Genomic DNA, 55,360 nt, shown 5'->3' with positions numbered 1-55,360 from the left:
CCATTCTCGAAACCCTGCTGCCGCGCAACATCGCGGTGCAGATGTTCCGGGCGCTGCTGGAGAACGCGGCGTCCGAACAGGGCTCGCGGATGACGGCGATGGACAACGCCACCCGCAATGCCGGTGACATGATCAACAAGCTGACGCTGACCTACAACCGCCAGCGCCAGGCCGTGATCACCAAGGAACTGATTGAAATCATTTCGGGCGCTGAGGCGCTCTGAAGGTTGCACCAGGAAGGATAGACCCATGGCGACCAAGAACATCGGACGCATCACGCAGGTGATCGGCGCGGTCGTGGACGTGCAGTTCACCGACGGCCTGCCGGCGATTCTGAACGCGCTGGAGACCTCGGTGGAGGGCCGCCGGCTGGTGCTCGAAGTGGCGCAGCACCTGGGCGAGAACACCGTGCGCACCATCGCCATGGACTCGACCGACGGCTGTGTGCGTGGTCAGGAAGTCACCGACACCGGCAGCCAGATCGCCGTGCCGGTCGGCCCGGAGACGCTGGGCCGCATCATGAACGTCATCGGTGAGCCGATCGACGAGCGTGGCCCGATCCCGACCGAGCGTCGCGCGCCGATCCACGCCGAGGCCCCGGCCTATGTCGACCAGTCGACCGAGGCGCAGATTCTCGTCACCGGCATCAAGGTCATCGACCTGCTGGCGCCCTATGCCAAGGGCGGCAAGATCGGCCTGTTCGGCGGCGCCGGCGTCGGCAAGACCGTGACGATCATGGAGCTGATCAACAACATCGCCAAGGGTCACGGCGGCTATTCGGTGTTCGCCGGCGTCGGCGAGCGCACCCGCGAGGGCAACGACCTCTATCACGAAATGATCGAATCGAAGGTCATCGACCTCGAAGGCGACGGCTCCAAGGTGGCGCTGGTCTATGGCCAGATGAACGAGCCGCCGGGCGCCCGCGCCCGCGTCGCGCTGACCGGCCTCACTGTCGCGGAATATTTCCGCGACCAGGAAGGCCAGGACGTGCTGTTCTTCATCGACAACATCTTCCGCTTCACCCAGGCCGGTTCGGAAGTGTCGGCGCTGCTGGGCCGCATCCCCTCGGCGGTGGGTTACCAGCCGACGCTGGCCACCGACATGGGCGCCCTGCAGGAGCGCATCACCTCCACCACCAAGGGCTCGATCACCTCGGTGCAGGCGATCTACGTGCCGGCGGACGACCTGACCGACCCGGCCCCGGCCACCTCGTTCAGCCACTTGGACGCCACCACCGTGCTCAACCGCTCGATCGCCGAGCTGGGCATCTTCCCGGCGGTCGACCCGCTGGACTCCACCAGCCGCGTGCTCGATCCGCGCGTCGTCGGCGAGGAGCACTACGAGGTCGCCCGTTCGGTGCAGGCGGTGCTGCAGAAGTACAAGTCGCTGCAGGACATCATCGCCATTCTCGGCATGGACGAACTGTCGGAAGAGGACAAGCTGACGGTCGCCCGCGCCCGCAAGATCCAGCGCTTCCTCAGCCAGCCGTTCCACGTGGCGGAAGTGTTCACCGGCTCGCCGGGCAAGTTCGTCAGCCTTGAGGACTCGATCAAGGGCTTCAAGGCGATCGTCGCCGGCGAATATGACCATCTGCCGGAAGCCGCCTTCTACATGGTCGGCAACATCGAGGAAGCGGTGGCCAAGGCCCAGAAGCTGGCGGCCGACGCGGCGTAATGACCGGGCCGCGGCTCGCGGATTGCGTCAACGAGACCTGCCCCTGGTCGGGCAAACCGGTTCAGGCCGACTCGTTGACGCGCTACCGGGGTCGCGTCGTGGGCTTTTGCAATCCGGGTTGCCGCGACAAGTTCGACGCGGCAACCCAAGCGTTCGATACGCTGATCGACGGTGCAAGACAGGATAAGAGCGATGGCTGACAAGCTCCACTTCGAACTGGTTTCGCCCGAGCGTCTGCTGAACTCGGCCGAGGTCGAGATGGTGGTGGTGCCGGGCGAGGATGGCGATTTCGGCGTGCTCGCCGGCCACGCGCCGTTCATGTCGACCATCCGCGCCGGCGTCATCGGCATCCACGCCGGCGGCGGCGCGGCACCGCAGCGGGTGTTCATCAACGGCGGGTTCGCCGAGGTCAACGACAAGGGTCTGACCATTCTCGCCGAGCAGGCGATTCCGGTTGCCGAGATCGACGCCGAGGCGGTGGCCAGGGAACTGGCCAATGCCCGCGAGGACATCAAGCTCGCCAAGAACGCCGCCGAGCGCGACCACGCTGAAAAGGCGGCGGCGCTGCTGGAAGCCAAGCTGGGGGCGGTCCGCCATTGATCGGGCGTGGCGGGGCGCCTGACGGCGCACCCGTCATCGCGACCCCCGGTCATCGCGACCCCTTGTCAAAAAAGCGTCATCGTTCATAAGGTCCGGCCATGACCCAGTGGACGCTCGATGACATACCCTGGCAGTGCTTCGACGCCAGCCGCGTCGACCCGGACCTGCTGACCGTGATCAAGACGGCGGCCCTGGTCGAGGCCAATGCCGCCGACTACGTCACCTACCTGCGCAACGTGTTCGCCGCCGACGCCGAGTTCGTCGCCGCCGCCGAGGTGTGGGGTGTCGAGGAAGAGCAGCATGGCGCGGCGCTCGGCCGCTGGGCCGAGCTCGCCGACCCCGGTTTCTCCTTCGCGCGGGCGCTGGCGGATTTCCGCGCCGGTTACCGGCTGGACCTGCAAACCACCCAGTCGGTGCGCGGCTCGCTGGCCGGCGAACTGATCGCCCGCCAGATCGTCGAGACCGGCACCTCCTCCTTCTATTCCGCCATCCGCGACGCCACCGACGAACCGGTGCTCAAGGCGGTGGCCGGCCGCATCGCCTCGGATGAGTTCGCGCACTACCAGCTGTTCGCCCGGCATGGCCGCCGCTACCAGCAGCGTCAGCGGCTGTCGGTGCTGACGCGGCTGAAGATCGCGCTCGGGCGCGTGCAGGAGGCCGAGGACGACGAGCTGGGCTATGCCTATTTCGCCGCCAATGTGCTGCAACGGCAGCCGGAGGCGGATTTCCGCGCGGTCGACTATGGCCGCGAGTATCAGCGCCGGGCCATGCGGCTCTACCGTCGCCGCCACACCGACAACGCGGTGCGGATGATCCTGCGCGCCGCCGACCTCAGCCCCAACGGCTGGCTGTTCCGGCTGGTGTCGTCGCTGTTCTGGCGGCTGTTCCAGAGCCGCACCGCCAGTCTCGCCCAGCCGGTGCGCTGATCGCCAGGGGCTGGCCTCGCGGCCGCTTCTTCGCTATCGCAGCAGGCGAGAGAGATCACGGACGATCCAAACCGGGGAGGGTGACCCATGTCCACCACCTATACGCTCGATACCGCCACCAGCCGTGCCCATCCGACGCCGACGCCGGTGCGCCGGCTCACCGTGCCGGGCATCGCCCGCCGCAAGGGTGGCGAACCGGTGGTGATGCTCACCGCCTACACCGCCCGCTACGCCCAGCTGCTCGACCCGCATTGCGACATGCTGCTGGTGGGCGACAGCCTCGGCCAGGTGATCTACGGCCTCGACAGCACGGTGCCGGTCAGCCTCGACATGATGATCGCCCACGGCGCGGCGGTGGTGCGTGGCTCCTACCATGCGGTGGTCATCGTCGACATGCCGTTCGGCAGCTACGAGGCCGGGCCGGAGATCGCGTTCGCCAACGCGGCGCGGGTGATGAAGGAAACCGGCGCCGCCGGCGTCAAGATGGAAGGCGGCGAGGCGATGGCGCCCACCGTGCGCTTCCTGGTCGAGCGCGGCATCCCGGTGGTCGGCCACATCGGGCTCACCCCGCAGGCGGTCAACGCGCTGGGCGGCTATGGCGCGCGCGGCAAGTCGGAGGAGGAGCGGGCGAAGATTCTGGCGGACGCCCGCGCCATCTCGGCGGCCGGCGCCTTCGCCATGGTGGTCGAGGGCGTGGTCGAGCCGCTGGCCATCGAGATCACCGGCAGCGTGTCCACTGTCACCATTGGCATCGGCGCCTCGGCCGCCTGCGACGGCCAGGTGCTGGTGACCGAGGACATGCTGGGCCTGTTCGACCGCACGCCGCGCTTTGTCCGCCGGTTCTACAACCTCGCCGAACAGCTCGACGCCGCGGCGCGCGCCTATGCCGACGCGGTGCGCGACCGGTCGTTCCCCGGAGCCGACAACCTGTACCAGTTGCCCGCCTAATCGCTTGCGCCGATAGCCCAAGCCGCTAATCTCCGCCGGCAATTCCACTACCCGAAGGGACCAGCGTGGCCACCGAAGACCAGGGCGAAGCCTTTTTACGCGAAGTCGACGAGGAACTGCGCCGCGATCAGCTGGCGTCGATCTGGAGCCGCTACGGCCGGTCCCTGCTGGTGGTCATCGGCCTGCTGCTGGTGGCGCTGGCGGGTTTCCTGTACTGGCGCGAATGGCGGGCCGAGCAGCATGACAAGCAGTCGGACCGGCTGGCGGCGGCACTTGCCCAGCTGGAAGCAGGCGATGCCGACAAGGCGCTGCCCGAGTTGCGCAGTCTGGCCAGCGATGGCTCCGACGGCGTGGCGACACTGGCCCGCTTCGCCGAGGCGGCGCAGCTGATTGGCGTCGGCAAGCGGGAAGAGGCCGCCAAGGCCTTCCAGGCGCTGGCGGACGACAAGGGAATCGAGCCGCCGTTTCGGCAGCTGGCGTCGCTGCGGGTCATCCAGCTGACCTATGATTCGCTGACCGCCGAGCAGGCGATCGCCAGGCTCAAGCCGCTGGCCCAGGATGGCGCGCCGTGGTTCGGCCCGGCCGGCGAGCTGCTGGCCGCGACCTACCTCAAGAACAACCAGCCGGAGCTGGCGCGGCCGCTGTTCGAGGCGATCGCCGGCAACAAGGACGTGGCGCCCAGCCTGCGGGCGCGCGCCGCCCAGATGACCTCGATGCTGCCGGAGGCCGACACCGCCACCGCCGCCGCGTCCGATGACGCGGCCGCCGCGCCGGCCGCGCCCCAACCGGAGACCAAATGATGACCCGCGTTCGTATCGTCGCCCTCATGGGTCTGGTGCTGCTGGCGGGCTGTTCGGGCAACAAGCAGGACAAGACTCCGGTGCGTGGCGAGCGCATTCCGGTGCTGGCGTTCGAGCAGCAGATCGACCCCGATCCGATGATCGCCGACCTCAAGGTGACGCTGCCGGCGCCCTACGAGAATGCTGACTGGGCCCAGCCCGGCGGCGCGCCGGGCAAGGCGATGCACCATCTGGCGCTGCCGGCGCGACTGTCACGTGCCTGGCGGGCGTCCATCGGTGACGGCTCCAGCAAGACCGCCCAGCTGGTGGCGACCCCGGTCGTTGCCGACGGCAAGCTGTTCGCCATCGACACCCAGGCGCGGGTGGTGGCGCTGGATGCGCGCACCGGCCAGAAGCTCTGGACCCGCCAGTTCAGCAAGAAGAAGGAGGGCAAGTCGCTGGCGTTCGGCGGCGGCGTGTCCTACGGCGACGGCAAGCTGGTGGCCACCACCGGCTACGGTATCGTCGCCGCGCTCGATCCCGATACCGGCGCGGTGCTGTGGTCGGTGGACAAGACCCTGCCGCTGCGGGGCGGCGCCACCGTCGCCCAGGGCCGGGTGTTCGTGCTGACCCAGGACAACGAGCTTTACGCGCTGTCGCTGGACGACGGCAAGGAGCTGTGGGACGCCGCCGGTATCGCCGAGAATGCCGGCCTGCTGGGCGCGGCACCGCCGGCGGTGTCGGCCGATACGCTGGTGGTCGGCTATTCCTCCGGTGAGCTCAACGCCCTGCGGGTCGAGAACGGCCGCGTCACCTGGCAGGATTCGCTGTCGCGTACCGGCCGGCTGAATGCGCTGTCGTCGCTGGTGGACATCGACGGCGCCCCGGTGATCGATCGCGGCCGGGTGTTCGCCATCGGCCACGGTGGCCGCATGGCGGCGCTGGAACTGGCGACCGGTGAGCGGGTGTGGGAGGCCAATCTTGGCGGCGTCCATGCGCCATGGGTGGCCGGTGATTTCCTTTACATCGTCACCAATGACAGCGAGGTGGTGTGTCTCACCCGCCGCGACGGCCGCATCCGCTGGATCGCCCGCCTGCAACGCTATGAGAATGTCAAGAAGAAGAAGGGGCTGGTCAGCTGGGCCGGGCCGGTGCTGGGCGGCGATCGTCTGGTGCTGACCTCGTCGAACGGCTACGTCGCCACCCTGTCGCCCTACACCGGCGACATCCTGTCGGTGGAAAAGCTCGGCGACGGCACCTACCTGCCGCCGATCATTGCCGGCAACACGCTCTATGCCATCACCGACGATGGCGATGTGGCGGCCTATCGCTGAGCCGCCGCCGGCGCCGCCGGCGTGGCGCATGATCGCCTGTTTTCCCGTGATCGCCTGATTCGCGGCGGCCATGGTGGCATCCCTGCTTCCATCCCGGCCGATCAGGCTATAAGCACGGGCCATGGACAACAGCGCACAGCCCACCATCGTCATCATCGGCCGGCCCAACGTCGGCAAGTCGACCCTGTTCAACCGGCTGGTCGGCAAGCGGCTGGCGCTGGTCGACGACACGCCGGGGGTCACCCGGGACCGCCGCGAGGGCCAGGGCCGGCTGTTCGACATGAAATTCACCATCGTCGACACGGCGGGGCTGGAGGAGGCCGACGCCGAATCGCTGGCCGGGCGGATGCGCGCCCAGACGGAAGCGGCGCTCGCCGGCGCTGATCTGGCGCTGATGGTGATCGATGCCCGGGCCGGCCTGACGCCGCTCGACCGCCATTTCGCCACCTGGCTGCGCAGCCAGTCGAAGCCCGTGGTGCTGCTGGCCAACAAGGCGGAAGGCAAGGCGGCGGAGGCCGGCTTCTACGAAGCCTATGAACTCGGGCTGGGCGAGCCGGTGGGCATTTCCGCCGAGCATGGCGAGGGCATGGCCGACCTGTATCAGGCGCTGGTCGCCCACCTCGGGCTGCCGCCGGAAGAGGAGGAGGATGACACGCCACCCGCCGAGCCGACACCGGAGGAAGTGGCGGCGGCGCCGTTGCAGCTGGCCATCGTCGGGCGGCCCAACGCCGGCAAGTCGACGCTGGTCAACCGGCTGATCGGCGAGGACCGCCTGGTCACCGGGCCGGAGGCCGGCATCACCCGCGATTCCATCGCCATTCCCTGGGAATGGAAGGGCCGGCCGGTCAAGCTGATCGACACCGCCGGTCTGCGCCGGCGCGCCAGGGTCACCACAAAGCTGGAGAAGCTGTCGGCCGCCGATACCAAGCGGGCCATCGACTTCGCCGAGGTGGTGGTGCTGCTGCTCGATTCGACGCTGGGGCTGGAAGCCCAGGATCTCAAGATCGCCGATCAGGTGCTGGAGGAAGGCCGGGCGCTGGTGATCGCGCTCAACAAGTGGGACGCGGTCGACGACCAGGGCAGCCTCTATCGCGGTGTCGCCAAGGCGCTGGAGGACGGGCTGTCGCAGGTCAAGGGCGTGCCGCTCATCACCTGCTCCGGCGCCACCGGCAAGGGGCTCGACCTGCTGCTGAAAGCCTCGTTCGAGATTCGCGACCTGTGGAGCAAGCGGGTGTCGACGGCCGGTCTCAACCGCTGGTTCTCGGCGGCGCTGGAGCGCAATCCGCCGCCGGCACCGGGCGGCAAGCGGATCAAGCTGCGCTACATCACCCAGGCGCGTATCCGTCCGCCCTCGTTCGTGGTGTTCGGCAACCGGCTCGATGACCTGCCGGACAGTTACCACCGCTATCTGGTCAATTCGCTGCGCGACGATCTGGGTTTCGCCGGCGTGCCGATCCGCATTACCTTCAAGAGCAGCGACAACCCGTTCGCGCGCAAGGACCGGCGGTAGGGCACACCGGGGGAGCGGCCATGCTGAGCGCCTACAGTCTCTCCAGCGGTCAGTTGTCACCCGGTGCCATCAGTGACGGCGTGGAGCGGGCGGTGTGGGTTGATCTGCTCGAACCCACCCGCGAGGAGGAGCGGCAGGTCGAGCAGTCGACCGGGCTCGCCGTGCCCACCCGTGAGGAAATGGCGGAGATCGAAATCTCCAACCGTCTCTACGAGGAGGATGGCGCCAGTTTTGCCACGGTCTCGCTGCTGGTCGGTGCTTCCGCCGACAAGCCGGCCCTGACTCCCGTCACCTTCATTCTCAAGGGCGAGCGCCTGCTCACCGTCCGCTACAGCCCGGTGCGGGCGTTCGAGGCCTTCACGCTGCAGGCCTGCCGGCCGGTGGGGCAGCGCTTCTCCGGCTCGGTCGCCGTGCTGCTGGGGCTGATGGAGGCCGTCGTCAACCGGCTCGCCGACACGCTGGAGCAGAGCGGCGTGTCGCTGGACATCATGGCGCAGAACATCTTCGAGGAGGAAAGCCGGTTCCGCCGCGCCGAGGTGCGGGATTTCCGCAACGTGCTGCGGCGGCTCGGCCGCAAGGGCGACATGCTGTCCAAGGCGCGCGAGAGCCTGGTCAGCCTCGGCCGCATGACCGCGTTTCTGTCGGCGATCATCGAGGCGGATGCCGCGCACAAGGAAAACCGCACCCGGCTGAAATCGATCGGGCGCGATATCGCCGCGCTCACCGACCATGTGAGTTACCTCACCGGGCGCATCAGTCTGCTGCTGGACGCGACGCTGGGTCTCATCAACATGGAGCAGAACGGCATCATCAAGATTTTCTCGGTGGCGGCTGTCATCTTCCTGCCGCCGACGCTGGTCGCGTCCATCTACGGCATGAATTTCGAGCATATGCCGGAGCTGAGGTGGATGCTGGGATACCCCTTTGCCCTGATCATGATGGTCGCCGCCGCGGTGCTTCCCTATGTCTATTTCAAGCGCAAGGGCTGGCTGTGACGCGGGGGGCGGGCCGTGACGCCGAGGCTGGTCGTGCGCGGGGGGCTGGTCTATTCACATCCCATTCAGTAGTTGGCTGCTAGAGCCTGATCGTGAGAGACGCAGGCGTCCCGGCCGTGACCTCGACGATAAACAGGACTTTTATCAACAGGTTGGGCCTTGATTCCTCGTTCATGCCGGGTCACCCTCAACCAGTCATGGTTCCGGGCGGCACGGCGCGGGCGCGAGTTGGAGTGAGATGACGGCGCGGAGCATGATCCCCGGTCTGCTGCTGCTGGCGATGTCGGCAGGCATGATGGCGGCGCATCCCGCAGTGGCGCAGGGGTATGCGCAGCCGATTGTCCGGGTGCCCGATGCCGCCGCGACCGATCGTCCCGACGACACGCCGCCTGCGGCCGCCGACGCCGCGGAGACGGGCGAGCGGATCAGCTGCGTGTCGGTCGATGCCATCCGCCAGGCCGAGATCAAGAGCGACCGGGTGGTCGAGCTGCGCCTGCGCGGCGGCGCCATCTACGAGATGCGACTGGCCGGCCGCTGCCACGGGCTCGCCTTCTATGACGGCTTCTATTACCGCACCACACCGTCACGCCAGCTGTGCGCCGGCATTGATGTCATCATGGCGCGCTCCGGCAGCCGCTGCCCGATCGACGCCTTCGTCCTGGTCGGCAAGGCAAAGGTGAAAAAGGGCAAGGCCGACAAGGCGGAGAAGGCCGAAAGGTCTCCCCGCTAGCGCGATCGCTTCAGGTGGCGCCAGCCCGCGGCGTGAGGTGTGGCGGGCATTTCCGAAAAGGCCCGTTTCCGGAAAGCCCGGCCGCCCGGCATCGGCGAATTTATCGCCGGCCGCCCAGCATCGGCGAATTTATCGCCGGCCGCCCAGCATCGGCGGCATGGGCCGGCGGTCGCGGCGCGGCAGCTGTGCCTGGTAGGCAACCGCGCAGTGCTCGGGGCAATAGGGGAAGCCTGGCTGCACCGGTTTGCCGCAGAAGTGGAAGTCTTCCTCGCCCGGGTGCCCATGCGGCCACTTGCAGACCTTGTCGGAAAGTTCCAGCAGCGTCACCCGTTCCGGCTTCACGACAGGCTTGGGCTTTTTCGGCGCCGGCGGCGCCGCCTTCTTCGGCGCCTCCGCCTTCACCGGCGACGGTCGCGCCTTGAGGCCGAGGCGGTGGGCCTTGCCGATGACGGCGTTGCGCGTCACGCCCTCGCCCAGTTCTTCGGCGATCTGGCTGGCCGACAGGCCCTTTTCCCACAGCCGCTGCAGCAGCTCGATGCGTTCGTCGCTCCAAGACATGGCGTACCTCTAACTCGATTCGCGTCCTACATAAGGACAGTGCGTTCCCTTGGCGAGACCTTGCGGTCGCCTTTGTCACAGGATAGCTGAACGGGACACGTCACGGGAGTCCGCATTCATCATGGCCGAGGCCACCGACATCGCCGCATCGCCCCGCTTCCAGCCGCCGGGTGTGCCGCGCATCGGCGTGGTCAACTGGTACGGCCTTGGTATCCTCTACGCCAAGGAAGTGCGCCGCTTCTGGAAGGTGCAGACCCAGACCATCTGGGCGCCCGCCATCACCACGCTGCTGTTCCTCGCCATCTTCACCGTGGCGCTGGGGCGGGGCGGCCACACCCTGCTGGGTCACCCGTTCGCCAATTTCGTGGCGCCGGGTCTGATCGTCATGGCGATGATCCAGAACGCCTTTGCCAACACCTCCTCGACCATCCTCATCGGCAAGGTCCAGGGCACCATCATCGACGTGCTGATGCCGCCGCTGTCGGCCGGCGAGCTGACGGCGGCGTTCCTCGGCGGCGCCATCACCCGCGCCGTCGCCGTCGGTCTCGCGGTGTGGCTGGCCATGCTGCTGTGGCCGGGTGTCGAGGTCGTGGTGCGTCATGGCTGGGCGGTCGTCTATTACGGCCTGATGGGCGCGGTGATGCTGGGGGCCATGGGCATTCTCACCGGCATGTGGGCCGAGAAGTTCGACCACGCGGCCGCCATCACCAACTTCGTCATCCAGCCGCTGTCGCTGCTGTCGGGCACCTTCTACACACTGGACAAGCTGCACGGTCACTGGGCGGCGGCAAGCCACGCCAACCCGTTCTTCTTCATCATCGACGGCTTCCGCTACGGCTTCCTCGGCGTGTCGGATGGGCCGCTGCTGTTCGGCGCGCTGTTCCTCGCCGGCATCAACCTGGCGCTGGTGGCGCTCACCTACGCGCTGTTCCGCAGCGGCTGGAAGCTGCGCGCCTGACGCCATCTGTCGAGCCCCGCCGCGCGTCGCGGCTTCTGGGGAACATCCGCCACAGGCGCACCCCGGGCCAGGGTGACGGGCGGTGCCTCGTCGCGATTTTTACCAGAAATGAGAAAGATCGAACGCCAACGGACGCCAATCTGGCACACTGATAGGTAAAAAGCAACAACAATCGCTTTATTGCAATAATGGTGGCGATTTCAGGCGGTTGTCGCTGTCGGGCGCGACCTTGAAGCGTTCGTCAGGCCGTCAGGAAGTCGAGCCCGATGTCGACGGCGGGGGCCGACTGGGTGACCCGACCCACCGACACGTAGGTGACGCCGGTCTCGGCGATGGCGCGGACGGTGTCCAGCCGCACCCCGCCGGAGGCTTCGGTCGGCACCCGGCCGGCGATCAGCGCCACCGCCTGGCGCAGGGTGGCCGGGTCCATGTTGTCGAGTAGCAGCCGGTCGGCGCCGGCGGCCAGCGCCGGTTCGATCTGGTCGAGGCGGTCCACCTCGACCTGGATGCCGGCAAGGCCGGCGCCCTTGGCCGCGCTCACCGCCTCGGTGATGCCGCCGGCGACGGCGATGTGGTTGTCCTTGATCAGCACGCCGTCGAACAGGCCGATGCGGTGGTTGGCCGCGCCGCCCATGCGGGTGGCGTATTTCTCCAGCAGCCGCAGGCCCGGCAGGGTCTTGCGGGTGTCGAGCAGGGTGGCGCCGGTGCCGGCGATGGCGTCGACATACTGGCGGGTCAGCGTGGCGATGCCCGAGAGGTGCTGCGCGGTGTTGAGCGCCGAGCGTTCGGCGGTCAGCAGCGCGCGGGCGTTGCCGGTGATGGTCATCAGCACGTCGCCGGCGGCCAGCCGGGCGCCGTCCTCGGCGGCGATCTCGATGGTGCAGTCGGGGTCGAGGGTGCGGAAGAACTCGGCGGCGAGCGCCAGCCCGGCGACGACGATCGGCTCGCGGGTCGCCATCACCGCCTTCAGCCGGGCATCGGCGGGAATGGTGGCCGCCGAGGTGATGTCGCCGACGTCGCCGAGATCCTCGGCCAGCGTTGAACGGATGAAGGCGTCGCGTTCAGCGTCGGACAGCGGCAGCGGCATGGGCGAACTCCTTGGCGGTCTCGGCAGGGGTCTTGTTAGCGGGCGCACGGCCACGGGCGGCCGCGCGGGCGCGGAATGGCTGGACCGGGGTGGGGCTCAGCCGTTGGGCAGGTCGGGCTGGCCGGCGGCCCTGGGCGCCATGTCCAGCATCCGGTTGAGCGACTGCAGCGCCTTCACCCGGGTTGCCTCCGGCACCTCGATCCGGGGTGTCAGGTCACGCAGGCAGAGATAGACCTTCTCCAGCGTGTTCAGCCCCATGTAGGGGCAGTTGTTGCAGTTGCAGTTGCCGTCGGCGCCGGGCGCGCCGATGAAGGTCTTGTGGGGGGCGGCCAGCCGCATCTGGTGGATGATGTGCGGCTCGGTGGCGACGATGATGGTGTCGGCGTCGCTTTCCAGCGCGAACTTCAGGATGCCCGAGGTGGCGCCGACATAATCGGCATGGTCGAGGATGAAGCCCGGGCATTCCGGGTGGGCGGCCACCGGCGCATCGGGGTGCCGGGCCTTGAGCTTGATCAGCTCGGACTCCGAGAAGTTCTCGTGCACGATGCACGAGCCCGGCCACAGCAGCATGTCGCGGCCGGTCTTGCGGTTGAGATAGGCGCCCAGATGCCGGTCGGGGGCGAAGATGATCTTCTGGTCCGCCGGCAGCTGGCCGATGATGTGCTCGGCCGACGACGAGGTGACGATGATGTCCGACAGCGCCTTCACCTCGGCCGAGCAGTTGATGTAGGTGAGCGCGATGTGGTCCGGGTGGGCGGCGCGGAACTTCGCGAAATCCCCGGGCGGACAGCTGTCCTCCAGGCTGCAGCCGGCGTTGAGGTCGGGCAGCACCACGGTCTTGTGCGGCGACAGGATCTTCGCCACTTCCGCCATGAAGCGCACGCCGCAGAACACGATGACCTCGGCGTCGGTGGCGGCCGCCTTGCGCGACAGGTCGAGCGAGTCGCCGACGAAGTCGGCGAGATCCTGGATCTGCGCCTCCTGGTAATAGTGGGCGAGGATGACGGCGTTCTTCTCGCGCCGCAGCCGGTTGATCTCGGCAATCAGGTCGGTTCCCGGCGCCGGCCGCTCGCGGCCCACCAGCGGATCGGGGAATGTCAGTCGGGCGTCCATGTCGTCTCACCTCCCGGCGGAGGCAACCTCCGCGTCTGGGTCGCTTATGTGGCGTGTGACGGCCGCTCGGGCAAGGGCAAAGGGGGAAGGCGAGTTTACAGCAGCCGGTAGACGTCGCCATCGCGCCCGACCCGGCCCTGGGCTTCCAGATCGATCAGGTGGGCCAGCACCGAGCGGCCGGCGGCGGGGTGCAGGTGCCTCGGCGTGGTGGCGTAGAGTTGCTCCACCATCGCCGGAATGGTGGCCGGGCCATCGCCCAGCACCTTGACGATCTGCGCCTCGCGCATCTTGCGGTGGTTGATGAGCGCCCGCAGGAACGGCTTGGGCTTGTCCACCGCCGGGCCGTGGGTCGGGTAGAGCACGCGGTCCTCGCGCTCCAGCAGCTTGCGCAGGCTGTCCACATAGGCCCGCATGTCGCCATCCGGCGGCGTGACGACGCTGGTGGACCAGCCCATCACATGGTCGCCGGTGAACAGCGCCTGCTCCTCCTCCAGCGCGAAGCACAGGTGGGTCGAGGTATGGCCCGGCGTGTGGACCGCCCGCAGCGTCCAGCCCGGGCCGTGCACCGCCTCGCCGTCGGCGAGGATGCGGTCCGGCGCGTAGCTGCGGTCCACCGATTCGTCGCCCTGGCCTGCCGCTTCCTCCATCATCGGCACCTGGGCACAGCCGACGACGACGGCGCCGGTGGCGGCCTTCAGCGCCGGGCTGGCCGGGGAATGGTCGCGGTGGGTGTGGGTGACCACGAGGTGGCTCACCGTTTCGCCGGCGACCGCCGCCAGCACCGCCTCGATATGTTCGGGCAGGGCCGGGCCGGGGTCGATGATGGCGACGGTGCCGTGGCCGATGATGTAGGTGCCGGTGCCGGTGTAGGTGAAGGCGCTGGGGTTGCGGGCGATCACGCGGCGGATCAGCGGGCTCACCACCAGCGGCGCGCCATAGCGCACCTCCGGCTCCTGCTGGAATGTCACGTCATCGCTCATTCACGCCGCTCCCCGCACGCATTGCCGGCATTTTGCCCCCGCCATCCGGCGGTCAGGGCCGACACTTCGGGATCACGCATAGCGGCGCGGCGGGTGGGCGCAAGCGTTAAAGCCATGCGTCCACGCCGCGGCGGCCGGAGAGGCGCGGCTTACTGCGGGCAATAGGGCGGCAGCTTCACCGGCTCGGAGCCCTTGCGCTGCACCCAGGCGCCGGTCTCGGTGCGGTAGAATTCGCCGGGGGCGACGCGGGTCTTGAACAGCTCGCACGCCGTGGCACCGGCGACGTCGTTCACCGAGGCGCCCTTCTTGGCGGCAAGGTCGGTATAGACCGCCCGGCGCTTGATGTTGATCTGGTCGACCCGCGCCTTCACGTCGGCGGAGGCGCCGCCCTTGATGCCGAGATAGCCGTCGGCCTGCTCGCCGACCTGGCCGGCGGCACGCGCCTGTTCCACCACCGTGTCGGCCAGCGCGACGGCGGGCGTCGCCATGCCAAGGGCGAAGGCCAGGGCCAGCGGCGTCATGAAGGAAGAGATTTTGGTCATGATGAACTCCGTAAGGGTAGCCGCGGCGGCGTCAGAACACGCCCGGGTTGCTCTTGATCAGATCCTGCACGTCCTTCTCAAGCCGGTAGACAACCTCCTGCTTGATGTTGACGTTGAGCGTGATCTCGATCGGCTTGTCCGGCGCCTGGACCTTGACGCAACCGCCCAGCAGGCCGGCTCCCAGGGCCATCGTCAGGCCTCCCATCATCACAGCGGCTGACCGCATCATCATCTCCTGTTGCCTTTGTTCCGGTGTACGGCCAGCGCCAGCCCGGCGTCAATGTGATGCCATCCTGGCGCAACCGCGATGAACTGGCGCTGAACTGGAATCATTGCGGCTTTTCCGGCGCGGTCGCTGCCGCGTCCTCGTCGAGCGCCTGCTTCAGTGCCTTCTCCGGCTGGGCGAACTCGGCGAAGGAACGGGCGAGCCTGCCGAACGGTGCGCGGATGTTGACGTTGAACCTGAAGGGCAGACCCGAGGCCTTGAGCATCCGCACGCCCGGCATCGGCGCCACGTCGGCGTTGGTGACCCCGGCGAAGCGGATGGCGGTCACCAGGTCGCCGGCGAGGTCGCCGTCGACCTCGAAGATGATGCTGTCGTAGCGGAAGCTGCGCAACGCATCGAAGGCGATCTGGCCCTGACCCAGTTCGCCCTTGCGGCCAACGTCGCCGGTGTAGGCGATCAGGCCGCCGTTCTTCGAATGAAGCTCGCCGCCGCGGATGGCGGCGCCGCTGCGGCTGAGCACCAGCGGCATCTCGCCATCGACGGTGCCGGTGGCCGCAAGGCTGCTCAGCTGCATCTGGGCGAGAAAGGTGGCGACGTCGATATCGCTGAGCGTGAGCGTGAGCGTCCGCTGTTCGGTTGCCGGGTCGAGCACCGTCGGCGCCACCGCCAGCGTGCCGCCGGCGAAGGGCCAGCGCACATCTTCCAGCGCCAGCCTGAAGCCGGGCTCCAGATGGAAGCGCAGGGTGCCGTCGGTGATGGCGACGCCGGGGTTGATCCTGGCGATCGTCAACGTCTGTCCCGGCGGCGTGGTGAGCGCGGCCAGATCATCGACATTGACGGTGCCGCTGATACCGTCGATCGGGCCGAGTGCGGCGGTGGCGAACGACAGGTCCGCCAGCGTCACATGGCCGCTGCTTGCCATGCCCCCCGGCGTCCAGCGGGCACGGGCGATGCCCGAGACGCCACCACTGACGTTCTCGATCACGCCGCGCGCCAGTTCGGAGAGCTGGTAGGGCTGGAGATCGGGCGAAAAGGCGAAGTCGCTGACCGTGAACGCCGCATCGCCCGTGCCCGACGCAAGGCTGTGCGTCAGCTGCCAGCGCCCGAGCGTGGCCCCGCCCGCCGCCAGTCGTACCGCGCCGTCGGCGGTCACGGCGCCTTTGGCGAGCCGGGCCTGCCCGTCGGCGATCCGCACCGGGTTGAACATCGGCCGGGTGCCCGTGTCGGCGATGATGGCCGTCACGCCGGTCAGGCGGGCGGTCAGGCCGCCGGCGCTGTCGGTCGCCTCCCAGCGGGCCTGGCCGTCACGCAGGGTGACGCCGCTGGCGCCGTCCCTGGCGTTGAGTCCAGCCATCGCACCGGAGGCCTGCCAGCCCCGCTCGCCGCTGACCAGCGTCGCCGCCAGCGTGGTCGCACGGGCGGTGAGCGCATGGCCGCCATCGCCGCTCAGGGTGAGGGTGGGGGCCTGTACCGAGGCTTCCACCCGAGGGCGCGCGGCGCGGCCGGTGAAGCGCAGCGATGCCGGCCCGGTTTCCAGGCGTGCGGGCCGCTGGCCGCTGGCGTTCGCCACCAGCAGGGACGGTGTGGTAATACCCCCCCCGAGGCGGCCGTCGGCCGCCACGCGCAGGAAGGCGCCACCTTGCGGGCACAACGGAAGCGCCATGCCGCCCAGCGCGGTATCGCCCAGCCGGATATCGCGCGCCGACACCACCATGCAGCCTTCACGGGGCGCGAGAGCGAGGTTGGGGGTGAGTGTCGCCGTCAGGTCGAGCGGAATATCGAGATCGCGTACATGGCCCTCACCCAGCGGACCGGACAGCGTCAGCGCGCCGGAGAGATCGAGGCGCCGCTCGCCATCGGCTTCTCGCAGGGCGAGCGACAGGCTGGGGATGCGCAGGCTGGCCTGGCCCGCCGTCCAGCGGTCGATCACCAGCCGGATGCCGTGATGCGCGGCGTCGCCGGGGGAGCCGGCCTGATGGCTGATCACCGCATTGACGGTCGGCAGGCCACCGCCGGTCAGGCCGGCGCGCCCATCGATCACCATGCCGCCGGCCGGCAGCGCCAGCCGCGCCACCGGACCATCGCCGTCGGCCAGGTCGAGCCGCGCGCCACTGGCGGCGGCCAGCGTGACCTGTCCCGGTACGGTGATCTCGCCGGCGCCGGTGCGCCAGTTGAAGGCAAGTGGCAGGTTCACGGTGAACTGGCGCCCCGCGCGGACCAGGGCCGCGCCGCCGTCGGCGACCAGCGGGCCAGCGGGGGTGCCGGCCAGCGCATCGGCATGCCGCCGGATCTGGCGTTGTCGCGCCGGCGGCAGTGTGCCGCCCGATACCGTGAGCGCGCCCTTGCCATCGGCGAACAGGCCGGTGGCGGTGCGGTCGATCCGCAGCGTCCCCTCCGCCCGCCCATCCCGGGCGGTGAGGGCCGGTGTCGCGACGGCGCCGACACTGAGCAGACCGGTGGCCGCACGCCAGGTGCCGTCGATGCCGTTGCCCCTGGCGACCAGCGTCAGTCGGGCGGCGGGCGTCGAGACGTGGCCTGCGGGCAGTACGGCGCTGGCGGCTCCGGCATCCACCGCCGCCGACCATGTCAGCGGTCGCATCCGGGGGTCAAGGCGCAGGTCGTCAAGCGTCAGCGTGGCGGCCGGTGTTGCCACTACCGCGTCGCCGTGCCGGGCCGATGCCGCGCCGAGTGTCAGCGTGCCACCGAGCGTCGTGATGTCAGGGCTGGCGCGGCCCTCGCCGGTGAGCGTCAGCGTGTCGAGGCGTATGGCGTCAGCGCTCGCAGCCGACGCGGCGGTGCCGCTGAGGGCCAGCGCGAACCCGTGTGCGCTGCTGGTCAGGCGTGCCTTGCCGTTCAGGCGGTCCAGTCGCACGTGGTCGTTGCCAATGCGCGCCGTATCGAGGCGGGCGGTGGCGACAAAGTCGTCGGCCAGCGTACCGCCGGAGTCGATGCGCAGGGTCAGCGGGCCCAGCGGTGTGGCGGCGATCACGCGACCGTCACGAACGATGACGGCAATGCCGGGCACCGCCAGCGGTTCATCGCCGGGCGGCGGCAGCAGCCGGTCGAGCCGCCCGAGCGACAGGCCATTCTCGTCGAGGCGGACACGGGCCACTGGCCGATCGAGCGTAATCCCCGCGATCTCCGGCATCAGCCCCTGCCAGCGCAGGCGGACGATCGCCCGGCGGGCGGTGAAGTCCGGCTGGTCGGTGGCACCGAGCCGCAGGTCGCTGATTTCCAGGCGGGTTGGCGTCAGGGCATCGGAACTGAAGTCGGCGTCGATGCCGCGGCCGCCGAGGTAGCCCTGGGCCGCGAGACCCAGCAGCGGGAAACGCAGCAACCACAGGCTGCCCAGCGTAACGGTCAGCGCTGCACCGGCGACCTTGAGGCGGGTCGCGGTGCGCGCCTTGCGCTCGGCCGGGGCGTCATCGCCAGTGTCGGGCGGGTCCAGTTCCATGTGATCGCCGTGATACACGCACCACAGGTCCGTCGCCTAGCCTTGATCGGCGGCCGTGCCCTCGCCATGGCTCCAACGCCGTGGAGATATTGCGGGGTTAAAGAACACCCATGGGTTGAGTGTTGGGCGTGCCGTTGACTTATGGTGGCATTGATGTATCCATTGCGGGGAATTATACAGTCATAAAACACGCAATGGTTTATCATGTCCGGACGCACAGGACCGTCATTGGCGACAGACCCCCGGCGCGGCACCCGTCGCAAGATGTCGGCGCCCCGGCGCCGCGCATCGGCCCAGGCCCTGCGCGCCTGTCTGGCGCAGTTGATGCAGGAAGCGCTGGATCATGACTTTCGCCTCAGCGCCCTGCACATCAGGGTGGCGATGCTCGAACTGGAAGATGTGCTGGCGCAGGCGGGGCGCGGCGCCGGCGGGCAGGACCGGTTGCCCTGAGCGCGCGCCGGGCGGGAGCCCGCGACGTGAAAAGCCACTGCACCTGCGGCCCTGATCTGCTACACCCGATGCCGTCATGTCTTGTCGAGCGTCAGGCGAATGATCCGGAAACTTTATGATTGGACCATGCGGGTCGCCGAGCATCCGCGGGCAATGTGGGGTCTTGGCGCCATCTCCTTCGCGGAAAGTTCCTTTTTTCCGATCCCGCCCGACGTCGTGGTGGTGCCGATGGTGCTGGCCCGGCGCGAGCAGGCCTGGCTGATCGCCACCGTCTGCACGCTGACCTCGGTGGCCGGCGGGCTGTTCGGCTATGCCATCGGCTATTACCTGATGGAGACGCTGGGGGCCTGGCTGGTGCAGCTCTACGGCATGCAGGCCAAGGCGCACCAGTTCGAGGAAAGTTACGCCGAGTGGGGCCTGTGGGTGATCCTCATCAAGGGTCTCACGCCCATCCCCTACAAGCTGGTGACCATTGTCTCCGGCGCCGCCCACTTCGCGCTGCTGCCGTTCGTCGTCGCCTCGCTGATCACCCGGGGCGCCCGCTTTTTCCTGATCGCGGCGCTGCTCCGGGCCTATGGCGAGCCGATCCGCGACTTTATCGAGCGGCGACTCACCTTGGTCACGACGATGTTTCTCGTCGCCCTGGTGGGCGGTTTCGCGGTGCTGCGGTACATTTGATGTCGGCGTGGTCCCTGCCGCTCTGGCTTGGTGGCGCCACCTCGGCGCTGCTGCTGGCGGGCGCGCTGCTGTTCCAGTATGTCGGCGGCCTGCCGCCGTGCGAGATGTGTCACTGGCAGCGCTGGCCGCATATCGCTGCCGTGGTGCTGGCGGTGCTGGGCGGCTGGCTGCTGGCCCGCGGCACGACGGGGGTGGCGCGGCTGGCGGCGTCTGGTGCCGGCCTGGCATTGCTGACGACCGGCGGCATCGGCGTGTTCCACGTCGGGGTCGAGCAGGGCTGGTGGCAGGGCATCACCCGGTGTGCCGCCTCCGGCAGTGCCAGCAGTCTCAACGATATCATGGCCGAGGTCATGGCGGCGCCGCTGGTGCGTTGCGATGCCATCCCCTGGTCGCTGTTCGGCGTGTCGATGGCGGGCTATAACGCCCTCATCTCGCTTGGCATGGGAGCAATCGTGCTATGGCTCAGCCTGAAATCCCGACCGTGACACCGCCGCCGGTGCGCCCCGCACGGCTGCCCGGCGACCTGCCGCTGGCGGCCGGGAAGGCGCGCATGATCCGGGTCGACCAGGCCGGCGAATATGGCGCCGTGCGCATCTATGCAGGCCAGCTTGCCGTCATGGGGTCGCGTCATGCCCATTCGGGTGAAATCCGCCACATGGCGGATCAGGAACGGGTGCATCTCGACACTTTCAACCGGATGATGACCGAGCGCGGCGTGCGGCCGACCCTGTTGCAGCCGTTCTGGCACGTTGCCGGTTTCGCGCTGGGCGCGGCGACGGCGCTGATCGGCCCCAAGGCGGCGATGGCCTGCACGGCGGCGGTGGAAGAGGTGATCGAGCAGCATTACGCCGACCAGCTCGACCGGCTCGGCGATGACGACGCCGAGCTGGCCGACACCATCCGTCAGTTCCGCGAAGAGGAAATCGAACACAAGGACGCGGCGATCGCCCACGGCGCGGAACAGGCGCCGGCCTATCCGCTGCTGTCGGCGGCGATCAAGACCGGCTGCCGGCTGGCGATCAGGCTCGCCGAGCGCCTTTGACGCGGGCGCCGCTGCCGGCGTCCTTGGGAGTCTGCATGAGCATGTCCGTCTCCGCCACTCCGACGGGTCACACCGATGGTGACCCCGGCAGCCGATACGCCGTCGCCGTCCATGGCGGTGCCGGCCGCTATGGCGCCGACCAGTTCAGCGATGCGCAGAAGGCGGCCTATCATGCCGCGCTGGCCGAGGCGCTGGCGGCGGCGCGGGCGGTGCTGGAGGTGGACGGCACGGCGGTGGACGCGGCGGAGGCTGCCATTGTCGTGCTGGAGGATACGCCTCTGTTCAACGCCGGTCGCGGCGCGGTGCTGACGCATGAGGGGGTCGCCGAACTTGACGCGGCAATCATGGACGGGGCGACGCTGGCCGCCGGCAGTGTCGCCGGCGTCACCACCACGCGTTGGCCCATTCGTGCCGCCCGCGCGGTGATGGAAAAGTCGGAGCATGTCATGCTCCAGGGCGCCGGCGCCGACGCCTTCGCGCGCGCGGCGGGGCTGGAGCAGGTGGCCAACAGCTACTTCGTCACGCCTGAGCGCCAGCGGCAGCTGGAGCGCGCCCGGGCGCGCGGGGAAGCCGCCAACATTTCGAAGTTCGGCACGGTGGGCGCCGTGGTGCGGGATCGCCACGGCAATCTCGCGGCGGCGACCTCGACCGGCGGGCTGACCAACAAGCGCTGGGGCCGGGTCGGCGACTCGCCGGTCATCGGCGCCGGCACCTATGCCGACAATGCCTCCTGCGCTGTCTCGGCGACCGGCCATGGCGAGTACTTCATCCGCGCGACGGTGGCGCGCACCATCTGCGCGCTGGTGGAGATGAAGGGCATGGCACTGGCCGACGCGGTGCGCCAGGTGGTCCATGGCAAGCTGGTGGCACTCGGCGGCGAGGGTGGCGTCATTGCCGTCGACGCGCACGGCAACATCGTGCTGGAGACCAACATCGCCGGCATGTTCCGAGGCTGGCAGCGCGAGGGCGAGCCGCCCCGCACCGCCATCATGGCCGACGAATAGCGGCTGTCGTCAGGGCTGGCTGGCCGGGGGCTGGCTGGGTGGCTTCGCCGTCGCCGCCAGCACCTCGCGGTAGGGCTTGCCATCGACCAGAATGTCGAGCGGCGTCAGCCGGCCGCTGGCGGTGACGATCACCCGCGCGCTCACCTTGCGCGCGGGGTCGGTGAGCAGTTGCTCCAGCGGTCGTGCGTCGGTCTCGTCGAGGTAGAACTGTCCGCGCCCCTGGCCGCCATAGTCCATCACCAGGCCATCATGGCCACGGATCTGCCGGGCGATCGCCTGACAGGCTTCGGGCGTGCGGTCGGTGCTGGCGAACAGCGTCACCACCGTTGCCGCGCCCCGATGGCGGAAGCACAGGCGCCAGTGCTCGGGGGCGACGGCGGCGGGCCGGGCCGGCGTCGCCCAGTCGTACTGGAAGCGGATGTAATGGCCGCGCAGCAGGTCGCGGGGGTCGTAACCGCGAATCGGTACCTCCCAGACGCTGCCGTGACTGGTCTGCCACCAGGCGACGGCGGCCCCGCCGATCAGGCCGACCAGCGGCAACAGCAGCGCGGCGAGCAGCCTCCGTGATGGCATCGGGATACGGGTGGCGGTCATGACGCAGCACCGATCCGCCAGCGGCGCAGCAGGTGTGTGGTGCCCACCGCCGCGCCGATCACCAGCAGGCCGCTGACGATCAGGCCGACGCCGGTGGTGGCCAGCGAGCCGAACACCTCGAAGTAGATGATGATCAGCCGCAGGGCGATCACCCCCACCGCCAGCCGGAATAACCCGGCGCGCTGGCGGCGCTGGGCGGCCCAGGCGATGGCGGCCCACAGCGCGGTGAAGGCGAGCGCGCCGGCCAGTTCGCCGGCGATGCCGGCCAGCGGCAGCAGCATCGGCAGGATCGGCAGCAGCGTCGCCAGCCCCAGCACGCCGGCACCGCCACGATCGGCTTCCGGTTTGCGCAGCAGCGCGGCGATGGCAAGGGCCGTCGCACCCAGCAGAATCGGCAATGCCGGCAGCAGGTCGCGGGCATAGTCATGCTGGTCGGGCAGCGACTGGTACCAGACGAACGACGGCATCAGGCTGGCCACGATCACCACCACCTGCAGGCCGGCCAGCCGGACCGCCTGCCAGAAGGCATGGCGACTGGCATGGCGACTGGTTTGGCGACTGCCCTGATCGCCCAGCAGCACCAGCAGCGCCGGCACGGTCAGCGGCAGGCCGATGGCCCAGCGGTGATCGGCGAACCAGCGATGAAACTCCTCGACGACACCCCCCAGTGTCGCGCCGACGATGACGATCCACAGCCAGGCGGTGGCGCGGCCCTGGCCGGCGAGCAGCAGCAGTGGCGAGGTCAGCGCCAGCCAGAACGCCAGCGGCCGCCACGGCGCCGAGGACATCTGGAACACCTGGCCGGTGAGCGCGATGCCGGTCAGCACCAGGCCCGTGAACAGGAACAGCGCCAGCTCCAGCCACAGCGCGCGCCCCTGCCGGCTGGCGACGACGACAGCCCAGCCCGCGGCGAGGTTGAGCAGGAAATGCAGGGCAAGCTTGAGACCGGCGGGAATGTCCGCCCAGTTGGCGGCCACCAGCGCCATCAGGCCGAGCAGGATGGCAAGCCCGCCCAGGCCCACCACCGCCCACAGTCCCCACGGCCGGCTGTGCCGGGCGGCATGGGCACGGATCGCACCGGCCTGATCGGCGGAGATCAGCCCCGCCGCCACCCAGTCGTCGAGATTGCGCTCAAGCCCCATGTCTGTCCCCGAGGGACACATCCCCGCGCCGCACTCCATCACGGCATGGCCACGGGGTCAAGAACGGGGGCTACTCGGTGAGGTCGGTCCAGACTTCCTTCAGGCGCTTGAAGAAGCCGGTGGATTCCGGGCTGGTCTCGCCGGTCTCGATGGTCTGGAACTCCTCCAGCAGTTCGCGCTGGCGCTTGGAGAGGTTGACCGGTGTCTCGACGTTGACCTGGATGATGAGGTCGCCGTGGCCGCCGCCGTTGAGCGGCGGCATGCCCTTGCCGCGCATGCGGAACTGCTTGCCGGTCTGGGTGCCGGCGGGAATTTTGACCTTGGTGCGCTGGCCGTCGAGCGACGGCACCTCGATCTCGCCACCCAATGCCGCCGTCGTCACCGGCAGCGGCACGGCGCAATAAAGCGTGGTGCCATCACGCTCGAACACCCGGTGCGGCCGCAGCGAGATGAAGATGTAGAGGTCGCCCGGCGGGCCGCCGCGCAGGCCGGCCTCGCCCTCGCCGGACAGCCGGATGCGGGTGCCATCATCGACACCGGCCGGCACCTTGACCTGCAGGGTCTTTTCCTTCTCCACCCGGCCGACGCCGCCGCAGGCGCGGCACGGTTTGGCGATGATCTTGCCGGTGCCGCGGCAGTTGGGGCAGGCCCGCTCGACCATGAAGAAGCCCTGGGTGGTGCGCACCTTGCCGGCACCGCCGCAGGTGGGGCAGGTCTCGGGCGATGAACCGGGCTCGGCGCCGGAGCCGTTGCAGGGCTCGCAGCTGACGGTGGTTGGCACGGTGATCGAGGCGGTCTTGCCGCGATAGGCCTCCTCAAGGGAGATTTCCATGTTGTAGCGCAGGTCGGAGCCGCGCACCGCGTTGGAGCGGCCGCCACCGCGCCCGCCGCGCCCACCGCCAAGGAATTCGTCGAAGATGTTCTCGAAGATGTCGGAGAAGGAGGCGCCGCCGAAACCGCCACCGGGCGCGCCGCCGCCGTTCTGGAAGGCCTCCTTGCCGAAGCGGTCATAGGCCGCGCGCTTCTGCGGATCCTTCAGGACGTCATAGGCCTCGTTGATCTGCTTGAACCGGGCTTCCGCCGCCGCGTCGCCCGGGTTCTTGTCCGGGTGATACTGCATGGCGAGCTTGCGGAAGGCCGATTTCAGCGCCTTCTCGTCCGCGTTACGGTCGACGCCCAGGACGTCGTAATAATCCTCGTCGGCCATGGGGGACTCGACTCCTCAACCGCCCGGCCGCGTTCCGGGCCTTGAAATGCGCACGGGCCGCGCGTTCCCGGATGGGGAGGTCGCGCGGCCCGCCGGACTGGATGCTTACTTCTTGTCGTCGACTTCGGAGAACTCGGCGTCCACCACGTCGTCGCCGCCGGTGCTGCCACCGTCCTGCGCGCCGCCTTCGGTGCCGCCAGCGGCCTGGTCGGCCTTGTAGATCTCCTCGCCGAGCTTCATCGACACCTGGGCCAGCGTCTGGGTCTTGGCCTGGATCTCGCTGGCGTCCTCGCCCGAGAGTACACCCTTGAGGTCGCTGATGGCGGTCTCGACCTGGGCCTTGACGTCGGCCGACACCTTGGCGCCGGCGTCGGCGATCGAGCGCTCGGTGGTGTGGATGAGGCTTTCAGCCTGGTTCTTGGCTTCCGCCAGTTCGCGGCGCTTCTTGTCCTCGCTGGCGAACTGCTCGGCTTCCTTCACCATCTTGTCGATGTCGGCGTCCGACAGGCCGCCGGAGGCCTGGATGCGGATCTGCTGTTCCTTGCCGGTGCCCTTGTCCTTCGCCGAGACGCTGACGATGCCGTTGGCGTCGATGTCGAAGGTCACCTCCACCTGCGGCATGCCGCGCGGCGCCGGCGGAATGCCGACGAGGTCGAACTGGCCGAGCAGCTTGTTGTCGGCCGCCATCTCGCGCTCGCCCTGGAACACCCGGATGGTCACCGCCGTCTGGTTGTCCTCGGCGGTGGAGAACACCTGGCTCTTCTTGGTGGGGATGGTGGTGTTGCGGTCGATCAGGCGGGTGAACACGCCACCCAGCGTCTCGATGCCCAGCGACAGCGGCGTCACGTCGAGCAGCAGCACGTCCTTGACGTCGCCCTGGAGCACGCCGGCCTGCACGGCCGCACCCAGCGCCACCACTTCGTCCGGGTTCACGCCCTTGTGCGGCTCGCGGCCGAAGAAGCCCTTCACCGCCTCGATGACCTTGGGCATGCGGGTCATGCCGCCCACCAGCACCACCTCGTCGATGTCGCTGGCCGACACGCCGGCGTCCTTGAGCGCCTTCTTGCAGGGCTCCAGCGTCTTGGCGATCAGGTCGTCGACCAGCTGTTCCAGCTTGGCGCGGGTCAGCGTCTTCACCAGGTGCTTCGGACCCGAGGCGTCGGCGGTGATGAACGGCAGGTTGATGTCGGTCTGCTGGGCGCTGGAGAGCTCGATCTTGGCCTTTTCAGCGGCTTCCTTGAGGCGTTGCAGCGCCAGCTTGTCGCCGCGCAGGTCGATGCCCTGCTCCTTCTTGAACTCGTCGGCCAGCCAGTCGATGACGCGCTTGTCGAAGTCCTCGCCGCCGAGGAAGGTGTCGCCGTTGGTCGACTTCACCTCGAACACGCCGTCGCCGATCTCCAGCACGGAGATGTCGAAGGTGCCGCCGCCGAGGTCGTAGACGGCGATGGTCTTGCCGTCCTGCTTGTCGAGGCCATAGGCCAGCGCCGCAGCCGTCGGCTCGTTGATGATGCGCAGCACCTCAAGGCCGGCGATCTTGCCGGCGTCCTTGGTGGCCTGGCGCTGGGCGTCGTTGAAATAGGCCGGCACGGTGATGACCGCCTGGGTCACCGTCTCGCCGAGATAGGCTTCCGCCGTTTCCTTCATCTTCTGCAGGATGAAGGCCGAGACCTGGCTCGGGGAATACTTGTCGCCGCGGGCTTCCACCCAGGCGTCGCCGTTGTCGGCCTTGACGATGTGGTAGGGGACGAGGCCGATGTCCTTCTGGGTCATCGGGTCGTTGAAGGTGCGGCCGATCAGCCGCTTGATGGCGAACAGGGTGGCTTCCGGGTTGGTCACCGCCTGGCGCTTGGCCGGCTGGCCGACCAGACGCTCGCCGTCGGCCGTGAAGGCGACCATCGACGGCGTGGTACGCGCGCCTTCGTTGTTCTCGATGACCTTCGGGCTAGCGCCGTCCATGATGGCGACGCACGAGTTGGTGGTGCCGAGGTCGATACCGATGACCTTACCCATAACTTCAAACCTCATCCTAGGCCGCCCGGCGCCTTCTCACTGCAAGCACGCCCGGGCCGGCGGTTGGTCCCATGCGGTGGCCGGCTTCTCGACGAGACCGTCCGGCCACCACCTTGCATCGCGATATAGGGAGGCCGTTTCCCGGCTACAAGCCGTGTATGGTTCGCGACGGAAAGAGGCATCGGTGCCGCTGGCGACCGGGGCATGGCGTCGCAGCCGCTTGCTGGCGCTGCACGGCCGTTCTACCTTCCTTGAATATTGCGTCCTCCCGTTGTGATCACGCCCCTTGCGGAAGGGATACCGCCCATGCATGCACCCATCGATCTTCGGCCAAAAGCCCGTGTCAACGCGCGTACACTCGGTGTGGCGGCGGTGCTGCTGTCTGCCGTGCTGCTGGTGGTCGCCGTGGTCAGTGGCGCTTTCGCTGCCGGCAAGCCGGCCGCGCCAGCGGTGTCCGAGGCCTGGGCGCAGTTCCCGCCGGTGCCGGGCCGCCCCGGTGCCGCCTATCTCACCCTCAAGGCGGGCCCGGCTGACACACTGGTCGCCGTGGCCAGTCCGATCGCCGCCTATGTCGAGATGCACACCACGAAGAACGTCAACGGCGTCATGAAGATGCAGCGCACCGGCAGCCTGGTGCTGGCTGGGGGCGCGACGCTGAAGATGGCGCCGGGCGGCTATCATCTGATGCTGTTTGGCGTCGACACGCCACCGGCGCCCGGTACCAGCTTCCCGCTCACCCTGTCGTTCGAGAAGGCCGGGCCGGTGACGGTGCAGGTGCCCGTGCGCGCCTTCGGCCAGGGCAAGCCCGCCGCGCCGATGAGTCACGACATGCATCACGACATGTCGGGCCATGACCATCACTGAGCCGCGCCATCATTGAGGCGGTGCCCCGGTGACACCGCCCGGTGACGCGCGCGGACTCACCCCTGGCGAGGCCGCGCTGGCCGCCCGTCTGTTCGGTGACGCGCTTGATCCCGCGCCCGTGCGGCTGCACCGGCGGCGCTGGTGGCCGCTGCAACGGCCCGGCACGGTGATGGCGCCCGACGGCCACCTGTGGTTCCACCCGCGCTGCCCGCTCTATCGCGAGGACTACAGCCAGGCGGGGCGGGGCCTGCGCGGCTTGTTCGTCCATGAACTGACCCACGTCTGGCAATATCAGTCCGGTCGCAACCTCATCGCCGCGCGTGGGCTGTTCGCGCGTTACCGCTACCGGCTGGTGCCGGGCAAGCCGCTGGAGGGTTACGGCATCGAGCAGCAGGCGGAGATCATCCGCGATGCCTATCTGCTGGGCGAGGGCGCGGCCCCGCCGGACGCACCGCCGCGCGCGGCCTATGCGGCGGTGCTGCCGTTCATTTTATGGACTTAACCCAACCTGTCGGCAGACTTTACAGATTCCACGATTTCGTGATGCGTAATACATTGAATTTACAGCAGTTTCGGTTCTGGCTCGGTTTTTGCTACTTTAACGCGACGATTGTGTCGTATTTACCCACTTGTATAGATTGAGGTCGATAATGTTCTTCAGTCGCGTTTGCCGCGCTCTTCCACTTTTTGCAGTGACTCTGGCTCTGGTATCGCCCGCAAAGGCAGAGGTCGTTCATTTCGATTTCACAGCGCGAATCGACCAGCAGAACGATTTTCTCCCGATAGGGTCCACATTCACCGGCAGTTTTTCGTACGATACCGCTTTGACGCCGACGGCGGTCTATCCATTGGCGGGCGGGACAGAGGCTGATTACGGCAATCCTGAGTTGGCCATTTCAGCGTATTTTCTGGGCAATCATTATGCGGGTGATGCCACCGGCGCGATGGGCGATGACGTTGGCGCGTCGACCTCCGACGGTCCGTACGATGGCCTGTACATTCTCCACGTGGGTTCTTTTGTCCTTGGGCTGACCGTCGCCGACTCGTCGGGGATGATGTGGTCGAGTGTTGGCTTGCCCAGCGAATTTCCAGCCTTGTCGCAGGACGTACGGGACGACCCTCAGGATGATGACGGACTGCGTGTGCCGCACGCCTCGTTCGATTTCTTCGATTTGGCGCTAGGCCAAGGCTTTACCGCGACGGTTCTTACCATCGAACAGGCTCAAGCAACGGACGTTCCGGAGCCCGCTACGTCGGGTTTGATGCTGCTCGGCACTGCAGTTATTGCGGCTCGTCGTATGAGCCGCAGGAAGAAACAGTCAGAAATGCGCTAACTGGGATCACCAGCGTTGTCGCTCTGAAAAGGATGCGCGATGACGCTTGATCCCTCAGTTGCTGCACTAGGCTGCCTCAAGTTGCGGCAGCCTAGTGCTATCTCTCGCACTCAGGCGGTGGTGTCGACCCGCGGCGCCGGGCCGGCGGCCTTGGCGACGCCGACCATCGCCGGGCGCAGCAGCCGGTCCTTGATGACGTAGCCGGCCTGCAGCACCTGCACCACCGTGCCGGGCTCGGCGTCGGGGGTCGGCACTTCCATCATCGCCTGATGCCTGTTGGGGTCGAGCTTCTGGCCCAGCGCCTCGATCTGGGCGATGCCGAACTTGCCGAACACGTTGAGCAGTTCCCGCTCGGTCATCTCGACGCCGGTCAGCACCGTGGCGAGGCCGGCATCGGCGCGGGCGCTCTCCGGCACCGCGTCGAGCGCGCGGCGCAGGTTGTCGGCGACGCCCAGCAGGTCGCGAGCGAAGCTGGTCAGCGCATAGGCGCTGGCATCCTGCTTTTCCTTCTCCAGCCGGCGGCGGACATTCTCGGTCTCGGCGGCCTGGCGCAGCAGCCGGTCCTTCAGGTCGGCGACCTCGGCCTGGGCCTTGGCCAGCGCATCCTCGGAATCGCCGGGTGCCGCCGTGGCGGCTTCGCGCAGGGCGGCGGCCACGTCGGGGGCTTCGTTTTCCGGAGTCTCGGGTGCGGTCATGTCGTCGCTCATTGCTGTGATACCAATCTGCTCAGGACGCGCGCGGTATAGTCCACCATGGGGACGACCCGCGCATAATTCAATCGGGTGGGGCCGATGACCCCGATGACGCCGACCACGCGCTCGTCGGCGCTGCGGTAGGGGGCTGCGATAACCGATGAGCCGGAGAGTGAAAAGAGCCTGTTCTCCGAGCCGATGAAGATCTTCATCGCTGAGGCGTCGCGCGCCAGTTCCAGCACGCGGGCCAGTTCGCGCTTGCTTTCGATGTCCTCCAGCAGCTGGCGGACGCGTTCGAGATCGTTGCGGGCGGCGGCATCCTCCAGCAGCTTGGCCTGACCGCGCACGATCAGCACGTCGCGCTGGTCGTCGTCGGCCGACCACACCGCCAGGCCGCGCTCCACCACTTGGCCGGCCAGGGAGTCGAGCTCGGCCTTGTTCTGCGACATCTCCCGCTCCAGCCGGCTGCGGGCCTGATCCAGCGTCAGGCCGACCAGTCGGGCGTTGATGTAGTTGGCCGCCTGCATCAGCGCCGAGGTCGGCAGACCGGCGGGCAGGTCGAAGGTGCGGTTTTCCACCGAGCCGTCCTGGCCGACCAGAATGGCCAGCGCCCGCTGCGGCGTCAGCGGCACGAAATCGACCTGCCGGATCGGCACATCGGACTTGCCGACAAGAACCAGACCGGCACAGGAGGACAGGCCGGAGAGTGTCGTGGTGGCGCGCGCCAGCACATCCTCGAAGCTGGCGCCGTCGGCCCGGCACTGGGTCTCGATGCGACCGCGCTCGGTGTCGCCCAGCTCGCCCACCTGCATCATGCCGTCGACGAACAGCCGCAGGCCGAGGTCAGTCGGCATCCGCCCCGCCGAGGTATGCGGCGCCGACAGCAGGCCGATCTCCTCCAGATCCTGCATGACGTTGCGGATCGACGCCGGTGACAGGTTGAGGCCGGGCAGCTTGGACAGGGTGCGCGAGCCCACCGGCTCGCCGGTCGACAGATATGCCTCGACGATCTGCCGGAAGATGTCCCGGGCGCGGTCGTTCAGGTCGGTGATGGTCAGTGCGGACATAAGTGACAGCGAATGTAGGAGGGCGTTCCGGCCGGTTCAACCATGGTCGCTCGGCGTGGCGGGGGGCGGGGGTGCGGAAAAAGCGGTTCCCAGCTGGCCGGCGGGGCGATATGCAGGCGCTCCCCGACGATTTTCAGGAAAGTCCCTGCCCATGCGCCCCTCCGGCCGTGCCTCCGACCAGATGCGAACCATCGAGATGGTGCCCAACTTCACCAAGCACGCCGAGGGATCGTGTCTGGTGAAGTTCGGCGATACCCACGTGCTGTGCACGGCGTCGGTCGAGACCAATCTGCCGCCCTGGCTGCGCGGCAAGGGCCAGGGCTGGGTGACGGCGGAATATGGCATGCTGCCGCGCGCCACCCACAGTCGTTCCTCCCGCGAGGCGGCCAAGGGCAAGCAGACCGGCCGGACCCAGGAAATCCAGCGACTGATCGGCCGCTCGCTGCGCGCGGTCGTCGACCTGGTGAAACTCGGCGAGCGGCAGGTGACGGTGGATTGCGACGTGCTGCAGGCCGATGGCGGCACCCGCACGGCGGCGATCTCCGGCGGCTATGTCGCGCTGCACATGGCGCTGGCCAAGCTCAAGGAGGCTGGCCAACTGGCCGAGCTCCCGTTCACCGGCCAGGTGGCGGCGGTGTCGTGCGGTGTGTGGAACGGCGCCCCGGTGCTCGACCTCGACTATATCGAGGACTCCGGCGCCCATACCGATGCCAATTTCGTGCTCACCAACAGTGGCGGTCTGGTGGAAGTGCAGGGTACCGCCGAGGGGGCGCCGTTCACCGAGGAAATGCTGCTGCGGCTGCTGCGGCTGGCGCGCATCGGCACAGACGAGATTTTCGCCGCCCAGCGGCGTGTGCTGGGGCTCTGAGCCATGGGTGCGCCCGACAGCCCCGCCACCCGCAAGCTGGCGCCCGGCAAGCTGGTGATCGCCAGCCACAACGCCGGCAAGGTGCGGGAGATTCGCGACCTGCTGGGGCCATTGGGCATCGAGCCGGTGTCGGCGGGCGAGCTGGGGCTGCCCGAGCCGGAGGAAACCGAGACCAGCTTCATCGGCAACGCCCGGCTGAAGGCGCTGGCGGCGGCGATCGCGTCGGGCCTGCCGGCGCTGGCCGACGACTCCGGGCTGGCGGTCGATGCGCTGGACGGCGCGCCGGGCATCTATTCCGCCCGCTGGGCCGGGCCGAACAAGGATTTCGCCGCGGCGATGGCCGAGGTCACTCGCCAGCTCGACGCACGGCAGGTGGCGCCGGCCGACCGCACGGCGCACTTCGTCTGCGCGCTGTGTCTGGCCTGGCCGGACGGCCACGTTGAAGCGTTCGAGGGTCGGGTCGACGGCGAACTGGTTTGGCCGATGCGCGGCAGCAAGGGCTTCGGCTATGATCCCGTCTTCCTGCCGGTCGGCCATGCGCTGACCTTCGGCGAGATGGAGCCGGAGCAGAAGCATGGCATGTCCCACCGCGCCCGCGCCTTCAAGCAACTGGTCGATGCCTGCCTCTGACCTTCCGGGCGTCGACGGCCTGGCGGTCTATGTCCACTGGCCGTTCTGTCTGTCGAAATGCCCCTATTGCGACTTCAACAGCCATGTCCGCGAGTCGGTGGACCAGGTGCGCTGGCGTACAGCCCTGCTGGCCGACCTTGCGCATGAAGCGATGCTGACCCCGGCACGCACGGTGACGAGCATCTTTTTCGGCGGCGGCACGCCATCGCTGATGCCGCCCGAAACGGTGGCGGCGATCATCGAGGGCGTCGCCCGTCACTGGCGGCTGGCGCCGGACGCCGAGATCACGCTGGAGGCCAATCCGTCGAGTGTCGAGGCGGCGCGCTTCCGCGCGTTCGCGGGCGCCGGCGTCAATCGGGTGTCGCTGGGGGTGCAGGCGCTCGACGACGCGTCGCTGGTCCAGCTCGGCCGCCGGCACGACGCGGCGGAGGCGCTGGCGGCGCTGGAGCTGGCCTGCGGCACGTTCGACCGGGTGAGCTTCGATCTCATCTATGCCCGTCCGGGCCAGACGCTGGCCGGCTGGCGCTCGGAACTGGCGCGCGCGCTGGGTTTCGGCACCGGGCATCTGTCGCTCTACCAGCTCACCATCGAGCCGCAGACCCGATTCGCCGAGTTGTACCGGCGCGGTGACCTGGTGCTGCCGGACGAGGATCTCGCCGCCGACCTCTATGCACTGACGCAGGAGATGACGGCGGCCGCCGGCCTGCCGGCCTACGAGATTTCCAATCATGCCCGGCCCGGCGCGGAGAGCCGCCACAACCTCGCTTACTGGACCTATGGCGACTATGTCGGCATCGGCCCCGGCGCCCACGGCCGGCGCGGCCGCCAAGCGACGGTGCGGCTGAAGAAGCCCGAGGCCTGGTGCGAGTCGGTGGAAGCCCACGGCCACGGCCTGGAGAGCGAGACGCCGCTCGACCCCGAAGCCTGTGCCGACGAGGCGTTGCTGATGGGCCTGCGGCTGGCCGCCGGCATCGACAAGGCGCGTTTCCGGCGTCGCACCGGCCGGGCGCTGGAGACGGTGGTGGACCCGGCGGCGGTGCGTGATTTCACCGACCTGGGTCTGCTGATCGACGATCCCGACACCCTGCGGGCGACGCCGGCCGGCCTCGCCGTGCTCAACAGCCTGCTGGCGCGCCTGGCCCGTTAGCGGCGCCCGATGATCGTGCTGCGCTCGCGGGCCTCAGTTGATCGCGGGCGAGAAGGCGGTCGGCGCCGGCGACACCACCTTGAACGTGCCGCCGGACAGTTCATCCACCTCCATGCCGCGCTCGGCGACGCCAGTGTGCGGGAAGCGGAACAGGCCGTCGATGCCGGCATAGCCGGAAGGCGTTTTCAGCACGGATTGGGGGAAAGGCTTGCCTATCTGCCAGCCGCCGTTGGCGGCGGCGTGGACCAGCAGGATGCCATCATAGCCCAGACTCGACAGCCGGGAGGGGCGGGCGCCGAAGCGGCCGGCGTAACGCTTGGCCAGCGACTCGAACGTTGCATCCGACACGGTGGCGAACCACGCACCCTGCAACGCCGGCTCACGTGCCAGAGCCGGTTCGTTGTTCCAAAGGCCGGTGCCTAGCAGGCGGACCCGGTTTGTCTCGACGCCGAACTGCCGCAACGCCGGAACGAAGGCGCGGGTGTAGTCACCGGTGTCGGCGATCAGCAGCGCCTCGAACGCTGGTGGCGGCAGTGGCACGCCTTTGGCGGAAATCACGCCGGTGGATTTGGCGGCGCGTGCGCGCGACAGCGCCAGCCGGGCATCATAGCCGGCGACCCGGCGGGCGGCGGTCAGCAGCTTGGTGCGGTCGCGCGGGTAGGTCTCGATGGCGACCAGCTGGCCGCCGCTGGCCTTCACCGAGGCGACGAACGCTTCCGACGCGCGCTTGCCGTAGCTGCCGGCCGGCACCAGTGCGGCGAAGCGGGTGATGCCTCGCTGGCGGGCGTAAGCGACGACGCGCTCGACTTCCTGATCGGGTTGGAAACCCATCACATAGGTACCCTGGATGGCGAGTTCGGCGTCGTTGGAGAAGGTGATGACCGGCACCCCGGCGGCCTTCGTGGCGGGCTGGACGGCCCGCACATCGGGCGCCAGCAATGGGCCGAGCACGACTTTAGCCCCATCCGCCAGGGCGCGGCTGGCGGCTGCTTCCGGGCCCTCGGCGGTGTCGTAGATGGTGAGCTTGATGCGCGGATCATTGATGTCGAGCAGCGCCATGTTGGCGGCATTGGCGATCGACTGCCCGATCGGCGCATTGGGCCCCGTCAGCGGCGCGAGCAGCGCCACCTGATGCTGTGGCGGCGCCTTCTTCACCGTCTCGGCCGGCTTGGGCGCCGGCCGGGCGGCCTGTTCGGCCGGTGCTGGCGCTGGCGCGGCGGGCGGGGCCTTGGGCGTGGCACAGGCGGCCAGGCCGAGCAGGGCCAGCGCGGCGGCGATCGTGCCGAGGTGATGGCGAAGGAACATCGGTGACCCCCATGTAGAAACATCACGCAACAGCCCGGCGCTGCGCTTTTCCGGTTGCCCAAGGCCGTCGACTGCGGGCACGGTCGGCCTCATGACGGACTCTCTGCCGCCGGGCCTATACATTGTTGCCACCCCCATCGGCAACCTGGGTGACATTACCCTTCGCGCCGCCGACGTCCTACGCCGGGTGGCACTGGTGGTCGCGGAAGATACCCGCGTCACCGCGAAACTGCTGCATCACCTCGACCTGAAAAAGCCCCTGCTGGCCTATCACGACCACAATGCCGACCGCGCCCGCCCCGAGGTGCTGCGTCGCGCCGCCGTCGAGCCCGTGGCGCTGGTGAGCGATGCCGGCACGCCGCTGATCTCAGATCCCGGCTACAAGCTGGTGCGTGAGGCACACGAGGCGGGCATCGCGGTCACCACCCTGCCGGGGCCGTGCGCGGCGATTGCCGGGCTGACGCTGTCCGGTCTGCCCACCGACCGCTTTCTGTTCGCTGGCTTCCTGCCGCCCAAGACGGTCGGCCGCCGCAAGGTGCTGGAGGAACTGAAGCCGATCGCCGCCACCCTGGTGTTTTATGAAAGCGGCCCCCGGTTGGCCGCCTGCCTGGCCGACATTGCCGCCGTGCTGGGCAGTCGCGAGGTGGCGGTGGCGCGCGAGATCACCAAGCTGCACGAGCAGGTGCGTCGCGGCCTGGCGCCGGCGCTGGCCGAGGCGTTGGTGGCGGAGCCGCCGCCCAGGGGCGAGATCGTGCTGATGGTCGGCCCGCCGGTCGCCGAGGCGGTGACGGCGGCCGATGTCGAGGCGCTGCTGCGGGCGGCACTGGTCGACCATCCGGTGAAAGAGGCGGCGCGCCTGGTGGCGGCGCGCACCGGCGAGTCGCGTTCGGACCTGTACCGGCGCGCACTGACGCTGACGGGCCGGACATGAGCGCGCGCGACCGGCGGCGCGACGAGTGGCGCGGCCGAGTCGCCGAATCGGTGGCGGCCTGGTGGCTGCGGGCCAAGGGGTACCGGGTGCTGGCGCGTCGCCTGCGGCTTGGCGTCGGCGAGATTGATCTGGTGGTTGCACGCGGTCGGGCGCTGGTCCTGGTGGAGGTCAAACGGCGCGCGACCCTCGATCTTGCGGCGGAAGCGCTGGGGCAGGGCCGGTTGCGGCGGGTGTGGCGGGCGGTGCCGGTGGCGGCCGCGCGCTTTGGTGACGGGTGGGAAACGGTGCGTCTTGATGCTGTGCTGGTTGCGCCGTGGCGATTCCCGAGGCACCTTGAGCGGATCGCAGGTGAGGACGGGTCATGCTGATCGACGACCTGACACGGCTGGGCGCGCTCGATGACGACGAGATCGACCTGGCGGAAGCAGCCCTGGTGCTTGGCGCGCTCGACCGGCCGGATGCCGACCTGACGCCCTACCGGCTGGTGCTGCAGCATATCTGCAGTGAAGTGTTTGTCACGGGCACCGATGCGGAGACACCGGCGCAGCAGGCCGCGGTATTGCGCGATGTGCTGGCGGCGCGTTTCGGTTTCGCTGGCGACCGCGAGACCTATGACGATCCCGCCAACGCCAACCTGCTGGACGTGATTGACCGCCGCAAGGGCCTGCCGGTGGCGCTGTCGATCCTCTATATCGCGGCCGCGCGCGCGGTCGGCTGGACCGCCGACGGCCTCAACATGCCCGCCCATTTCCTGATCCGCATCGGTGGCGGCCCGGTCTCGGTGCTACAGGATCCGTTCAACGACGGCGCCCTGGTGACCGGCGAGCAGCTTGACGTTTTGCTGCGCCGGGTAGCCGGGCAGGCAGCCCGGTTGCAGGCCAGCCATCTCGAACCGCTGTCCAACCGCGCGATCCTCATTCGCCTGCTCAACAACATCGCCGCGCGGGCGGAACAAGCCGACGATCTGCCTCGTGCGCTGGTGCTGCACGAACGCATGACCGCCATCGCGCCGATGATGACCGCGCTGTGGTGGGAGCGGGCCCGCCTCGAACAGGGGCTGGGCCGCGTCGCCGCCGCGCGCTCGTCGCTGTCGGCGATGCTTGAGACGACGCGCAATGCTGCTATCTCGGAGCAGATTCGCCGGGCGCTTGAAGGCCTGGCCCGATCGATCAACTAGCCGTTCCGGCCCACTGACAAGCAGGACAGTCACATGACGCTCAACGTCGCGGTCCAGATGGACCCGCTCGACCGTATCAACATCGCTGGCGATTCAACCTTTGCTCTGATGCTGGAGGCTCAGGCCCGCGGCCACGCCCTGTGGCATTATCTGCCCGACGACCTCACCTACCGCGACGGCCGGGTGACGGCACGCGCGCAGCGAATCACCCGGGTGCAGCGGGTGATCGGCGACCATTACGCGCTGGGTGACTCGGCGCTGCTCGACCTCGCCACCGACGTCGACACGGTGCTGATGCGCCAGGACCCGCCGTTCGATCTGGCCTACATCACCGCCACCCACCTGCTGGAGATGGTCCACCCCCGCACGCTGGTGGTGAACAATCCGGCCGAGGTGCGCAACGCGCCGGAAAAGCTGTTCGTCACCCGCTTCCACGACCTCATGCCGGAGACGATGATCACCCGCAGCCTGGCCGACACCGAGGCGTTCCGCCGCGAGTTCGGCGAGATCGTCATCAAGCCGCTGTACGGCAACGCCGGCACGGCGGTGTTCCATGTCGGCAAGAACGATCCCAACCTGTCGGCGCTGGTCGAGGTGTTCACCACCATGGGCCGCGAGCCGTTCATGGTGCAGCGGTTCATGCCGGAGGTGTCGGCGGGCGACAAACGCATCGTGCTGGTGGACGGCAAGGCCACCGGCGCCATCAACCGGCTGCCCAAGGCGGGCGAAATCCGCTCCAACCTCGCCGCCGGCGGCAAGGCGGACCAGACCGTGCTCACCGGGCGCGAGCTGGAGATCTGCGAACGCATCGGGCCGGAACTGGCCAGCCGCGGCCTGCTGTTCGTCGGCATCGACGTCATCAACGGCTTCATGACCGAAATCAACGTCACCTCGCCCACCGGCATCGTCGCCATCGACCGCTTCAACGGCACCAACACGCCGGCGCTGATCTGGGATGCCATCGAGGCCAAGGTGGCGGCGGCGCGCTGAGACCGGCGCCACCGCCCTCCGGCGGGCGCTGACCGCGACCAACAGAAAAAGGCGGCCCCCGCGGGGACCGCCTTTTTTGTTCGGGTCGACGGGATCAGGCCGCGAGGTTGCGCAGCACGTAGTGCAGCACGCCACCGGCGTAGAAATAGTCGATCTCGTTCTCGGTATCGATGCGGCACAGCACGGTGAACTTCACCACCTCGCCGTTGGCGCGGGTCATCACGACTTCGAGATCCTGACGCGGCTTCAGCGCGGTGATGCCGGCCAGCGAGAAGCTCTCGGTGCCGTCCAGCTTCAGGTCGGCGCGGGTCATGCCGTCCTTGAACTGCAGCGGCAGCACGGCCATGCCGACCAGGTTCGAGCGGTGGATACGCTCGAAGCTCTCGGCGATCACCGCCTTGACGCCCAGCAGGTTGGTGCCCTTGGCCGCCCAGTCGCGCGACGAGCCGGTGCCATACTCCTTGCCGGCGACGATGATGAGGCCGGTGCCGGCCGCCTGATACTTCATGGCGGCGTCGTAGATCGGCATCACCTCACCGTTGGCGTCCTTGGTGATGCCGCCCTCGGTGCCCGGCACCATCTCGTTGCGGATGCGGATGTTGGCGAAGGTGCCGCGCATCATCACTTCATGGTTGCCGCGGCGGGCGCCGTAGCTGTTGAAGTCCGCCTTGGCGACCTGGTGGTCCATCAGGTAGGCGCCCGCCGGCGACTTTTCCTTGATGTTGCCGGCCGGCGAGATGTGGTCGGTGGTGATGGAGTCGCCCAGCACCGCCAGCAGCCGCGCGCCGACGATGTCGGTGGTCGGCTTGGGGGTCATGGTGATGTCCTGGAAGTAGGGCGGGTTCTGCACGTAGGTCGAGGACGACGACCAGCCGTAGGTCTGGCCGGTGCCGACCTTGATCGCCTGCCACATCTCGTCGCCCTTGAACACGTTGGCGTAGCGCGACTTGAACATCTCGGAGGTCAGGCACTGGTTGATGGTGTCCTGCACTTCCTGCGTGGTCGGCCAGATGTCCTTCAGATAGACCGGCTTGCCGTCCTTCGAGGTGCCGATGACCTCGGTGGTGATGTCCTTGGCCATGGTGCCGAACAGCGCGTAGGCGACCACCAGCGGCGGCGAGGCCAGGTAGTTGGCCTTGATGTCCGGGCTGACGCGGCCCTCGAAGTTGCGGTTGCCCGACAGCACCGAGGCGGCGACCAGATCATTGGCGTTGATCGCCTTGGAGATCGGGTCCGGCAGCGGGCCGGAGTTGCCGATGCAGGTGGTGCAGCCATAGCCGACCAGGTTGAAGCCCAGCGCGTCGAGGTGCTCCTGCAGGCCGGCCTTGGCGAGGTAGTCGGTGACCACCTGCGATCCCGGCGCCAGCGAGGTCTTGACCCACGGCTTGGAGGTCAGGCCCAGCGCGTGCGCCTTCTTGGCGACGAGGCCGGCGGCCACCAGCACGCTCGGGTTCGAGGTGTTGGTGCACGAGGTGATGGCGGCCAGCACCACGTTGCCGTGGCCCAGCTGATAGTCGGCGCCCTCGACCGGCACCTGCTTGGCCAGTTCATCGCCCTTCTTGTAGAAGCCGTTGAGCTCCTCGATCAGCGCGGTGGTGGCGTTGGACAGGCTGACGCGGTCCTGCGGACGGCGCGGGCCGGCCAGCGACGGCTCGACGGTCGACAGGTCGAGCTCCAGCGTGTCGGTGAACACCGGGTCCGGGGTGTTCTCGTCGGCGAACATCCCCTGTTCCTTGGCGTAGGCTTCCACCAGCGCCACCCGCCAATCCTCGCGGCCGGTGAACTGCAGATACTTCAGCGTCTCGGCGCAGACCGGGAAGAAGCCGCAGGTGGCGCCGTATTCCGGCGCCATGTTGGCGATGGTCGCCATGTCGGCCAGCGCCAGGGTGTGGACGCCGGGGCCGTAGAACTCGACGAACTTGCCGACCACGCCCTTCTTGCGCAGCATGTTGGTGACCGTCAGCACCAGGTCGGTGGCGGTCATGCCTTCCTTCAGCTTGCCGGTCAGCTTGAAGCCGACGACTTCCGGGATCAGCATGGAGACCGGCTGGCCGAGCATCGCGGCTTCTGCCTCGATGCCGCCCACGCCCCAGCCCAGCACGCCCAGGCCGTTGACCATGGTGGTGTGGCTGTCGGTGCCCACCAGCGTGTCCGGGTAGGCCACGGTGGCGCCGGCGGTGTCCTGCGAGGTCCACACCACCTGAGCCAGATACTCGGTGTTGACCTGATGGCAGATGCCGGTGCCCGGCGGCACGACGCGGAAGTTCTTCAGGGCGTTCTGGCCCCACTTCAGGAACTCATAACGCTCCATGTTGCGCTCGAACTCCAGCTCGACGTTCTTGCGGAAGGCGTCGGGGGTGCCGAAGTTGTCGACCATCACCGAGTGGTCGATGACCAGATCGACCGGCACCAGCGGGTTGATCTTGTTCGGGTCGCCACCCAGCCGGGTCATGCCGTCGCGCATCGCGGCGAGGTCGACCACCGCCGGCACGCCGGTGAAGTCCTGCATCAGCACGCGCGCCGGGCGGTACTGGATTTCCTGGTCCGACTTGGGGTTGGCGAGCCAGGCGGCGATCGCCTTGATGTCCTCGACCTTGACCGTGACGCCGTCCTCGAAGCGCAGCAGGTTTTCCAGCAGCACCTTCATCGAGAAGGGCAGGCGGGAGATGTCGCCGATGTGCTTGGCGGCCTCCTGGAGGCTGTAATAGGCGAAGGTCTTGCCTCCGGCGCTGAGTTCCTTGCGAACCTTAAGCGTGTCGTGCCCCACGGCGGTCATGTGCGCGTCTCCTCGACCTGAATATGGATTTCCGATCCGTGGCCGGCCTTTTGCCGCAACGCAGCGGTAAAGGAAAGGGCCGAGGCCGGTCAAACAAGTGAACTTTGGTCGAAAAGGATAGTAAATCTCATACAAGGCGACATTTTGTTGCCGCCTGCATGTGTCCTCAGGCCGGGCGCGGCCGCAGCGCCGCCAGCCTCGGCCACAGCAGGTTGAGCGCCAGGCCGGCGATCACCAGACCGGCCGCGCCCAGCTTCCAGCCCGGCAGCGATTCGCCCAGCAGCAGGGCGGAGGCGGACATGCCGAACACCGGCACCAGCAGGGCCAGCGGGGTCACGGTCGCGGCCGGGTGGCGGGCGAGCAGCCAGCCCCAGGCGGCATAGCCGAACATGGTGTTGCCCACCGACTGCCAGAGTACGGCTGCCCACGTGCCGGGGCCGGCGCGGGCCAGACCGGCGGCGATCGCTGCGGGGCCCTCGATGAGCAGCGACAGCGCCAGCAGCGGCGGCACCGAGAACAGGCTGGCCCACACCACATAGCCCAGCATGTTGGCATGCGGGTCGGCCCGCGCCACCATGTTGCCGCCCGACCACGACAGGGCGGCCAGCAGCACCAGGGCGATGCCGGGCGGGGTGGCGTCGCCGCCGCCATGGGCGATGATCAGGCCGATGCCGCTGGTTGCCAGCAGCAGGGCGGCGACCTGGAACAGCCGTACCCGTTCGCCGTTGGCACGCATCGACAGGGCGATGGTGAAGAACACCTGGCTCTGGATCACCAGCGAGGCGAGACCCGGCGATATCCAGCTCTGCATGGCGAGATAGAGCAGGCCGAACTGGCCGGCGCCGATCAGCACGCCATAGGCCGCCAGCCGTCGCCAGGGCACCGCCGGACGGGGCAGGAACAGCGCCATCGGCAGGAAGGCGCAGGTGAAGCGCAAGGTGGCGAACAGCAGCGGCGGCAGGTCGGCCAGCGCGACCTTGATGACCACGAAGTTGGTGCCCCACACCGCGACCACCGCAACGCCGAGCAGCAGGTGCAGCCAGGGCAGGGCGAGGCCGGCAGGGCGGGAATGCGGGGCGTTCATGATCGCGGTTCTGCCTGAGTGGCGGGTAGCCGCTCTATACGGGGCACCGTGGCCAGCGACCAGAGCGTGTTGTCGCTCGCACTGTTCGCGCCGTGACAACGCTCCGCCGTTCTTCGGGTGGCTCCATGTGGCCGTCGGCTGTATGGAGCCTACATCACTGTACGGACCGGTGCTGATGAAGGAGGATATCGTGCGTCTTCTGGCAATGCTGTCGATCGTTCTTGCAGCCTGCTCCTCGCAGGTGCCGGCCGGGCCGTCGCAGGCGGCGGTGGGCGTCAAGGTCGAGACGGTGGCGGGCGGCCTGGAATTTCCCTGGGGCATGGCCTTCCTGCCCGATGGCCGGCTGCTGGTCACCGAAAAGGCCGGGCGGCTGCGCATCGTCGACACGCATGGCACGGTGTCGCCGCCGGTCGCCGGCGTGCCGGCGGTCGATTACGATGCCCAGGGTGGGCTGCTGGACGTGGCGCTCGACCCCGACTTCGCCGGCAACGGACTGGTCTATCTGTCCTATGCCGAGCCGCGCGGCAACGGCACCAACGCGACTGCCGTGGCGCGGGGGCGACTGGTGGAGGCCGGGGGCGACGCTCGGCTGGACGGGTTGACGGTGATCTTCCGCCAGCAGCCGGCGTGGGAAAGCCACCACCATTTCGGCAGCCGGCTGGTGTTCGCGCCCGACGGCCGTCTGTTCGTCACTACCGGTGATCGCTACCGGGGCCGGGAGAAGGCGCAGACACTCGACAACACGCTGGGCAAGGTGGTGCGGATCAACGCCGATGGCAGCGTGCCGGCCGACAATCCCTTCGTCGGCACGTCCGGGGCCTTGCCGGAAGTCTGGTCCTATGGCCATCGCAACATCCAGGGCGCGGCGATCAACCCGGCCACCGGCGTGCTGTGGACGGTGGAGCACGGCGCACGCGGTGGTGACGAGATCAACATCCCGCGTGCCGGGCGCAACCATGGCTGGCCGGTGATTACCTACGGCCGTGACTACTCCGGCCTGAAGATCGGCGAGGGCACCCACAAGGCCGGCATGGAGCAGCCGGTGCATTACTGGGATCCGTCGATCGCGCCCTCGGGCATGCTGTTCTACACCGGCAACCTGTTCCCGCAGTGGCGTGGCCACCTCTTCATCGGCGCGCTCGCCGGCCAGCATCTGGCCCACCTGACGCTCGATGGTGACAAGGTGGCGGCCTATGAGCCACTGCTGACCGACCTTGAGGAGCGCATCCGCGATGTCGAGCAGGGGCCGGACGGCGCCCTCTATCTGCTCACCGACAGCGATGAGGGCCGGTTGCTCAAGGTGGTACCGGCGACGGGGGGGTAAGCCCCCCCCACCTCGACAGTCCGGTGGCCATGCCGCACTCTCGTTCGCGCCCCGCCATAGCAACCAGGGGCGATAACAAGGGGGAGATGTCGCATGGTCGATTCCGTTTATGCCGTGCAGTTGCTGCAAAGTGTCATCGCGCTGGGCGTGCTGACGCTGGTGATGTTCCTGTGGATGTACGCCACCCGTATTCCGGCAATGAACAAAGCCCAGGTGGACCCGCAGGCGGCAATGCACCCGGGCTCGCTCGGCGTGCTGCCAAGCGAGGTGCGGCGGGTGGCCGACAACTACAATCACCTGTTCGAGGCGCCGACGCTGTTCTACGGCCTGGTGCCGGTGATCGTGCTGCTGGGGCACGCCGACGCGCTGCACGTCAAGTGCGCGTGGGCCTATGTCGGCCTGCGGGTGCTGCACTCGCTGGTGCAGGCGACCATCAACAAGGTGATGATCCGCTTCCTGTTGTTCTCGCTGTCGTGGGTCGCCATGGGCATCATGATTGTGCGTGAGGCGATCGCGGCGTTCGCCTGATCGCCGGGCGAGGCTGAGCCGGGGCCTGTGGCGTCAGCAGACGTCGCAGGCCCGTTCCCATGGCGGCGCGTCGCCCCAGGTTTTCTTCAGATGATCGACCAGCCGGCGAACCTTGGCCGAGACGTGGCGGTTGGGCGGATAGACGGCGTAGATGCCGAAAGCGGGTGCCGCGAATTCGGTGAGGATCGGCATCAGCCGGCCGTTCTTGATGTCCTCCGCGACGATGAAGCTGGGGCCGGAGATGATGCCCTCGCCGTTGATGGCGGCGGCGCGCAGCACCTCGCCATTGTTGGCGGTGATGCGACCCGAGACGGCGACCTGGATGGCGTCGCCCGACTTGGGATCGCGGAAGGTCCACTCCTGCGCCGGCCCCAGGTTGGAGTAGCGCAGGCACTGGTGCTTCAGCAGGTCGCGCGGGTGGGCGGGCACGCCGTGGCGCTGGATATAGTCCGGTGCGGCAGTGGTGACGGAGCGCGCCGAGCACAGTTTGACCGCTATCAGGTTTGAGTCCTTCAATCGGCGCGAGATGCGGATAGCGAGGTCGAAGCCTTCCTCGACGATGTCCACGGTCCGGTCGTTGAGCGACAGCTCGATGGTGACGTCGGGGTTCTCGCCCAGGAAGTCGGACAGCGGCGCGCCGAGGTTGTTGACCGAGAAGGTCACCGGCGCCGACAGCCGCACCAGGCCCCGTGGCGCGCGCGCCTGCGAGGAGACCAGCTGTTCGGTTTCGTCCACCTGTTCCAGGATGGCGAGGCAGCGCTCGTGGTAGGCTTGGCCGACCTCGGTCAGCGACATCTGTCGGGTGGTGCGGTTGAGCAGCTGGGCGCCCAGATGATCCTCCAGCTCGGCGACCGCCTTGGACACCACCGATTTCGATACGCCAAGCTGGCGGGCGGCACCGGAGAAGCTCTTCTCCCCCACCACGCGCACGAACATTTCCATCGCCGCCAGACGGTCCATCTGCCTGTTCCCGAGTAATTCTTGCCGCCCCCCGGGCCGCCATGCGCGGCAGTTTTGGCCCACCCGGGGAGTACGCGCAACGGCAAAGCAGCATTGTCGCTTCGGGCGCTGGTTGGCCTCGCCCTTGCATGGTGGCTTTGGTCATCAGTTCAGGGAGTTCGTCATGACCGTCAATTCATCCGTCATTGCTGCCTATCAGCGCCACCCCCTGGTGCGTCAGGTCGCCCGTGACCTGATGACCCGGCTTGGCGAGGCGGCGCTGCCGATCGCCTATCGCGCCGTCGATCGCATGCGGAACTCCCACGATACCGAGGGCATGAGCCTGTGGCTGGCCATTCACGCCCAGCTCGCGGAAGCCAGCATCCACCTTGGTGGGAGCAGCGACACCTGCCACTGAGACACGACCGCGCCGGACGGGCGGTAGCCATTGGTTAAGAGGTTGGGTGCTAGCCTTGTCTGTCGAGAGGGAAGACCGAGGCAATTCCGTGAGTTTTTTCGGTAAACGGCAGACACAGTCGATCAGCGCCGGCGTGGCGCAGGCCAGGCCCGCCGGATTCGGCGCCGGGCGCGCCACCGCGTTCGGCCACGCCCGTGCCGAGGAGGCGCCCGCCGAAGCGCCGCCCAGCATGCCGCCGGCCGACATCATAGAGCCGGTGCCCGGTCCCGCCGACGATGCGATGGCACGGTTGCAGCAGCGCAATGCCGAGGCGAACACGCCGGCGAGTGCCCGCACCCAGCGGGAACTGGCGGCGATCCGCTTCGAGGAGACCATCCACACCATCAAGGAGCAGGTGCTACCGCGCCTGCTGGAACGCATTGACGCCGAGGCCGCCGCCTCGCTGTCGCGCGAGGATTTGTCGGACGAGTTCCGGCCGATCATTTCGGAAGTGCTGCTGGAGCTGCGCATCAACCTGAACCGCCGCGAGCAGTTCGCGCTGGAGAAGGTGCTGGTCGACGAACTGCTCGGCCTTGGCCCGCTAGAGGAGTTGCTGGCCGATCCCGAGGTCAGCGACATCATGGTCAATGGCCCCTATCAGGTCTATGTCGAACGCAAGGGCCGCCTTGAGCTGTCGCACGTGCGGTTTCGCGATGACACCCATGTGTTCCAGATCGCCCAGCGCATCTGCAACCGCATCGGCCGTCGCATCGATCAGACGACGCCGCTGGCCGATGCCCGCCTGGAAGACGGCAGCCGTGTCAACGTCATTGTGCCGCCACTGTCGCTCAAGGGCACGGCGATCTCGATCCGCAAGTTTTCCGCCAAGCCGATCACGCTGGACATGATGGCGCGTGGTGGCAACTGCTCGGATGCGATGGCGACCTTTCTCAAGATCGCCGGCGCGTCGCGTCTCAACGTCGTCATCTCCGGCGGTACCGGCTCGGGCAAGACGACCCTTCTCAACGCGCTGTCGAAGATGATCGACCCCGGCGAGCGTGTCATCACTATCGAGGATGCGGCGGAACTGCGGTTGCAGCAGCCCCATGTGCTGACACTGGAGACCCGGCCGGCCAACCTTGAGGGCGATGGCGCCATCACCATCCGCGATCTGGTCATCAACGCCCTGCGCATGCGCCCTGACCGCATCATCCTGGGCGAAATCCGTGGCGCCGAATGCTTCGACATGCTGCAGGCGATGAATACGGGGCACGACGGCTCCATGTGCACCCTGCACGCCAACAGCCCGCGCGAGGCCCTGGCGCGTATGGAGAACATGGTGCTGATGTCCGACATCAAGGTGCCCAAATCCGCGATCACCCGCCAGATCGCGGACTCGGTGGACCTGATCGTGCAGATCAAGCGCATGCGCGATGGCGCGCGGCGCATCACCTCGATCACCGAGATCGTCGGCATGGAAGGCGATGTCATCGTCAGCCAGGAGCTGTTCAAGTTCGAGTATCAGGACGAATCGGCCGACGGGCAGATCATCGGCGAGTTCCGCCCCCAGGGCCTGCGTCCCTACACGGTGGAAAAGGCGCGCCAGTTCGGCTTCGAGAAGGCGTATCTGGAGGCTTGCCTGTGAACGCGTCCGCCCCCCTTGCCGCCCAGCGTGCCTCGCGTATCCGCACCAAGGTCAACGTGCCGGTCGAGCTGGTGATGAGCGATGGCTCGCAGCTAACCGGCCTCGTGTTCATCGGCCTCGACGAGCGGGTGCAGGATCTGCTGAACGATCCCAAGCCGTTCTTCCCGCTGCGGCTGGACAATCACGAGATCCTGCTCATCAACAAGGGCGCGGTGGCGGTCTGCAAGCCTCTCGACGCATCCAAATAGGCGGACACTCGCATCCCTTGCCGGACCCGCCTATAGTGCGCGGCGGGCAACCATGGGGATGGACGATGGCGGATATCGATACTTTCGACCACGGCCTGGCGGCGCTGAAGGCGATCGTCGGCGACGGCGGCTGGCTGGACCAGCCCGGCGACATGGCGCCGTTTGCCCGTGACTGGCGCGGCGGTTACGACGGCGTGGCGGCGCTGGTGGTCAAGCCGCGCTCCGTCGACCAGGTGGTCGAGCTGGTCAAATGCGCCAACAAGTACCGCATCGGCCTGGTGCCACAGGGTGGCAACACCGGTCTGGTTCTGGCGGGCATCCCCGACCAGAGCGGCCGGCAGGTGGTGGTCAGCCTGGAGCGGCTCAACCGTATCCGTGCCGTGGATGCCGACGATTTCTCGCTGGTCGCCGAGGCCGGCGTCATTCTCACCCAGGTGCAGGAGGCCGCCGAGGCGGTGGACCGGCTGTTCCCGCTGTCGCTGGGCTCGCAGGGCTCGGCGCGCATCGGTGGGCTGGTGTCGACCAATGCCGGCGGCGTCCATGTGCTGCGCTACGGTTCGATGCGGGCGCTGGTGCTCGGCGTCGAGGCGGTCCTGCCCAATGGCGAGGTGTTCCACGGCCTGACGCCGCTGCGCAAGGACAACACCGGTTACGATCTCAAGCAGTTGCTGGTGGGCGGCGAGGGCACGCTGGGCATCGTCACGGCGGTGACGCTGAAACTGTTCCCCCGGCCGCGCGATGTGGTGACGGCCTGGGTAGCGCTTGATGATCCCGACAAGGCGGTGGGGCTGCTCGCGCATCTGCGCGCCGCCACCGGCGACCAGGTGTGCGCCTTCGAGATGATCCCGCGCATCGGCGTCGATCTGACGCTGCAGCACATTCCCGATACCCGCGATCCGCTGCCGGGCACGCCGTCGCCGTGGGTGGTACTGACCGAGATGTCGTCGACCCGCGCTGATTCCGGCCTGCGCGAGGTGGCGGAAGCCGCCCTGGCGGAGGCGTTCGAGCGGGGCCTGGCCCGCGACGCGGTACTCGCCGAGTCCCAGGCCCAGGGGCAGGCGATGTGGAAGATCCGCGAAACGCTGCCGCTGGCGGAGCGCATGGACGGTATCGGCCTGCACCATGACATTTCGGTGTCGGTGGCCCGCATGCCGGCCTACATCACCGAAGGCACGGCGGCGCTGGAGGCACTGATGCCCGGCGTGCGGGTGATCGCCTTCGGACACCTGGGGGACGGCAACATCCATTTCTCCGTACATGGGCCGCTGGGCATGACGCCGGCGGAATTCTATGGTCGCGCCAGGGAGATATCGGCCTGTGTCTATGAGCTGGTGCTGAAGTACGGCGGTTCGATCTCGGCCGAGCACGGGATCGGCATGGAGAAGCGGGAGCAGCTGGCGGCCACCGCCGACCCGGCCAAACTGTGGGCATTGCGCGCCATCAAGACCGCGCTCGACCCCAACGGCATCATGAACCCCGGCAAGGTGGTCTGAGGCCGGTCTTCCCGCATCCCCGGCTTGCCTCGGGCGGGGGCGGCGCGTAACGTGCGCGCCCTGTGCGGTCCGCGTCGGGCGGGGCGCCAAGTGATGACCATGGGGATTATATGACCACGACGACGCCGGCCGAGACGCGGCTGCCTTTGTTCTACAATTCTGTTGTGCCGCTGGCTGCTTCGGTGCATGGCAAGCTGGTGATGACCGAGGCGCGTGACTGCAAGTACGCGGCCAACACGCATGCCATTCCCATCACTGTCGACGAGTTCGTCATGGTGCAGCGCCACTATCCGATCATTTTCGGTGGCGGCGACTCGCCCGTGCCGCTGGCACTGGTCGGCCTGATGGACAACGAGAACCAGTTCATCGATGCCGAAGGTCAGTGGCGGCCGGGCACCTACGTTCCTGCCTATGTGCGCCGGTACCCCTTCCTGCTCGCCAAGCTGACGCCGGAAGCCAAGGAGCTGTCGCTGTGCTTCGACGACTCCGCGCCGATCTTCACCACCGGCGAGGAGAGCAATCTGTTCGACGGTAACGAACCGACCGAGCGTACCAAGGCGATCCTGCAGTTCTGCGAGCAGTTCGAAATCGCCATCCAGCGCACGCGTGCCTTCATGAACGAGCTGAAGGAGCTGGACCTGCTGATGGACGGCGAGGCGCAGATCCAGCCGGCCAACGGCGCCGCGCCCGCCAATTTCCGTGGCTTCCGCATGATCTCCGAGCAGAAGCTGCACGAACTGCGCGGTGACCAGGTGCGCAAGATGGTGAAGTCTGGCGCGCTGGGCCTGATCTATGCGCATCTGTTCTCGCTGAGCCACATCCAGGGGCTCTACCAGTACCGGATGGAGCAACAGGCACAGGACGCCGCTTAAGCACGATTGCCGGCTGGCGACGGCGGAGGTCTCCGTCGTCGCGGTGGAAGAAGAAGGCCGCCCGGGCTTGCCGTGGCGGCCTTCTGCATGACGGCGGGGCGGTTGGGGGCGGATTACAGCCCGTTGAGCAGGAAGAAGCGGCGGATCATCGCCGCAACCTGATCCATCACCTCGAACTGGACCATGTGGCCTGAGCCGGCCACCGTCGCCGTCATCACCGTCTTGTTGACCCGTATCAGGTCGGCCGGGCGATTGAGCGCCTTGTCGATGCCGATGACGAGCGCCGGGCAGCGGACGCGGGCCAGCGCGGCCTCGCCGTCCCAGTCGCAAATGGCATCCCACGCGGCGCGCACCACATGGGGGTCGGTCGATTTCATCACCCCCAGCAGCGCCTCCATCCCCGCCTCGTCGGTGGCGCGGACGATCTGGCGGCGGCCGAAGGCCTCCATCATCGCCGGAATCTCGGCGTCGCCCAGACGGGCGAGCTGTTGACGCAGACCTTCGCCGAACGCGCGGGTCTTGTCGTAGGGTGCGATGAAGGCGGGATCGAGCAGCACGATGCCGGCCACCCGGTCCGGGGCCTGGGCCGCGGCTTCCACCGCGATCTGCCCGCCCATCGAGTGGCCGATCAAGATGGCGCGCGGCGGCGCCACCTCCAGCACCGCGCGAGCCTGAGTGGCGATGGCGTAGTCGCCGCCACCCGGCGTGGCGCCGTGACCCAGCAGGTCGACGCTGCGCCGGGCGCGTTCGGGGAAGGCGGCGGCGACAGGCGCCATGGCCTGGTGGTCGCAGGTCCAGCCGTGGATCAGCAGCAACGGCGTGGCGTCGGTCGCGCCGGTGGCCGGCAGGTCATAGGTCGCAATCATGTCAGCCCCTCATCGCCTTTTCAGCCTGCCCCCACGACAGTCTCGCCAGCGGTTCTACGGATTCCGCCATCTGGCGGGCGTGCGCGCTGGCCGCCGTGCCGCGGATCACCCGGCCCTTGATGCCATGGACGATCGCCGCCAGGCGGAACATGTTGTAGGCGATGCAGAAGTCGAGCACCCGGGGGTCGATGCCATCGCGGCCGGTGCGCCGGCAATAGGCGGCGACATACTCGTCCTCGGTGGGGATGTTGAGGCCCGCCAGATCCTGGCCCAGCAGGCCGGCGGTGCCGACCGGCGGCATCCGGTACATCATCAGATTGTAGGTGAAGTCGGCCAGCGGGTGGCCGATGGTGGACAGCTCCCAGTCCAGAACGGCGAGCACGCGCGGCTCGGTAGGGTGGAAGATCATGTTGTCGCAGCGATAGTCGCCGTGGACGATCGAGCTTTCGTCGCCCGCCGGAATATTGGCCGGCAGCCACTCCACCAGGCGGTCCATTTCCGGCACCCGGCCGGCCGCCTCATCCTCCAGATACTGCCGCGACCAGCGGCCGATCTGGCGGGCGAAGTAGTTGCCCGGCCGGCCGTAATCCTCCAGGCCGATCGCTTTGTAATCGGTGGTGTGCAGGCGGGCGATGGTCTCGTTCATCGCGTCGAAGTAGCGTGGGCGGTCCTCGCGGCTGACACCAGGGAAGCTGGTGTCCCAGATCACCCGGCCTTCCACCATGTCCATGATGTAGAACCAGGTGCCGATGATGCTCTCGTCGGTGCACAGGCAGTAGGTGCGGGCGACCGGAAAGCCGCTGCCATGCAGCGCGGTGATCACCTTGTATTCACGGTCCACCGCATGGGCGCCGGCCAGCAGCTGGCCGGGCGGCTTGCGGCGCATGACGTATTTCTTGGTCGGCGTGACCAGCTGGTAGGTGGGGTTGGACTGGCCGCCCTTGAACTGGCGGACCTCCAGCGGGCCGGCAAAGCCCTCGACATGCTCGCGCATGTAGGCCTCCAGCGCCGCGACGTCGAAGCGATGCTGGTCGCGGACGGCATCGGTGCCGGAGAATTGTTCCTGCTTGCTCGTCATTGTTCCTCCCCCAGAATCAACAAGCGTCTGAAAAAGCGTCTTAATCCCTTGCCAGTGCGCGCCAGGCAATGTCCCGCCGGCAGAAGCCGTCGGGCCAGTCCAGCCGGTCGACGGCCGCGTAGGCGCGCGTCCGCGCCTCCTCCACCGTCGCGCCATGCGCCGTGACATTCAATACACGACCGCCATTGGCATACACCCTGCCATCCTTGGCGGTGGTGCCGGCGTGGAAGACGACTACGCCGTCGACGGCGCCGGCGGCATCCAGCCCGCGAATCTCGGTGCCTTTCAGCGGCTCGCCGGGGTAGCCGCGGGCGGCCATCACCACGGTCAGCGCCGGTTCCGGGTTCCAGGCGACCGGCGCCTGGGCCAGCGTGCCGTCGCAGGCGGCGACCAGCAGGTCGAGCAGGTCGCTGGCCAGCCGCATCATCAGCACCTGGCATTCCGGGTCGCCGAAACGGCAGTTGTATTCGATCAGCTTGGGGCCCCTGGCGGTGATCATCAGGCCGGCGTAGAGCACGCCGGTGTAGGGCATGCCTTCAGCGGCCATGCCGCGCACCGTGGGCTCGACGATTTCGGCCAGCGCGCGGGCGACCATGGCCTCGGTCATCACTGGCGCCGGCGAGTAGGCACCCATGCCGCCGGTGTTGGGGCCGGTGTCGCCATCACCCACCCGCTTGTGATCCTGCGCGGTGGCCAGCGGCACGATCGCCGTGCCGTCGGTGAGCACGAAGAAGCTGGCCTCCTCGCCGTCGAGAAACTCCTCCACCACCACTTCAGCGCCGGCCGCGCCGAAACCGCCGCCGAAGATCATGTCGACCGCCGCCAGTGCCTCGTCGAGCGTCATCGCCACCACCACGCCCTTGCCGGCGGCGAGCCCGTCGGCCTTGACAACGATCGGCGCGCCCTGGGCGCGGATATAGTCCTTGGCGGCGGCGGCGTTGCTGAAGCGGCCGTAGGCGGCGGTGGGGATGTCGTGGCGGGCGCACAGGTCCTTGGTGAAGCCCTTGGAGCCTTCCAGTTGGGCCGCCGCCGCCGACGGGCCGAAGCAGCGGATGCCGGCCGCGCGCAGGGCATCCGCCAGGCCGTCGACCAGCGGCTGTTCCGGGCCGACCACCACCAGCGCGATGGCGTGGTCGCGGCAGAAGGCGATGACGTCATCATGATTGCCGACAGCCAGTGCCTGGCAGGTCGCCACCTGGGCGATGCCGGCATTGCCGGGGGCGCAGTGGAGCGCGCCGATCCGGGGTGACTGCGCCAGCTTCCAGCACAGGGCGTGTTCCCGCCCGCCACTGCCGATCACCAGCACATTCATCGTCGTCATCGCCTGTCGTCCTGTTCGTGCCCGGCCCGGCATCGGTGCCCTCAAGGGAGCAAAATGACCGGGCCCATTGCGGTCATGGCCGGCTTGTAGCTACACAGGCGCGAAGGAACAACGCTTGTGACCGAAACCGCCCCCAATCTGCCCGAATATTCCGTCAGCGAGCTGGCGAGCGCGGTCAAGCGCACGGTCGAGGACCGCTTCGGCCTGGTGCGGGTGCGCGGCGAAATCTCCCGCTGGACGGTCGCCGGCTCAGGTCATGCCTATCTGCGGCTGAAGGACGAGAACGCCGTGCTCGACGGCGTAATGTGGAAGGGCCAGGTCAACGCCCTGCGTTTCCGGCCCGAGGACGGGCTGGAGGTGATCGCCACCGGCCGGCTGACCACCTATCCCGGCAAGTCGACCTACCAGATCGTCATCGAGCGCATGGAGCCTGCCGGTGTCGGCGCGCTGATGGCACTGCTGGAGGAGCGCAAGCGCAAGCTCGCCGCCGAGGGGTTGTTCGCCGCCAGCGCCAAGCAGCCGCTGCCGTTCCTGCCGCAGGTGATCGGCGTCGTCACCTCGCCGACAGGCGCTGTGATCCGCGACATCCTGCACCGGTTGGCCGACCGCTTTCCCCGCCACGTGCTGCTGTGGCCGGTGATGGTGCAGGGCGATGGCGCGGCCGAGCAGGTGGCGGCGGCGGTGCGCGGCTTCAACGCCTTGCCGGCCGGCGGGCAGATTCCCCGACCGGACGTGCTGATCGTGGCGCGTGGCGGGGGCTCGGTCGAAGATCTGTGGGCATTCAACGAGGAAGTGGTGGTGCGCGCGGTCGCCGCGAGCACGATTCCCGTGATTTCCGCCGTTGGCCACGAGACCGACACCACGCTGATCGATTTCGCGTCCGACCGGCGCGCACCAACGCCGACCGCCGCCGCCGAGATGGCTGTGCCGGTCAAGGCCGACCTCGACTATACCGTCGGCCAGCTCGGGCTCAGGCTGGAGCGGGCGGCGGTGAAGGGTGTCGAGGCGCGCGCCGAGCGGGTGCGTGGCCTGGCGCGCGGTCTGCCGCATCCGCGCCGGCTGCTGGAGCTGGCGAGCCAGCGGTTCGATGAACTGGCCGAGCGGCTGCCGAAGTCGCTGGGCGCGGGCCTGGCCGCCTGGCGCGGACGCTACGAGCGGCTGGGGGTCCGGCTGGCACCGCGCCTGCTGGCGCAGCGGGCCAGGCTGGGAGAGGAACGGCTGGCGCGAGCCGGCGACGCGCTCGATCGGGCAGTGGCACGCGCGAGGCAGGACGACAACCGCCGGCTGGCGGAAGCGGGGCGGATGCTGGAGACGCTGAGTCCCTACGCCACGCTGAAGCGCGGCTACGCGGTGGTGAAGGCGCGGGATGGCCGGGTGATGGCCGACGCGACCGCGGCTGCCGGGGCGGGCGCGCTCACCCTTGAAATGCGGGACGGTTCGCTGGATGTTGTGGTCGAGGGTGCCGTGGCGCCTGCGCCTGCGGCCCCGTCGACGGTTGCAGCGAAAACCCGTCGCGGTGGTGGTGCCGACCCGCGTCAGGGCAGCTTGTTGTAACGCCCCGGTGGCGTGGCGCTGCCGGCGGCCTGGTTGAGTTTTGGAGATTGTCGATGGTGAATGTCGAGGGGCGCGCCGCGCGCATCCAGTATCTGCCGGGTTCGTTCCGCCTGCTGAGCCCCGGTGACTATGTGTTGTGCGCCATCACGGGCGTGCGCATTCCGCTCAACCAGCTGCGCTACTGGAACGCCGACACGCAGGAGGCCTATGCGACGCCGGAGATCGCCACCCGCCGGTTTGCCGAACTGGCGGCGCAAGGCCGCTGACCATGGCGCGGGCGCGCCTCGCGTCGCATGCCGCCCGCCTGCTGGCTCTGGGCATGCTGACCACGCTAGCCGCCTGTACGCCGCGCCCGGTGCTACCGCCGCCACAGTCCGTGATCGCACCGGAGTCACCGCTCCGGAAACCTGCGCCATCGCCGGAGATCGCCATCGCCGAGGAGGCGGTCCAGGGCGCGGTGCTGATTGGTCGGGCGCCGGTTGGCACAACCACGATCACCCTTGATGGCAAGGCCGTGCCGCTGGCCGCCGATGGCCGTTTCCTGGTCGGCTTCGGCCGTGATGCTGGTCCGCGTTCGGTGGTGGCGGCAACCCTTGCCGATGGCACTGTCGTCAGCCGCCCGGTCAGGGTGATCCCGCGCGTGTATGACGAGCAGCGGGTCGAAGGCCTGCCCCCCGCGACGGTCACGCTGCCGCCGGCCCTGAAGGCGCGCCGCGCTGCGGAGGTGGCGAAGATGGTGGCCGCGCGCGCCAAGCCGTCGCCGGAGATCGGCTGGACGCATGGCTTCATCCTGCCCACGGCTGGCCGGGTGACGGGCGTCTATGGGTCTCGGCGCATCCGCAACGGGGTGCCGGGCAGTCCGCACAACGGGCTCGATCTGGCCAACGTCACCGGCACGCCGGTGGTAGCGCCCGCCGACGGCATTGTGCGGCTGGCCGAACCCGATTTCCTGCTGGAGGGCGGGCTGGTGATCATCGACCATGGCCTTGGTCTCTATTCAGCGTTCCTGCACCTGAGCCGGCTTGACGTGGCGACGGGCGATCGGCTGCTGCGTGGTCAGCAGGTGGGCGCCATCGGCGCGACCGGTCGGGCGACCGGACCGCATCTCCACTGGGGCGCGCGGTGGGGAGAAACCTTCGTCGACCCCGCATTGCTGCCGGGATTGCCCGACCTTGGCGGCACCGGCGGGGCGCCAGCACCTGTGTTAACCACTCCGACGCAGTGATCGTGTTCGACCAAAGTCGCAAGATTCTTACGCCGACACACCTGCGCAGCGAGCGCGTCGCGACGGGTCGGCGCGGAATTGCCACCGGCGGTCGCTGGTGCTTCGGGGGTGATGTCAGGCCTTGAAATAAAATTACGAAAGAGTGCGGGAATTCGACAGGCGATAACAAGACTGTAGCAATCCGGCAACACGCTGGTCACGATCCTGGCATCGAATGCGGACTGCAGCTTTACACTCTCCATTCGCTGGGCTTGAGATAGGGGCAAGCCTATTCAGGCGAGCGATTTTGTCCTGAGGGGTAACGGGGCGAGAGTCATCCAAACAGAGAGCATCAACGGGTCGCGTCCGTCAAGGTGGTGTAATTTCGGCTGTGGCCGTGGGCCATCGTCAGGCGGCTTTGGCGGTGATGTGTAGGGGCTGATTTTCCTCCTCGATCATGGGTTGGTTGAGTTCGGCCATGCCTT

Annotated in this window: 57 protein-coding genes (1 of these 57 cut by a window edge); 37 read left to right on the top strand and 20 right to left on the bottom strand. The window is 68.2% G+C overall.

Annotated elements, in window-relative coordinates; translation table 11 throughout:
* The 11 genes from ABU113_RS08215 to ABU113_RS08165 all read left to right on the top strand — a co-directional run.
* Positions 1–224: the end of a F0F1 ATP synthase subunit gamma gene (locus tag ABU113_RS08215; RefSeq protein ID WP_454559022.1), read on the top strand. It extends 655 nt beyond the left edge of the window; 224 of the gene's 879 nt are visible here — the last part of the coding sequence; the start codon falls outside the window, past its left edge; its stop codon occupies positions 222–224.
* Between the two features lie 25 nt (positions 225–249).
* A complete protein-coding gene (atpD, locus tag ABU113_RS08210) occupies positions 250–1,674 on the top strand; it encodes a F0F1 ATP synthase subunit beta (protein ID WP_454559021.1) in 1,425 nt (474 codons plus the stop codon).
* The gene (locus ABU113_RS08205; RefSeq protein WP_454559020.1) at positions 1,674–1,874 is read left to right on the top strand and encodes a glutathione S-transferase; all 201 of its coding nucleotides are present in this window, start codon (positions 1,674–1,676) and stop codon (positions 1,872–1,874) included. Before atpD ends, ABU113_RS08205 begins: the two co-directional genes overlap by 1 nt.
* On the top strand, positions 1,867–2,274 hold the full coding sequence (locus ABU113_RS08200) for a F0F1 ATP synthase subunit epsilon (protein ID WP_454559019.1): 408 nt from the start codon (positions 1,867–1,869) through the stop codon (positions 2,272–2,274). The genes ABU113_RS08205 and ABU113_RS08200 overlap by 8 nt, the downstream gene beginning before the upstream one ends.
* Positions 2,275–2,372: 98 nt before the next feature.
* A complete protein-coding gene (locus tag ABU113_RS08195; RefSeq protein ID WP_454559018.1) occupies positions 2,373–3,200 on the top strand; it encodes a hypothetical protein in 828 nt (275 codons plus the stop codon).
* Positions 3,201–3,287: 87 nt separating this feature from the next.
* A complete protein-coding gene (gene panB, locus ABU113_RS08190; protein ID WP_454559017.1) occupies positions 3,288–4,148 on the top strand; it encodes a 3-methyl-2-oxobutanoate hydroxymethyltransferase in 861 nt (286 codons plus the stop codon).
* A 65-nt stretch (positions 4,149–4,213) separates the two neighbouring features.
* On the top strand, positions 4,214–4,948 hold the full coding sequence (locus ABU113_RS08185) for a tetratricopeptide repeat protein (RefSeq protein ID WP_454559016.1): 735 nt from the start codon (positions 4,214–4,216) through the stop codon (positions 4,946–4,948).
* Positions 4,948–6,261, top strand: a complete 1,314-nt coding sequence (locus tag ABU113_RS08180; protein ID WP_454559015.1) for an outer membrane protein assembly factor BamB family protein — start codon at positions 4,948–4,950, stop codon at positions 6,259–6,261. Before ABU113_RS08185 ends, ABU113_RS08180 begins: the two co-directional genes overlap by 1 nt.
* 121 nt (positions 6,262–6,382) lie before the next feature.
* Positions 6,383–7,771 (top strand): ribosome biogenesis GTPase Der, encoded by a 1,389-nt coding sequence (gene der / locus ABU113_RS08175; RefSeq protein ID WP_454559014.1) that lies wholly within the window; start codon positions 6,383–6,385, stop codon positions 7,769–7,771.
* 20 nt (positions 7,772–7,791) lie between these two features.
* The gene (locus ABU113_RS08170; RefSeq protein WP_454559013.1) at positions 7,792–8,766 is read left to right on the top strand and encodes a magnesium transporter CorA family protein; all 975 of its coding nucleotides are present in this window, start codon (positions 7,792–7,794) and stop codon (positions 8,764–8,766) included.
* A 253-nt stretch (positions 8,767–9,019) separates the two neighbouring features.
* Positions 9,020–9,496 carry a hypothetical protein gene (locus ABU113_RS08165; RefSeq protein ID WP_454559012.1) on the top strand — a complete coding sequence of 159 codons (477 nt, stop codon included), beginning with the start codon at positions 9,020–9,022 and terminating at the stop codon, positions 9,494–9,496.
* A 129-nt stretch (positions 9,497–9,625) separates the two neighbouring features.
* Here the strand turns inward: ABU113_RS08165 and ABU113_RS08160 are convergent, their stop codons facing one another.
* Positions 9,626–10,054: a GcrA family cell cycle regulator gene (locus ABU113_RS08160; RefSeq protein ID WP_454559011.1), complete on the bottom strand. Its 429-nt coding sequence runs from the start codon at positions 10,052–10,054 to the stop codon at positions 9,626–9,628.
* 121 nt (positions 10,055–10,175) lie between these two features.
* Here ABU113_RS08160 and ABU113_RS08155 point away from each other — a divergent pair, with 121 nt between their 5' ends.
* Positions 10,176–11,012: an ABC transporter permease gene (locus ABU113_RS08155; RefSeq protein ID WP_454559010.1), complete on the top strand. Its 837-nt coding sequence runs from the start codon at positions 10,176–10,178 to the stop codon at positions 11,010–11,012.
* 241 nt (positions 11,013–11,253) lie between these two features.
* On the opposite strand, the gene nadC is transcribed toward ABU113_RS08155, so the two are convergent.
* The 6 genes from nadC to ABU113_RS08125 form a co-directional block, all read right to left on the bottom strand.
* On the bottom strand, positions 11,254–12,099 hold the full coding sequence (nadC, locus tag ABU113_RS08150) for a carboxylating nicotinate-nucleotide diphosphorylase (protein WP_454559009.1): 846 nt from the start codon (positions 12,097–12,099) through the stop codon (positions 11,254–11,256).
* 96 nt (positions 12,100–12,195) lie between these two features.
* Positions 12,196–13,212: a quinolinate synthase NadA gene (gene nadA, locus ABU113_RS08145; protein ID WP_454559008.1), complete on the bottom strand. Its 1,017-nt coding sequence runs from the start codon at positions 13,210–13,212 to the stop codon at positions 12,196–12,198.
* Positions 13,213–13,307: 95 nt separating this feature from the next.
* The gene (locus ABU113_RS08140) at positions 13,308–14,192 is read right to left on the bottom strand and encodes an MBL fold metallo-hydrolase (RefSeq protein WP_454559007.1); all 885 of its coding nucleotides are present in this window, start codon (positions 14,190–14,192) and stop codon (positions 13,308–13,310) included.
* A gap of 149 nt (positions 14,193–14,341) precedes the next feature.
* Positions 14,342–14,734 carry a YdbL family protein gene (locus tag ABU113_RS08135; RefSeq protein WP_454559006.1) on the bottom strand — a complete coding sequence of 131 codons (393 nt, stop codon included), beginning with the start codon at positions 14,732–14,734 and terminating at the stop codon, positions 14,342–14,344.
* A 31-nt stretch (positions 14,735–14,765) separates the two neighbouring features.
* Positions 14,766–14,924 (bottom strand): YnbE family lipoprotein, encoded by a 159-nt coding sequence (locus tag ABU113_RS08130; RefSeq protein ID WP_454559005.1) that lies wholly within the window; start codon positions 14,922–14,924, stop codon positions 14,766–14,768.
* 139 nt (positions 14,925–15,063) lie between these two features.
* A complete protein-coding gene (locus ABU113_RS08125; RefSeq protein WP_454559004.1) occupies positions 15,064–18,414 on the bottom strand; it encodes an intermembrane phospholipid transport protein YdbH family protein in 3,351 nt (1,116 codons plus the stop codon).
* 264 nt (positions 18,415–18,678) lie between these two features.
* Here ABU113_RS08125 and ABU113_RS08120 point away from each other — a divergent pair, with 264 nt between their 5' ends.
* The 5 genes from ABU113_RS08120 to ABU113_RS08100 all read left to right on the top strand — a co-directional run bounded on the left by ABU113_RS08120 (position 18,679) and on the right by ABU113_RS08100 (position 21,588).
* Entirely contained in the window at positions 18,679–18,864 is a 186-nt protein-coding gene (locus ABU113_RS08120) for a hypothetical protein (RefSeq protein WP_454559003.1), read from the top strand.
* 99 nt (positions 18,865–18,963) lie between these two features.
* On the top strand, positions 18,964–19,542 hold the full coding sequence (locus tag ABU113_RS08115; protein ID WP_454559002.1) for a YqaA family protein: 579 nt from the start codon (positions 18,964–18,966) through the stop codon (positions 19,540–19,542).
* Positions 19,542–20,027 (top strand): disulfide bond formation protein B, encoded by a 486-nt coding sequence (locus ABU113_RS08110; RefSeq protein WP_454559001.1) that lies wholly within the window; start codon positions 19,542–19,544, stop codon positions 20,025–20,027. The genes ABU113_RS08115 and ABU113_RS08110 overlap by 1 nt, the downstream gene beginning before the upstream one ends.
* Positions 20,028–20,092: 65 nt before the next feature.
* Positions 20,093–20,584 carry a demethoxyubiquinone hydroxylase family protein gene (locus ABU113_RS08105; RefSeq protein ID WP_454559084.1) on the top strand — a complete coding sequence of 164 codons (492 nt, stop codon included), beginning with the start codon at positions 20,093–20,095 and terminating at the stop codon, positions 20,582–20,584.
* A gap of 35 nt (positions 20,585–20,619) precedes the next feature.
* Entirely contained in the window at positions 20,620–21,588 is a 969-nt protein-coding gene (locus ABU113_RS08100; protein ID WP_454559000.1) for an isoaspartyl peptidase/L-asparaginase family protein, read from the top strand.
* Positions 21,589–21,597: 9 nt separating this feature from the next.
* Here ABU113_RS08100 and ABU113_RS08095 read toward each other — a convergent pair whose 3' ends face one another.
* From ABU113_RS08095 to dnaK, 4 genes are all read right to left on the bottom strand, one after another.
* Positions 21,598–22,182, bottom strand: a complete 585-nt coding sequence (locus ABU113_RS08095; protein ID WP_454558999.1) for a GDYXXLXY domain-containing protein — start codon at positions 22,180–22,182, stop codon at positions 21,598–21,600.
* A complete protein-coding gene (locus ABU113_RS08090; RefSeq protein ID WP_454558998.1) occupies positions 22,179–23,324 on the bottom strand; it encodes a DUF2157 domain-containing protein in 1,146 nt (381 codons plus the stop codon). Before ABU113_RS08090 ends, ABU113_RS08095 begins: the two co-directional genes overlap by 4 nt.
* A gap of 70 nt (positions 23,325–23,394) precedes the next feature.
* On the bottom strand, positions 23,395–24,531 hold the full coding sequence (gene dnaJ / locus ABU113_RS08085) for a molecular chaperone DnaJ (protein ID WP_454558997.1): 1,137 nt from the start codon (positions 24,529–24,531) through the stop codon (positions 23,395–23,397).
* Between the two features lie 105 nt (positions 24,532–24,636).
* Complete coding sequence (gene dnaK, locus ABU113_RS08080) at positions 24,637–26,541, bottom strand: molecular chaperone DnaK (RefSeq protein ID WP_454558996.1); 1,905 nt, start codon at positions 26,539–26,541, stop codon at positions 24,637–24,639.
* 306 nt (positions 26,542–26,847) lie between these two features.
* Here dnaK and ABU113_RS08075 point away from each other — a divergent pair, with 306 nt between their 5' ends.
* From ABU113_RS08075 to ABU113_RS08065, 3 genes are all read left to right on the top strand, one after another.
* Positions 26,848–27,405, top strand: coding sequence for a copper chaperone PCu(A)C (locus ABU113_RS08075; protein WP_454558995.1), 558 nt, complete (start codon positions 26,848–26,850; stop codon positions 27,403–27,405).
* A 28-nt stretch (positions 27,406–27,433) separates the two neighbouring features.
* Entirely contained in the window at positions 27,434–27,907 is a 474-nt protein-coding gene (locus tag ABU113_RS08070) for a vgr related protein (protein WP_454558994.1), read from the top strand.
* Between the two features lie 148 nt (positions 27,908–28,055).
* Positions 28,056–28,739 (top strand): PEP-CTERM sorting domain-containing protein, encoded by a 684-nt coding sequence (locus tag ABU113_RS08065; RefSeq protein ID WP_454558993.1) that lies wholly within the window; start codon positions 28,056–28,058, stop codon positions 28,737–28,739.
* A 110-nt stretch (positions 28,740–28,849) separates the two neighbouring features.
* On the opposite strand, the gene grpE is transcribed toward ABU113_RS08065, so the two are convergent.
* Both grpE and hrcA read right to left on the bottom strand, forming a co-directional pair.
* Entirely contained in the window at positions 28,850–29,434 is a 585-nt protein-coding gene (grpE, locus tag ABU113_RS08060) for a nucleotide exchange factor GrpE (RefSeq protein WP_454559083.1), read from the bottom strand.
* A gap of 8 nt (positions 29,435–29,442) precedes the next feature.
* Positions 29,443–30,498, bottom strand: coding sequence for a heat-inducible transcriptional repressor HrcA (gene hrcA, locus ABU113_RS08055; RefSeq protein WP_454558992.1), 1,056 nt, complete (start codon positions 30,496–30,498; stop codon positions 29,443–29,445).
* Positions 30,499–30,649: 151 nt separating this feature from the next.
* On the opposite strand from hrcA, the gene rph reads away from it, so the two are divergent.
* The 3 genes from rph to hemW are packed head-to-tail and all read left to right on the top strand — an operon-like array spanning position 30,650 to position 33,143.
* Positions 30,650–31,366, top strand: a complete 717-nt coding sequence (gene rph, locus ABU113_RS08050; protein ID WP_454558991.1) for a ribonuclease PH — start codon at positions 30,650–30,652, stop codon at positions 31,364–31,366.
* Positions 31,367–31,369: 3 nt separating this feature from the next.
* Positions 31,370–31,996 carry an RdgB/HAM1 family non-canonical purine NTP pyrophosphatase gene (rdgB, locus tag ABU113_RS08045; RefSeq protein WP_454558990.1) on the top strand — a complete coding sequence of 209 codons (627 nt, stop codon included), beginning with the start codon at positions 31,370–31,372 and terminating at the stop codon, positions 31,994–31,996.
* Positions 31,983–33,143, top strand: coding sequence for a radical SAM family heme chaperone HemW (gene hemW, locus ABU113_RS08040; RefSeq protein WP_454558989.1), 1,161 nt, complete (start codon positions 31,983–31,985; stop codon positions 33,141–33,143). The genes rdgB and hemW overlap by 14 nt, the downstream gene beginning before the upstream one ends.
* A gap of 33 nt (positions 33,144–33,176) precedes the next feature.
* Here hemW and ABU113_RS08035 read toward each other — a convergent pair whose 3' ends face one another.
* Positions 33,177–34,448 (bottom strand): penicillin-binding protein activator, encoded by a 1,272-nt coding sequence (locus ABU113_RS08035; protein ID WP_454558988.1) that lies wholly within the window; start codon positions 34,446–34,448, stop codon positions 33,177–33,179.
* Positions 34,449–34,539: 91 nt separating this feature from the next.
* Between ABU113_RS08035 and rsmI the strand changes: the two genes are divergently transcribed.
* The 4 genes from rsmI to gshB are packed head-to-tail and all read left to right on the top strand — an operon-like array spanning position 34,540 to position 37,546.
* On the top strand, positions 34,540–35,379 hold the full coding sequence (rsmI, locus tag ABU113_RS08030) for a 16S rRNA (cytidine(1402)-2'-O)-methyltransferase (protein ID WP_454558987.1): 840 nt from the start codon (positions 34,540–34,542) through the stop codon (positions 35,377–35,379).
* Positions 35,376–35,747 (top strand): YraN family protein, encoded by a 372-nt coding sequence (locus ABU113_RS08025; protein ID WP_454558986.1) that lies wholly within the window; start codon positions 35,376–35,378, stop codon positions 35,745–35,747. The genes rsmI and ABU113_RS08025 overlap by 4 nt, the downstream gene beginning before the upstream one ends.
* Positions 35,741–36,556, top strand: coding sequence for a SirB1 family protein (locus ABU113_RS08020; RefSeq protein ID WP_454558985.1), 816 nt, complete (start codon positions 35,741–35,743; stop codon positions 36,554–36,556). Before ABU113_RS08025 ends, ABU113_RS08020 begins: the two co-directional genes overlap by 7 nt.
* A gap of 33 nt (positions 36,557–36,589) precedes the next feature.
* Complete coding sequence (gshB, locus tag ABU113_RS08015) at positions 36,590–37,546, top strand: glutathione synthase (RefSeq protein WP_454558984.1); 957 nt, start codon at positions 36,590–36,592, stop codon at positions 37,544–37,546.
* Between the two features lie 94 nt (positions 37,547–37,640).
* Here gshB and acnA read toward each other — a convergent pair whose 3' ends face one another.
* Together acnA and ABU113_RS08005 are read right to left on the bottom strand one after the other, a co-directional pair.
* A complete protein-coding gene (gene acnA, locus ABU113_RS08010) occupies positions 37,641–40,322 on the bottom strand; it encodes an aconitate hydratase AcnA (RefSeq protein WP_454558983.1) in 2,682 nt (893 codons plus the stop codon).
* 166 nt (positions 40,323–40,488) lie between these two features.
* On the bottom strand, positions 40,489–41,406 hold the full coding sequence (locus ABU113_RS08005; RefSeq protein WP_454558982.1) for an EamA family transporter: 918 nt from the start codon (positions 41,404–41,406) through the stop codon (positions 40,489–40,491).
* Positions 41,407–41,596: 190 nt separating this feature from the next.
* Between ABU113_RS08005 and ABU113_RS08000 the strand changes: the two genes are divergently transcribed.
* A complete protein-coding gene (locus ABU113_RS08000; protein ID WP_454558981.1) occupies positions 41,597–42,730 on the top strand; it encodes a PQQ-dependent sugar dehydrogenase in 1,134 nt (377 codons plus the stop codon).
* Positions 42,731–42,823: 93 nt separating this feature from the next.
* Positions 42,824–43,258 carry an MAPEG family protein gene (locus ABU113_RS07995; protein WP_454558980.1) on the top strand — a complete coding sequence of 145 codons (435 nt, stop codon included), beginning with the start codon at positions 42,824–42,826 and terminating at the stop codon, positions 43,256–43,258.
* 33 nt (positions 43,259–43,291) lie between these two features.
* Here ABU113_RS07995 and ABU113_RS07990 read toward each other — a convergent pair whose 3' ends face one another.
* Positions 43,292–44,218, bottom strand: coding sequence for a LysR family transcriptional regulator (locus ABU113_RS07990; RefSeq protein ID WP_454558979.1), 927 nt, complete (start codon positions 44,216–44,218; stop codon positions 43,292–43,294).
* A gap of 163 nt (positions 44,219–44,381) precedes the next feature.
* Here ABU113_RS07990 and ABU113_RS07985 point away from each other — a divergent pair, with 163 nt between their 5' ends.
* The 5 genes from ABU113_RS07985 (at position 44,382) to ABU113_RS07965 (ending at position 48,852) form a co-directional block, all read left to right on the top strand.
* Positions 44,382–44,615, top strand: a complete 234-nt coding sequence (locus ABU113_RS07985; protein WP_454558978.1) for a hypothetical protein — start codon at positions 44,382–44,384, stop codon at positions 44,613–44,615.
* 88 nt (positions 44,616–44,703) lie between these two features.
* Complete coding sequence (locus tag ABU113_RS07980) at positions 44,704–46,239, top strand: CpaF family protein (protein WP_454558977.1); 1,536 nt, start codon at positions 44,704–44,706, stop codon at positions 46,237–46,239.
* Complete coding sequence (locus ABU113_RS07975; RefSeq protein WP_454558976.1) at positions 46,236–46,487, top strand: DUF6812 domain-containing protein; 252 nt, start codon at positions 46,236–46,238, stop codon at positions 46,485–46,487. The genes ABU113_RS07980 and ABU113_RS07975 overlap by 4 nt, the downstream gene beginning before the upstream one ends.
* 65 nt (positions 46,488–46,552) lie before the next feature.
* Positions 46,553–47,980: an FAD-binding oxidoreductase gene (locus ABU113_RS07970; RefSeq protein ID WP_454558975.1), complete on the top strand. Its 1,428-nt coding sequence runs from the start codon at positions 46,553–46,555 to the stop codon at positions 47,978–47,980.
* A gap of 110 nt (positions 47,981–48,090) precedes the next feature.
* Entirely contained in the window at positions 48,091–48,852 is a 762-nt protein-coding gene (locus tag ABU113_RS07965; RefSeq protein WP_454558974.1) for a SapC family protein, read from the top strand.
* Between the two features lie 113 nt (positions 48,853–48,965).
* Here ABU113_RS07965 and ABU113_RS07960 read toward each other — a convergent pair whose 3' ends face one another.
* From ABU113_RS07960 to purD, 3 genes are read right to left on the bottom strand one after another with little or no spacing between them, the layout of a single operon-like run.
* Entirely contained in the window at positions 48,966–49,718 is a 753-nt protein-coding gene (locus ABU113_RS07960; protein WP_454558973.1) for an alpha/beta fold hydrolase, read from the bottom strand.
* A gap of 1 nt (position 49,719) precedes the next feature.
* Entirely contained in the window at positions 49,720–50,796 is a 1,077-nt protein-coding gene (locus ABU113_RS07955; RefSeq protein WP_454558972.1) for a phosphotransferase family protein, read from the bottom strand.
* A gap of 40 nt (positions 50,797–50,836) precedes the next feature.
* A complete protein-coding gene (purD, locus tag ABU113_RS07950; protein WP_454559082.1) occupies positions 50,837–52,108 on the bottom strand; it encodes a phosphoribosylamine--glycine ligase in 1,272 nt (423 codons plus the stop codon).
* A 126-nt stretch (positions 52,109–52,234) separates the two neighbouring features.
* Here purD and xseA point away from each other — a divergent pair, with 126 nt between their 5' ends.
* Genes xseA through ABU113_RS07935 form a run of 3 tightly spaced genes read left to right on the top strand, consistent with a single transcriptional unit; the run spans position 52,235 to position 54,896 of the window.
* Positions 52,235–53,671, top strand: coding sequence for an exodeoxyribonuclease VII large subunit (gene xseA, locus ABU113_RS07945; protein ID WP_454558971.1), 1,437 nt, complete (start codon positions 52,235–52,237; stop codon positions 53,669–53,671).
* Positions 53,672–53,724: 53 nt separating this feature from the next.
* Complete coding sequence (locus tag ABU113_RS07940) at positions 53,725–53,937, top strand: DUF2093 domain-containing protein (protein ID WP_454558970.1); 213 nt, start codon at positions 53,725–53,727, stop codon at positions 53,935–53,937.
* Between the two features lie 2 nt (positions 53,938–53,939).
* Positions 53,940–54,896 (top strand): M23 family metallopeptidase, encoded by a 957-nt coding sequence (locus ABU113_RS07935; RefSeq protein WP_454558969.1) that lies wholly within the window; start codon positions 53,940–53,942, stop codon positions 54,894–54,896.
* Positions 54,897–55,360: the final 464 nt, after the last annotated feature.

The organism is Parapedomonas caeni, from assembly GCF_041060555.1.
Classification (GTDB): domain Bacteria; phylum Pseudomonadota; class Alphaproteobacteria; order Sphingomonadales; family Sphingomonadaceae; genus CAUJIW01.
This window is presented reverse-complemented; position numbering and strand designations above follow the sequence as displayed.

Bases quoted from the DNA above. Each gene is read 5' to 3' on its own strand.
- atpD (WP_454559021.1), top strand. From the start codon at position 250: ATGGCGACCAAGAACATCGGACGCATCACGCAGGTGATCGGCGCGGTC.
- ABU113_RS08205 (WP_454559020.1), top strand. From the start codon at position 1,674: ATGACCGGGCCGCGGCTCGCGGATTGCGTCAACGAGACCTGCCCCTGG.
- ABU113_RS08200 (WP_454559019.1), top strand. From the start codon at position 1,867: ATGGCTGACAAGCTCCACTTCGAACTGGTTTCGCCCGAGCGTCTGCTG.
- ABU113_RS08195 (WP_454559018.1), top strand. From the start codon at position 2,373: ATGACCCAGTGGACGCTCGATGACATACCCTGGCAGTGCTTCGACGCC.
- panB (WP_454559017.1), top strand. From the start codon at position 3,288: ATGTCCACCACCTATACGCTCGATACCGCCACCAGCCGTGCCCATCCG.
- ABU113_RS08180 (WP_454559015.1), top strand. From the start codon at position 4,948: ATGACCCGCGTTCGTATCGTCGCCCTCATGGGTCTGGTGCTGCTGGCG.
- der (WP_454559014.1), top strand. From the start codon at position 6,383: ATGGACAACAGCGCACAGCCCACCATCGTCATCATCGGCCGGCCCAAC.
- ABU113_RS08170 (WP_454559013.1), top strand. From the start codon at position 7,792: ATGCTGAGCGCCTACAGTCTCTCCAGCGGTCAGTTGTCACCCGGTGCC.
- ABU113_RS08165 (WP_454559012.1), top strand. From the start codon at position 9,020: ATGATCCCCGGTCTGCTGCTGCTGGCGATGTCGGCAGGCATGATGGCG.
- ABU113_RS08160 (WP_454559011.1), bottom strand. From the start codon at position 10,054: ATGTCTTGGAGCGACGAACGCATCGAGCTGCTGCAGCGGCTGTGGGAA.
- ABU113_RS08155 (WP_454559010.1), top strand. From the start codon at position 10,176: ATGGCCGAGGCCACCGACATCGCCGCATCGCCCCGCTTCCAGCCGCCG.
- nadC (WP_454559009.1), bottom strand. From the start codon at position 12,099: ATGCCGCTGCCGCTGTCCGACGCTGAACGCGACGCCTTCATCCGTTCA.
- nadA (WP_454559008.1), bottom strand. From the start codon at position 13,212: ATGGACGCCCGACTGACATTCCCCGATCCGCTGGTGGGCCGCGAGCGG.
- ABU113_RS08140 (WP_454559007.1), bottom strand. From the start codon at position 14,192: ATGAGCGATGACGTGACATTCCAGCAGGAGCCGGAGGTGCGCTATGGC.
- ABU113_RS08135 (WP_454559006.1), bottom strand. From the start codon at position 14,734: ATGACCAAAATCTCTTCCTTCATGACGCCGCTGGCCCTGGCCTTCGCC.
- ABU113_RS08130 (WP_454559005.1), bottom strand. From the start codon at position 14,924: ATGGCCCTGGGAGCCGGCCTGCTGGGCGGTTGCGTCAAGGTCCAGGCG.
- ABU113_RS08125 (WP_454559004.1), bottom strand. From the start codon at position 18,414: ATGGAACTGGACCCGCCCGACACTGGCGATGACGCCCCGGCCGAGCGC.
- ABU113_RS08120 (WP_454559003.1), top strand. From the start codon at position 18,679: ATGTCGGCGCCCCGGCGCCGCGCATCGGCCCAGGCCCTGCGCGCCTGT.
- ABU113_RS08115 (WP_454559002.1), top strand. From the start codon at position 18,964: ATGATCCGGAAACTTTATGATTGGACCATGCGGGTCGCCGAGCATCCG.
- ABU113_RS08110 (WP_454559001.1), top strand. From the start codon at position 19,542: ATGTCGGCGTGGTCCCTGCCGCTCTGGCTTGGTGGCGCCACCTCGGCG.
- ABU113_RS08105 (WP_454559084.1), top strand. From the start codon at position 20,093: ATGATCCGGGTCGACCAGGCCGGCGAATATGGCGCCGTGCGCATCTAT.
- ABU113_RS08100 (WP_454559000.1), top strand. From the start codon at position 20,620: ATGAGCATGTCCGTCTCCGCCACTCCGACGGGTCACACCGATGGTGAC.
- ABU113_RS08095 (WP_454558999.1), bottom strand. From the start codon at position 22,182: ATGACCGCCACCCGTATCCCGATGCCATCACGGAGGCTGCTCGCCGCG.
- ABU113_RS08090 (WP_454558998.1), bottom strand. From the start codon at position 23,324: ATGGGGCTTGAGCGCAATCTCGACGACTGGGTGGCGGCGGGGCTGATC.
- dnaJ (WP_454558997.1), bottom strand. From the start codon at position 24,531: ATGGCCGACGAGGATTATTACGACGTCCTGGGCGTCGACCGTAACGCG.
- dnaK (WP_454558996.1), bottom strand. From the start codon at position 26,541: ATGGGTAAGGTCATCGGTATCGACCTCGGCACCACCAACTCGTGCGTC.
- ABU113_RS08075 (WP_454558995.1), top strand. From the start codon at position 26,848: ATGCATGCACCCATCGATCTTCGGCCAAAAGCCCGTGTCAACGCGCGT.
- ABU113_RS08065 (WP_454558993.1), top strand. From the start codon at position 28,056: ATGTTCTTCAGTCGCGTTTGCCGCGCTCTTCCACTTTTTGCAGTGACT.
- grpE (WP_454559083.1), bottom strand. From the start codon at position 29,434: ATGACCGCACCCGAGACTCCGGAAAACGAAGCCCCCGACGTGGCCGCC.
- hrcA (WP_454558992.1), bottom strand. From the start codon at position 30,498: ATGTCCGCACTGACCATCACCGACCTGAACGACCGCGCCCGGGACATC.
- rph (WP_454558991.1), top strand. From the start codon at position 30,650: ATGCGCCCCTCCGGCCGTGCCTCCGACCAGATGCGAACCATCGAGATG.
- rdgB (WP_454558990.1), top strand. From the start codon at position 31,370: ATGGGTGCGCCCGACAGCCCCGCCACCCGCAAGCTGGCGCCCGGCAAG.
- hemW (WP_454558989.1), top strand. From the start codon at position 31,983: ATGCCTGCCTCTGACCTTCCGGGCGTCGACGGCCTGGCGGTCTATGTC.
- ABU113_RS08035 (WP_454558988.1), bottom strand. From the start codon at position 34,448: ATGTTCCTTCGCCATCACCTCGGCACGATCGCCGCCGCGCTGGCCCTG.
- rsmI (WP_454558987.1), top strand. From the start codon at position 34,540: ATGACGGACTCTCTGCCGCCGGGCCTATACATTGTTGCCACCCCCATC.
- ABU113_RS08025 (WP_454558986.1), top strand. From the start codon at position 35,376: ATGAGCGCGCGCGACCGGCGGCGCGACGAGTGGCGCGGCCGAGTCGCC.
- ABU113_RS08020 (WP_454558985.1), top strand. From the start codon at position 35,741: ATGCTGATCGACGACCTGACACGGCTGGGCGCGCTCGATGACGACGAG.
- gshB (WP_454558984.1), top strand. From the start codon at position 36,590: ATGACGCTCAACGTCGCGGTCCAGATGGACCCGCTCGACCGTATCAAC.
- acnA (WP_454558983.1), bottom strand. From the start codon at position 40,322: ATGACCGCCGTGGGGCACGACACGCTTAAGGTTCGCAAGGAACTCAGC.
- ABU113_RS08005 (WP_454558982.1), bottom strand. From the start codon at position 41,406: ATGAACGCCCCGCATTCCCGCCCTGCCGGCCTCGCCCTGCCCTGGCTG.
- ABU113_RS07995 (WP_454558980.1), top strand. From the start codon at position 42,824: ATGGTCGATTCCGTTTATGCCGTGCAGTTGCTGCAAAGTGTCATCGCG.
- ABU113_RS07990 (WP_454558979.1), bottom strand. From the start codon at position 44,218: ATGGACCGTCTGGCGGCGATGGAAATGTTCGTGCGCGTGGTGGGGGAG.
- ABU113_RS07985 (WP_454558978.1), top strand. From the start codon at position 44,382: ATGACCGTCAATTCATCCGTCATTGCTGCCTATCAGCGCCACCCCCTG.
- ABU113_RS07970 (WP_454558975.1), top strand. From the start codon at position 46,553: ATGGCGGATATCGATACTTTCGACCACGGCCTGGCGGCGCTGAAGGCG.
- ABU113_RS07965 (WP_454558974.1), top strand. From the start codon at position 48,091: ATGACCACGACGACGCCGGCCGAGACGCGGCTGCCTTTGTTCTACAAT.
- ABU113_RS07960 (WP_454558973.1), bottom strand. From the start codon at position 49,718: ATGATTGCGACCTATGACCTGCCGGCCACCGGCGCGACCGACGCCACG.
- ABU113_RS07955 (WP_454558972.1), bottom strand. From the start codon at position 50,796: ATGACGAGCAAGCAGGAACAATTCTCCGGCACCGATGCCGTCCGCGAC.
- purD (WP_454559082.1), bottom strand. From the start codon at position 52,108: ATGAATGTGCTGGTGATCGGCAGTGGCGGGCGGGAACACGCCCTGTGC.
- ABU113_RS07940 (WP_454558970.1), top strand. From the start codon at position 53,725: ATGGTGAATGTCGAGGGGCGCGCCGCGCGCATCCAGTATCTGCCGGGT.
- ABU113_RS07935 (WP_454558969.1), top strand. From the start codon at position 53,940: ATGGCGCGGGCGCGCCTCGCGTCGCATGCCGCCCGCCTGCTGGCTCTG.